Source organism: Bovifimicola ammoniilytica, assembly GCF_025567085.1.
GTDB classification, from domain to species: domain Bacteria; phylum Bacillota; class Clostridia; order Lachnospirales; family Lachnospiraceae; genus Bovifimicola; species Bovifimicola ammoniilytica.
This window is the reverse complement of record NZ_JAOQJN010000008.1, coordinates 57,672-115,342: the sequence shown is the minus strand read 5'-3', so window position 1 is coordinate 115,342 and position 57,671 is coordinate 57,672. Positions and strand designations below refer to the sequence as shown.

At 34.2% G+C, this 57,671-nt stretch carries 57 protein-coding genes and 1 riboswitch (1 of these 58 only partly in view); of the genes, 55 read left to right on the top strand and 2 right to left on the bottom strand.

The genetic code is table 11. The features are described 5' to 3' along the window. Nucleotides 1–275 precede the first annotated feature (275 nt). The 38 genes from OCV48_RS11180 to OCV48_RS10995 all read left to right on the top strand — a co-directional run bounded on the left by OCV48_RS11180 (nt 276) and on the right by OCV48_RS10995 (nt 43,300). On the top strand, nt 276–455 hold the full coding sequence (locus tag OCV48_RS11180; RefSeq protein WP_021982182.1) for a DUF951 domain-containing protein: 180 nt from the start codon (nt 276–278) through the stop codon (nt 453–455). Between the two features lie 157 nt (nt 456–612). Beyond that, the gene (locus OCV48_RS11175; RefSeq protein WP_021982183.1) at nt 613–1,053 is read left to right on the top strand and encodes a hypothetical protein; all 441 of its coding nucleotides are present in this window, start codon (nt 613–615) and stop codon (nt 1,051–1,053) included. Between the two features lie 72 nt (nt 1,054–1,125). After that, entirely contained in the window at nt 1,126–1,752 is a 627-nt protein-coding gene (locus OCV48_RS11170) for a hypothetical protein (RefSeq protein WP_021982184.1), read from the top strand. A gap of 141 nt (nt 1,753–1,893) precedes the next feature. Then, on the top strand, nt 1,894–2,907 hold the full coding sequence (locus tag OCV48_RS11165) for an ABC transporter permease family protein (protein WP_262559687.1): 1,014 nt from the start codon (nt 1,894–1,896) through the stop codon (nt 2,905–2,907). Then, a complete protein-coding gene (locus OCV48_RS11160) occupies nt 2,904–4,136 on the top strand; it encodes a hypothetical protein (RefSeq protein WP_021982186.1) in 1,233 nt (410 codons plus the stop codon). Before OCV48_RS11165 ends, OCV48_RS11160 begins: the two co-directional genes overlap by 4 nt. Before the next feature lie 30 nt (nt 4,137–4,166). Then, entirely contained in the window at nt 4,167–4,829 is a 663-nt protein-coding gene (locus tag OCV48_RS11155; RefSeq protein ID WP_021982187.1) for an ABC transporter ATP-binding protein, read from the top strand. Nucleotides 4,830–5,047: 218 nt separating this feature from the next. Continuing rightward, entirely contained in the window at nt 5,048–5,401 is a 354-nt protein-coding gene (locus tag OCV48_RS11150; RefSeq protein WP_147591952.1) for a GntR family transcriptional regulator, read from the top strand. Nucleotides 5,402–5,422: 21 nt separating this feature from the next. Next, a complete protein-coding gene (locus OCV48_RS11145) occupies nt 5,423–6,124 on the top strand; it encodes an ABC transporter ATP-binding protein (RefSeq protein ID WP_021982189.1) in 702 nt (233 codons plus the stop codon). Then, the gene (locus OCV48_RS11140) at nt 6,118–6,936 is read left to right on the top strand and encodes a hypothetical protein (RefSeq protein ID WP_147591951.1); all 819 of its coding nucleotides are present in this window, start codon (nt 6,118–6,120) and stop codon (nt 6,934–6,936) included. Before OCV48_RS11145 ends, OCV48_RS11140 begins: the two co-directional genes overlap by 7 nt. Nucleotides 6,937–7,181: 245 nt before the next feature. After that, complete coding sequence (locus OCV48_RS11135; RefSeq protein ID WP_147591950.1) at nt 7,182–7,454, top strand: hypothetical protein; 273 nt, start codon at nt 7,182–7,184, stop codon at nt 7,452–7,454. A gap of 193 nt (nt 7,455–7,647) precedes the next feature. Next, nucleotides 7,648–7,935: a 30S ribosomal protein S6 gene (rpsF, locus tag OCV48_RS11130; RefSeq protein WP_021982192.1), complete on the top strand. Its 288-nt coding sequence runs from the start codon at nt 7,648–7,650 to the stop codon at nt 7,933–7,935. Nucleotides 7,936–7,982: 47 nt separating this feature from the next. Then, a complete protein-coding gene (locus OCV48_RS11125) occupies nt 7,983–8,420 on the top strand; it encodes a single-stranded DNA-binding protein (protein ID WP_147591949.1) in 438 nt (145 codons plus the stop codon). Nucleotides 8,421–8,456: 36 nt separating this feature from the next. After that, nucleotides 8,457–8,726, top strand: coding sequence for a 30S ribosomal protein S18 (gene rpsR, locus OCV48_RS11120; RefSeq protein ID WP_021982194.1), 270 nt, complete (start codon nt 8,457–8,459; stop codon nt 8,724–8,726). A 182-nt stretch (nt 8,727–8,908) separates the two neighbouring features. Beyond that, entirely contained in the window at nt 8,909–10,216 is a 1,308-nt protein-coding gene (locus OCV48_RS11115) for an MATE family efflux transporter (RefSeq protein ID WP_262559682.1), read from the top strand. A 149-nt stretch (nt 10,217–10,365) separates the two neighbouring features. Beyond that, nucleotides 10,366–12,660, top strand: a complete 2,295-nt coding sequence (locus tag OCV48_RS11110; protein ID WP_147591947.1) for a hydratase — start codon at nt 10,366–10,368, stop codon at nt 12,658–12,660. A 27-nt stretch (nt 12,661–12,687) separates the two neighbouring features. Next, on the top strand, nt 12,688–14,643 hold the full coding sequence (gene glgB / locus OCV48_RS11105) for a 1,4-alpha-glucan branching protein GlgB (RefSeq protein ID WP_021982197.1): 1,956 nt from the start codon (nt 12,688–12,690) through the stop codon (nt 14,641–14,643). A 61-nt stretch (nt 14,644–14,704) separates the two neighbouring features. After that, the gene (locus OCV48_RS11100; protein ID WP_147591946.1) at nt 14,705–17,818 is read left to right on the top strand and encodes a DUF6240 domain-containing protein; all 3,114 of its coding nucleotides are present in this window, start codon (nt 14,705–14,707) and stop codon (nt 17,816–17,818) included. Between the two features lie 191 nt (nt 17,819–18,009). After that, on the top strand, nt 18,010–19,128 hold the full coding sequence (locus OCV48_RS11095; protein WP_021982199.1) for a flagellin N-terminal helical domain-containing protein: 1,119 nt from the start codon (nt 18,010–18,012) through the stop codon (nt 19,126–19,128). An 80-nt stretch (nt 19,129–19,208) separates the two neighbouring features. Beyond that, nucleotides 19,209–19,661, top strand: coding sequence for a flagellar export chaperone FliS (locus OCV48_RS11090; protein WP_147591944.1), 453 nt, complete (start codon nt 19,209–19,211; stop codon nt 19,659–19,661). 17 nt (nt 19,662–19,678) lie between these two features. Continuing rightward, on the top strand, nt 19,679–20,203 hold the full coding sequence (locus tag OCV48_RS11085; RefSeq protein WP_147591943.1) for a hypothetical protein: 525 nt from the start codon (nt 19,679–19,681) through the stop codon (nt 20,201–20,203). A 26-nt stretch (nt 20,204–20,229) separates the two neighbouring features. After that, nucleotides 20,230–22,341 carry a PTS sugar transporter subunit IIC/EAL domain-containing protein gene (locus OCV48_RS11080; RefSeq protein WP_021982202.1) on the top strand — a complete coding sequence of 704 codons (2,112 nt, stop codon included), beginning with the start codon at nt 20,230–20,232 and terminating at the stop codon, nt 22,339–22,341. Between the two features lie 11 nt (nt 22,342–22,352). Further along, entirely contained in the window at nt 22,353–25,166 is a 2,814-nt protein-coding gene (locus OCV48_RS11075) for an AAA family ATPase (protein ID WP_147591942.1), read from the top strand. A gap of 12 nt (nt 25,167–25,178) precedes the next feature. Then, the gene (locus OCV48_RS11070) at nt 25,179–26,651 is read left to right on the top strand and encodes an aminotransferase class I/II-fold pyridoxal phosphate-dependent enzyme (protein ID WP_147591941.1); all 1,473 of its coding nucleotides are present in this window, start codon (nt 25,179–25,181) and stop codon (nt 26,649–26,651) included. A gap of 126 nt (nt 26,652–26,777) precedes the next feature. Further along, nucleotides 26,778–27,368, top strand: a complete 591-nt coding sequence (locus tag OCV48_RS11065; protein WP_021982205.1) for a nucleoside/nucleotide kinase family protein — start codon at nt 26,778–26,780, stop codon at nt 27,366–27,368. Nucleotides 27,369–27,530: 162 nt separating this feature from the next. Then, nucleotides 27,531–27,971, top strand: coding sequence for a YaaR family protein (locus OCV48_RS11060; RefSeq protein WP_021982206.1), 441 nt, complete (start codon nt 27,531–27,533; stop codon nt 27,969–27,971). 132 nt (nt 27,972–28,103) lie between these two features. Continuing rightward, nucleotides 28,104–29,096, top strand: coding sequence for a DNA polymerase III subunit (locus OCV48_RS11055; protein WP_021982207.1), 993 nt, complete (start codon nt 28,104–28,106; stop codon nt 29,094–29,096). A 37-nt stretch (nt 29,097–29,133) separates the two neighbouring features. Next, nucleotides 29,134–30,039 carry a PSP1 domain-containing protein gene (locus OCV48_RS11050; protein ID WP_021982208.1) on the top strand — a complete coding sequence of 302 codons (906 nt, stop codon included), beginning with the start codon at nt 29,134–29,136 and terminating at the stop codon, nt 30,037–30,039. After that, nucleotides 30,032–30,769 (top strand): tRNA1(Val) (adenine(37)-N6)-methyltransferase, encoded by a 738-nt coding sequence (locus OCV48_RS11045; protein ID WP_021982209.1) that lies wholly within the window; start codon nt 30,032–30,034, stop codon nt 30,767–30,769. Before OCV48_RS11050 ends, OCV48_RS11045 begins: the two co-directional genes overlap by 8 nt. 32 nt (nt 30,770–30,801) lie before the next feature. Further along, the gene (gene rsmI / locus OCV48_RS11040) at nt 30,802–31,644 is read left to right on the top strand and encodes a 16S rRNA (cytidine(1402)-2'-O)-methyltransferase (RefSeq protein WP_147591940.1); all 843 of its coding nucleotides are present in this window, start codon (nt 30,802–30,804) and stop codon (nt 31,642–31,644) included. Between the two features lie 161 nt (nt 31,645–31,805). Continuing rightward, nucleotides 31,806–33,995 carry a DHH family phosphoesterase gene (locus OCV48_RS11035; protein ID WP_262559677.1) on the top strand — a complete coding sequence of 730 codons (2,190 nt, stop codon included), beginning with the start codon at nt 31,806–31,808 and terminating at the stop codon, nt 33,993–33,995. 55 nt (nt 33,996–34,050) lie between these two features. Next, nucleotides 34,051–34,497, top strand: coding sequence for a 50S ribosomal protein L9 (gene rplI, locus OCV48_RS11030; RefSeq protein WP_147591939.1), 447 nt, complete (start codon nt 34,051–34,053; stop codon nt 34,495–34,497). Between the two features lie 14 nt (nt 34,498–34,511). Further along, complete coding sequence (gene dnaB / locus OCV48_RS11025) at nt 34,512–35,849, top strand: replicative DNA helicase (RefSeq protein WP_147591938.1); 1,338 nt, start codon at nt 34,512–34,514, stop codon at nt 35,847–35,849. A 120-nt stretch (nt 35,850–35,969) separates the two neighbouring features. Continuing rightward, nucleotides 35,970–36,797 carry a MerR family transcriptional regulator gene (locus tag OCV48_RS11020; RefSeq protein ID WP_147591937.1) on the top strand — a complete coding sequence of 276 codons (828 nt, stop codon included), beginning with the start codon at nt 35,970–35,972 and terminating at the stop codon, nt 36,795–36,797. Nucleotides 36,798–36,949: 152 nt separating this feature from the next. After that, entirely contained in the window at nt 36,950–38,416 is a 1,467-nt protein-coding gene (locus OCV48_RS11015; RefSeq protein ID WP_147591936.1) for a LuxR C-terminal-related transcriptional regulator, read from the top strand. 62 nt (nt 38,417–38,478) lie between these two features. Beyond that, nucleotides 38,479–39,345 carry a response regulator gene (locus tag OCV48_RS11010; RefSeq protein ID WP_021982216.1) on the top strand — a complete coding sequence of 289 codons (867 nt, stop codon included), beginning with the start codon at nt 38,479–38,481 and terminating at the stop codon, nt 39,343–39,345. Continuing rightward, a riboswitch (cyclic di-GMP riboswitch) is annotated at nt 39,309–39,376 on the top strand. It overlaps the preceding gene by 37 nt. Nucleotides 39,377–39,800: 424 nt before the next feature. Then, entirely contained in the window at nt 39,801–41,204 is a 1,404-nt protein-coding gene (locus tag OCV48_RS11005) for a helix-turn-helix transcriptional regulator (protein ID WP_021982217.1), read from the top strand. 24 nt (nt 41,205–41,228) lie between these two features. Then, nucleotides 41,229–42,638: a hypothetical protein gene (locus tag OCV48_RS11000; RefSeq protein WP_021982218.1), complete on the top strand. Its 1,410-nt coding sequence runs from the start codon at nt 41,229–41,231 to the stop codon at nt 42,636–42,638. A gap of 200 nt (nt 42,639–42,838) precedes the next feature. After that, nucleotides 42,839–43,300: an Hsp20/alpha crystallin family protein gene (locus OCV48_RS10995; RefSeq protein WP_021982219.1), complete on the top strand. Its 462-nt coding sequence runs from the start codon at nt 42,839–42,841 to the stop codon at nt 43,298–43,300. A gap of 242 nt (nt 43,301–43,542) precedes the next feature. Here OCV48_RS10995 and OCV48_RS10990 read toward each other — a convergent pair whose 3' ends face one another. Next, nucleotides 43,543–43,713 (bottom strand): DUF362 domain-containing protein, encoded by a 171-nt coding sequence (locus OCV48_RS10990; RefSeq protein ID WP_021982220.1) that lies wholly within the window; start codon nt 43,711–43,713, stop codon nt 43,543–43,545. A gap of 270 nt (nt 43,714–43,983) precedes the next feature. Here OCV48_RS10990 and OCV48_RS10985 point away from each other — a divergent pair, with 270 nt between their 5' ends. Continuing rightward, complete coding sequence (locus OCV48_RS10985) at nt 43,984–44,187, top strand: DUF1858 domain-containing protein (protein ID WP_021982221.1); 204 nt, start codon at nt 43,984–43,986, stop codon at nt 44,185–44,187. 141 nt (nt 44,188–44,328) lie between these two features. Here the strand turns inward: OCV48_RS10985 and OCV48_RS10980 are convergent, their stop codons facing one another. Further along, nucleotides 44,329–45,114 carry an adaptor protein MecA gene (locus OCV48_RS10980; protein ID WP_021982222.1) on the bottom strand — a complete coding sequence of 262 codons (786 nt, stop codon included), beginning with the start codon at nt 45,112–45,114 and terminating at the stop codon, nt 44,329–44,331. A gap of 263 nt (nt 45,115–45,377) precedes the next feature. Between OCV48_RS10980 and OCV48_RS10975 the strand changes: the two genes are divergently transcribed. From OCV48_RS10975 to atpA, 16 genes are all read left to right on the top strand, one after another. Beyond that, nucleotides 45,378–46,799, top strand: a complete 1,422-nt coding sequence (locus OCV48_RS10975) for a serine/threonine protein kinase (protein ID WP_147591935.1) — start codon at nt 45,378–45,380, stop codon at nt 46,797–46,799. A gap of 57 nt (nt 46,800–46,856) precedes the next feature. Then, a complete protein-coding gene (locus OCV48_RS10970) occupies nt 46,857–47,462 on the top strand; it encodes a hypothetical protein (RefSeq protein ID WP_147591934.1) in 606 nt (201 codons plus the stop codon). Beyond that, nucleotides 47,462–48,241 (top strand): hypothetical protein, encoded by a 780-nt coding sequence (locus tag OCV48_RS10965; protein WP_021982225.1) that lies wholly within the window; start codon nt 47,462–47,464, stop codon nt 48,239–48,241. The genes OCV48_RS10970 and OCV48_RS10965 overlap by 1 nt, the downstream gene beginning before the upstream one ends. A 310-nt stretch (nt 48,242–48,551) precedes the next feature. Then, entirely contained in the window at nt 48,552–50,306 is a 1,755-nt protein-coding gene (locus OCV48_RS10960) for a glycosyl hydrolase family 18 protein (protein WP_147591933.1), read from the top strand. Nucleotides 50,307–50,437: 131 nt separating this feature from the next. Beyond that, a complete protein-coding gene (locus tag OCV48_RS10955) occupies nt 50,438–51,163 on the top strand; it encodes an N-acetylmuramoyl-L-alanine amidase (protein ID WP_147591932.1) in 726 nt (241 codons plus the stop codon). A gap of 64 nt (nt 51,164–51,227) precedes the next feature. Then, nucleotides 51,228–52,283: an L-threonylcarbamoyladenylate synthase gene (locus tag OCV48_RS10950; protein ID WP_147591931.1), complete on the top strand. Its 1,056-nt coding sequence runs from the start codon at nt 51,228–51,230 to the stop codon at nt 52,281–52,283. Nucleotides 52,284–52,312: 29 nt separating this feature from the next. Next, on the top strand, nt 52,313–52,765 hold the full coding sequence (locus tag OCV48_RS10945; protein WP_021982229.1) for an arsenate reductase/protein-tyrosine-phosphatase family protein: 453 nt from the start codon (nt 52,313–52,315) through the stop codon (nt 52,763–52,765). Nucleotides 52,766–52,801: 36 nt separating this feature from the next. Then, nucleotides 52,802–53,227 carry a ribose 5-phosphate isomerase B gene (rpiB, locus tag OCV48_RS10940; protein WP_021982230.1) on the top strand — a complete coding sequence of 142 codons (426 nt, stop codon included), beginning with the start codon at nt 52,802–52,804 and terminating at the stop codon, nt 53,225–53,227. A gap of 30 nt (nt 53,228–53,257) precedes the next feature. After that, entirely contained in the window at nt 53,258–53,743 is a 486-nt protein-coding gene (locus tag OCV48_RS10935) for a deoxycytidylate deaminase (RefSeq protein ID WP_021982231.1), read from the top strand. A gap of 11 nt (nt 53,744–53,754) precedes the next feature. Further along, nucleotides 53,755–54,108: an AtpZ/AtpI family protein gene (locus OCV48_RS10930; RefSeq protein WP_262559671.1), complete on the top strand. Its 354-nt coding sequence runs from the start codon at nt 53,755–53,757 to the stop codon at nt 54,106–54,108. Continuing rightward, nucleotides 54,047–54,628 carry an ATP synthase subunit I gene (locus OCV48_RS10925; protein WP_021982233.1) on the top strand — a complete coding sequence of 194 codons (582 nt, stop codon included), beginning with the start codon at nt 54,047–54,049 and terminating at the stop codon, nt 54,626–54,628. Before OCV48_RS10930 ends, OCV48_RS10925 begins: the two co-directional genes overlap by 62 nt. A 4-nt stretch (nt 54,629–54,632) precedes the next feature. After that, entirely contained in the window at nt 54,633–55,409 is a 777-nt protein-coding gene (gene atpB, locus OCV48_RS10920) for a F0F1 ATP synthase subunit A (RefSeq protein WP_021982234.1), read from the top strand. A 49-nt stretch (nt 55,410–55,458) separates the two neighbouring features. Beyond that, on the top strand, nt 55,459–55,716 hold the full coding sequence (gene atpE, locus OCV48_RS10915; RefSeq protein WP_021982235.1) for an ATP synthase F0 subunit C: 258 nt from the start codon (nt 55,459–55,461) through the stop codon (nt 55,714–55,716). A gap of 67 nt (nt 55,717–55,783) precedes the next feature. Next, nucleotides 55,784–56,305 (top strand): F0F1 ATP synthase subunit B, encoded by a 522-nt coding sequence (gene atpF / locus OCV48_RS10910; protein ID WP_021982236.1) that lies wholly within the window; start codon nt 55,784–55,786, stop codon nt 56,303–56,305. Further along, entirely contained in the window at nt 56,293–56,841 is a 549-nt protein-coding gene (gene atpH, locus OCV48_RS10905; RefSeq protein ID WP_021982237.1) for an ATP synthase F1 subunit delta, read from the top strand. Before atpF ends, atpH begins: the two co-directional genes overlap by 13 nt. 144 nt (nt 56,842–56,985) lie before the next feature. Beyond that, a protein-coding gene (atpA, locus tag OCV48_RS10900) for a F0F1 ATP synthase subunit alpha (RefSeq protein WP_147591929.1) crosses the window boundary here: on the top strand, nt 56,986–57,671 show its 5' end (the start). Its footprint extends 817 nt past the window's final position; only the first 686 of its 1,503 coding nucleotides appear in the window; it begins with the start codon at nt 56,986–56,988; the stop codon falls past the right edge of the window.

Below are 57,671 nucleotides of genomic sequence, written 5' to 3'. Positions count from 1 at the left end.
TTATATGTGCTCTCGGAATTCATATGGATTCTGAGAGTACAAATTATATAAAATGGGTGGACAAAAACTATATTAGATAGATAAATACAGCATTGTAATAGAGATATTGCGATGCTGTATTTTTTTATTGACAAAAGACCTGAATTAATGTAGGTTGTAGTAAAAGAAAAGGCTTAAAAGAAGGATTATTCTTATGTGTCAGAAATTAAATTAGATTTTAAAATTCCTGCCTACGTCTTTAAGATAAAATATTTATAAAGAAGGTGTGAAATAATATGCAATATGATGTTGGACAAATTGTGAAACTAAAGAAGAAGCATCCTTGTGGAAGCTACGAATGGGAAATACTTCGTGTGGGGGCAGATTTCAGATTAAAGTGCATAGGGTGTGGACACCAGGTTATGCTGCCACGAACTACAGTTGAAAGAAATACGAGAGGATTACGGGATAAATAGTAAAATATAGTATGTCGAAAAATGTCGAAAAGTTATACTTGACGTAAAAAATGTCGAATGTTAAAATTAATTATCACTTAAATGAATAAATAAAAATAGCTATTAAGAGGTATATTTGAGTGGTAAATATTAATCGGGATACAAGGAGGAATACAAGATGATTAAGAGAAAGAGAATTTTTGCTGGCATGTTGTTAATTGCGTTATTTATACAGTCTACAATATGCATAGCAGCAACGAAAACAAGTGATGTATTAGTAGCGGTTTCGGGAACAACATCGGTAAATTTACCAGGTTCCTACAGCAGTTTGAGTGCTCGTGTTGATAAAGCTTCGGTATATGGAATAGCAAAAAATAATACGAATAATTCCAGATACATAACGATTACGACGACCAGATATAAAAAGGGTGTTGCAGATGGAGCAAGGAGCAATAATAATGGAAATATAGCAGGTGGAAAGGATATAAGTTCAGGTGGCGTAGTAAGAATATCAGATACGATATATTCGTATTATGTGACATGTACTGTATATAATAGTACATCTTCAAGTACAGGTGTAGCTGATGCCCTTACATACATAATAAAACAAAATAGTTAATGTAAATAAGGAGGTTTTTCGACCTCCTTATTTTGTATAACCTAAAATAATTATTTTAAATGGAGGTATATAATGAAGAGACGAGTATGCAAGAAATTATTGATAACCAGTGTGATAATAACAATGATACTGTGTAGTGGATGTGGATTAAGAAAAGAAAAAAAACCAATTGTGGCAAAAAAAGAAGAGAGAATTTTCAATAGGTATGATTTTAAAGATATATGGTCCACGCTTACCATAGATGGTAAAAATATAGGATTTCCGTTTGATGTGAAAGATGTTCCGGATACTTTAAGTATTAATATTGGATTGAATGTGGAGGAATTAAAAGATGAAATAGAAGATATAGGAGCGTTATGGTGCGACCTACGTAAAGAAGATGAATTTACTAATATTACAATTAAGATTGAACCTGAAGATGATACATATGATGTTAGTAAAGGTAGAGTTGTTGGAGTGACTGCATATGATAAAGATATGACACATGTAAATACAGAAATGTGTCATATCAGTATTTCAGGAATAGAATTGGGAACTTTGATGTCGGAAGTAAAAGAAATATTAAATGAACCGAGTGAGGCACTTGAGGGTGAAGAACAGACAAGTTATTATTATTATGATAATGGGAATAGTAGTATGGTATTTACTTCATATAATGGTAAAACTGTATCAAAAATAGAAGTGTATTACTATGATTAAGGTGGGTGATGGGAAGTGTTTTGTAAGTTATTTATACTAAATATAAGAAGGTTTTTTAAAAATAACAAAATGATGATTATGATACTTCTTTTTTCGCAGATTGTGTCGGTAGTGGTTTCGTTCATGGCATATGGAATGATAATGAATACAAAAAGAGAATCAGAAAGTGCAGGATATTCTGAAAGATTTTTGGATGCAAACTCATATCATGATGTGTATTTGCCACTGGAAAAGATAAAGCCATCATTATATAAGCTTTTAAAAAGCTATGGAAATAAAGTTAGAAGTGTTGTTATTGATGGATATGATAAGGAAGAGAACACTACAATATGGATGCATTTTACATATAGAAATGGTAATATTATAGTAGATGACGAGTGGAAGAAAACGATATTAGATTCACAACCTAACAGAATTGGACGTTTATATACGGATGATGAATTTTATAGTGGTAAGAAGGTTTTAGTAACTAATGGAGGGTATGATAATGTCAAAAAGTGTTACATAAACGGAACAGAGTATGAAGTTGTTGGACATTTTTATGAAGAAGGATATATAGGGAATGCGAGTGATAAAGTTGTTGAAGTCCCATTCTTTTCGGCAGATGATGAAATGCAGATAGATGCAATTGGCATACAATTAGCGACATTGCCGACGGTATCTGAATATAATGAATTTGCAACAGAGATGTTAAGCCTTTTTGACAATCAGGTTTATGTTTATATGCCGGAGAAGTTTTCTAATGATGTTAAGTACATGTATAAAACATATTTTATAATTGCAGCTATAATACTTGGAATGTCGGTAATTAACATTGGCATTGTATATGGATATATATTGAGAACAAGAACTAAATATAATGCTATTTTGTCTTTGTGTGGAGCTAAGAAGATTCAGATTGTCATAATTAATTTGCTGGAGATAATTTCTATGTGTCTTGTTTCATATGGGGTGTCATTACTGCTATTTAATAATGTTATAATTCCATATGGTAAAGATGTTTTTATATATTTTACGGATATTTTTGACAAATATTTATACGAAGATTTTTTGACTATTTATTTGATGGCAGTTATAATTTGTGCATTATACAACATTTTAAAGGTGTTAAATAAACAAACAATTACATTTATAAGAGGTGGTGGGAGAAAATGATAGATTTATGTATGTCAGAATACATTAAGAATATTAGACGAAACATACTTATATGGCTACTGTTGTCAGCAGCCAATATTATGGTTCTGCTTACTGTTGGCAATATGAAAACATCATACAAGTATTACAATGTAATTAAAGATTACATTGGTAATAAAGGCCTGTGTCTTTTAGATACTGATGGAATTTTAAAAGATGATTTTGTAAAAGAATTAGATAGTATTAAGGGAATTAAATCCTATAAGATTTTTGAAGAGTCCGGCTTATATTATGATGAAGGCGAAAATAATATCAAAAAGTTATATCTTTTTGATAAGAATGATGAAAAATTGATGCCGGCTCTTAAATCCGGAAAATGGTACGAGAGTAATCCAAATGATAAAAGCATTATTAATGTGCTTGTATCGGAAAATGAGTATGGAATAGATTCAGGAGATATGATAGAGTCGTACTATTATGATGAGAATGGTTCAATAAAAAATGTTAATATTAACGTGGTTGGCGTGTTTAGAGATGGCGAAAGGATAGCCGGTAATATCAAATATTCTCCAACAGATCAAATGTATTATAACAGCTTTTATTCGTCTTTTGATGTTAAACAGAATGAAGATATGATTTTTGTCACTACTGAGAAAGAATTTTCGAAGTTTAATAATGCAGTAAAATCTGTTACGTATGGTGGTGTTCTGATAAGATGTGACGATAGCATATCTGATGAAAGAGTTGATGAGATAGCGAAAGAAATAAGGAAATATCGTATCAAGGTGACGAACTATGAACAGTTACCAAGTAGCACTGTTGAAATGAAAATAATCAATAACAATAGTATGGTGCAGATTCGAAAAGTAAAGATGGAATTTATGCCTTTTGCAATTGTTGTGATAATGATTTCTATTATTTGCATAATATCAATATCGGCAGTTTCTACATTAGAAGGACTAAGAAATTATACAATATATTATATTACAGGCATGAAATGGAACGGTATCGTTAAAATAACAGGATTTTCTATTATATGCAGCATAGGAATGTCAGTTGTGTTATCTACAGCAGAATATTTGATAATGAAAGTGAAGTTCCCTCGTATTGTCAACAGGATAAGCATAGGAATTGAGGAAGGAATGATTATTGCAGGTATATGGGTGTGTTTTGTCCTTTTAGCGATAATTATGCCGTTGTCGATTTTGCATAGAAACAAACCGGCAGAACTAATCAAACAGGAAAGATAATATGGCAAGTTGTTCAGAAATGAGGTTAATATGATTAGGTTAGTAAATATAAATAAGACGTATAATTATAAGAAAGCAAATGCGTTTTGCGCATTAAAGGGAATAAATCTTAGCATTAATGACGGAGAAATGTTGGCTATTATTGGTAAATCAGGTGCAGGAAAATCTACACTTATGCATATATTAGGCTGCATTGATGATTTTGAAAGTGGCGACTATCTTATAGATGATATAAATGTTAAAGATATAAGTAATGGCAAAAAGGCAGAAATTCGTAATAAAAAGATAGGAATAGTAATGCAGGACTTTGCTCTGATTGAGGAGTATACAGTTATAGAAAATGTTATGGTGCCATTGTTGTTTGACAAATCGAAAAAAGATAAGAAGAAAACTGCTATAAAAGCAATAGAATCAGTTGGAATAGGAGATTTGACAAATAAACCGGTAAATAAATTATCAGGTGGGCAAAAACAACGTGTTGCAATAGCAAGGGCTATAGTAAATGATCCGGTGTTTATATTGGCAGATGAACCAACTGGTGCTTTAGATAGCAATACATCCTTAGAGATTATGCAGGTGTTTAAAGACTTAAATAAGTTAGGTAAGACAATAATAATTATTACCCATGATAAAGACGTGGCTCAAAAATGTGACCGAATAGTAGAGATGAAAGATGGAAGTTTTATAAACTAAACCAGACTAGAGAGCAATAATAAAAATTAAGGGGAAAATATAAAAAAGTATATTGACAAAGCATTACTATGGTGCTATTGTATTAATTGCTTAATACAATAATGTATTAACACAATACAAGGCGTTATTTGAATGACAAGTAAAATCATTGCATTTGACGGTGACCTTTTAAATTAACCGGGAGATACACATATACTATCTGGAAAGGAGAGATAAAAGTGGCATGGGAATTTAAAGATGACAGACCGATTTATACGCAGTTATTAGAGCAGATTCAGAGAATGATTATCTCTGGAAAATATAAGCCCGGTGATAGGCTTCCGACAGTCAGGGACCTGGCATCAGAAGCGGCTGTTAATCCGAATACTGTGCAAAGAGCATTAACTGAATTAGAGAGAATTGGTCTGGTATATTCTCAGAGGACATCTGGAAGAATGATTACAGATGATGAAAGTAAAATTGCAGAGATAAAGGAAAAGATGGCAGAAGACCTGATAAAGAAATTCTGCAGCAATATGAAAGAATTGGGATATTCAAAGAAAGAAATTATTGAATTATTAGAAAAATATTGAAAGTGAAAGGTAAGGAGAAATATGAGCGATATAATACTCGAAGCAAGAGATTTGACTAAATCATATGGTCCTAAGACAGCACTTAATGGGTTAAATCTTACTTTGGAAAAAGGAAAGATAATTGGACTGCTTGGACCAAATGGAAGTGGTAAATCTACATTTATTAAATTATGCAATGGAATTTTACAACCAACAAAAGGAGAGATTCTTATTGGTGGTCACGAAGTAGGTGTTGAGACTAAAAAGATAGTTTCATATCTTCCTGAGAGAACATATTTAGATGATAATATGTCTCCGGTTCAGATGATTAATTTCTTTTCGGACTTCTATGAGGACTTCGATGCTGACAAGGCATTTGATATGCTTAGCAGCCTGAAAGTTAATCCTAAGGATAAGATGAAGACAATGTCTAAGGGAACTAAAGAAAAAGTTCAGTTAATTCTCGTAATGAGCCGTCAGGCTAAACTCTATATGTTAGATGAACCAATTGGTGGTGTTGATCCGGCAGCAAGAGATTATATCCTTAGAACAATTATTTCTAATTATAATCCTGAGGCGTCCGTTATAATATCTACACATTTAATTACTGATATTGAACAGGTGTTAGATGAAGTAATATTTATACAGAATGGTGATTTGAAATTACATAAGACAGTTGATGAGATACGTTCTATTGAAGGTAAATCAGTTGATGCATTATTCAGGGAGGTGTTCAGATGTTAGGTAAATTAATTAAAAATGAATTTAAAGCTACTTATAAAATGTTCGTAATGCTTTTTTGCTCGCTGGTAGTACTTACATTACTGACAAGATTCTGCATATATATTCCGTTTGAGAATACTGTATTCAAGATAATGACAGTTATATTGACAGTGGTATATGTGGTGGCTATGGCATTTATGTCATTATTAAGTCTTGTATTGGTAATTAAAAGATTTTACCAGAATATGTTGCGCGATCAGGGGTATTTATCACATACACTTCCGGTAAAAATGTGGCAGCATCTTGTAGCAAGGGTAATCACATATTCAGTATGGATTATGTCGAGTATATTGGCAATGTTACTATCATTATTTTTATTCTTTGTTGGCAAACCTAAATTTACCAGAGGTATGAACAAATTTATCAAGGAATTTAAAGATATGATGTCATATCCTAAAATGTCAATTGCATTAGTGCTGTTAGTATTACTTATAATTGCACAGATATTTGTAAATGTTTTGAATTTTATGGCATCATTATCATTAGGTCAGATATTTGTTAAACATAAAATATTAGGCTCAATAGTATTTTACTTCTTATTAAATTATGTTATGGGCTTTATTACATCATTAATTATGATGGTTGTACCTGATTTAACCACGAAGATGGATAATATTGAAAATGAAATTACAAGTGTTAAACAGATGGTTAATACTATTGCAAACCCAATGATTGTATATTTCCTTATAATGTTACTACTACAAATATTTATGGCAGTCGTTTACTTTGTGATTTCAAATTATATGCTTTCTAAGAAGTTAAATCTTGAGTAATGCATCCGTAAACGTATAAAATGATTACACACTTTTGTGAGAAAACGTTGAGTTTATAAGATAGTTGTATTTAGGCGTAGAAAATATTTAGTATATTTAATTTAATATAGAAATTATATATAAATAAATTGAATATATATAAGAGACGAATGCTTTCGTAGTAGACGTCTCTTTTTAACTTTATAGAATTAAAATATGTTATATTATACATAATAAAAAGAGTATGTTTTATCTAAAGAGGAGAAATGAATGATGGAACCAAAGAAGTAGAGAATAACGGATTTTCCGGTTCTGTAACAGGCTATTATATTGTATACATCTGGACTAAAGATGATAAACTAATGCAACTTTATATGGATGAAAGACGGTATGACAGAAATGAAGAAGCTATAAATAATATAATTAATGGCTTAAGCGATGATACAAGTGCGTTAAAATTTACCGGGGTAATCAAAAATGCAAACAGCAATAAAGCGTTTGTTAAGCCGAAGAAAGATAAAGATGGAAACTATATATGACAGATGGGTAGAGTGATATTAGGCGAGGCAGATAGATTCTGACCTCGCCTTTTTGATAATATAAATTAAATTGTCAAAACCCCTTGAATAATTTAGAAATGTATGGTAAACTGTCTATTCGTGATATATTATTTAAAATATCCTTGTTCCCTGCTAATCAGGGGACCAGAGACCAAAAGGAGGTAAAATACGCATGAACAAATATGAATTAGCAGTAGTTGTTAGCGCAAAACTCGAAGATGATGAAAGAGCTGCAACAATCGAAAGAGTAAAAGAGTACATCACTCGTTTCGGTGGTACAGTTACTAACGTTGATGAATGGGGTAAGAAGAGATTAGCTTACGAAATTCAGAAAATGAGAGAAGCGTTCTACTATTTCATCAAATTTGAGTCTGATTCTAATTGTCCAAACGAAGTTGAGAACTCAGTTCGTATTATGGAAAATGTTATCAGATTTTTATGTGTTAAAGATGAAGCATAATTTTTAAAAAATACAACAGATATTGTTATATCTAGAAAGAGGCAGGTATGAATAAAGTTATTCTTATGGGACGACTTACAAGAGATCCTGATGTAAGATATTCGGATCAGTCGTCAGCAGTAGCTAGATTTACACTAGCAGTAGATAGAAGATTTAAGAGGGATGGTGATCAGCAGACAGCTGACTTTATCTCATGTGTTGCATTTGGTAAGACTGGTGAATTTATCGAAAGATATTGTCATCAGGGTACAAAGCTTGTTGTTGAAGGAAGAATCCAGACAGGAAGCTACACAAATCGTGACGGAAATAAAGTGTATACAACAGATGTTGTTGCAGAGAATGTTGAATTTGCAGAGAGTAAGGCAGCCGCAGCTAATAATGAAGGGGGCTATCAGGCAGCTAGACCGGAACCTTCCAGTGCAGCAGGAGATGGTTTTATGAACATTCCTGATGGTGTGGAAGACGAAGGATTACCATTTAACTAAGTTTAATTAAATTAAATAAAAAGGAGGCTATTTTCGATGCCATATAATAAAGAAAAAGGCGACAGAAGCGATTCTCCAATGAAGAGAAGAGGCGGACGTAGAAGAAAGAAAGTCTGCGTATTCTGTGGCGAAAAGAATAACGTAATTGATTTTAAAGATGTTAACAAATTAAAAAGATACGTATCTGAAAGAGGAAAGATTCTTCCTAGAAGAATTACTGGAAACTGCGCTAAGCACCAGAGAGCTCTTACAGTAGCTATCAAACGTGCAAGACACGTAGCTTTAATGCCTTATACATTAGATTAATTTGCATTAATCTGAATTAAGACATCAGGTAAATTATGTATTTAAAGCCTTTTTGGAATGAGAATTCTAAGAAGGCTTTATTGTTTTATAAGAATAAGGTATCGAAAGCCTGCTTTGACACCTTATTTTCTATAGAAAATTAGTAATTAAAAATGTGAATTATGTATAGTCGGAGGAAAGAAATGAACTTAGACAACGAAAAGGAAATAAATCTCTATATAAAATATCTGTTACCGACAATCTGTGCGATGGTATTTAATGCGATTTATATCATAACAGATACACTTATGATTGGAAAAGGAATAGGCGAGGAGGGGTTGGTAGCACTTAATCTGTTATTGCCGATATTTTCTGCGTATTTTGGAATAGGATACCTGTTTGGTGTAGGTGGTTCTGTACTGCTATCGGTTGCCAAAGGTAAGAAAGATGAAGGTGAGCAGAAGAGAATATTTTCGACAACAGTTACAGTTGCGGCAGTTACAGGAGTATTAGTTAGTCTTATTCCTTTTATTATGCAGAATAAATTATATAGGATACTCGGTGCAACAGACGAGAATATTAGGATAACGAGAGAATATGGAAGCATTATGTTTGCATTTGGCTGGGTATATATTTTACAGACAGTCATTAACTGCTTTGTCAGAAATGATGAAGCACCAAGACGTTCAATGGCAGGAACGATTGTGGGTTCGTGTACTAATGTAGTTCTTGATTATATATTTATATACAAATGCAATATGGGAATGAGTGGAGCTATAATTGCGACAGTAATCGGAAATGCACTAAATATGCTTATTGCAGCAAGTCATTTGCTGTCACGTAATAATAATCTGCATTATGGAATTCGAAGCATAAGCATTGGAAGGGTTAAAAAGATAATTATTAATGGTGCATCTCCATGCTTTAATGAAGTGGCGTGGGGAATCGTTGTGTTCGTGTTTAATTTGCAGATAGTTAAATATTTTGGCAATTATGGACTTGTTATCTACAGTATCATTTCAAATACTCTGATAGTAACCAATTCCTTTATGAATTCAGCAGGAAATGCAATGCAGCCATTAGTTTCGTACAGCATTGGCGCAGGAAATAAAGAAAGAGTAAGGAAATTTACGAAAATAGGGTTTGTGACAATTACAATATTTGCAATTATAATGTATGGAGTGATTTACGGATTTACTAATAGATTGATTCATCTGTTTGTAAAACCATCGGAAATAGTTGTTAAAGAGGGAATACCTGCTATAAGAATATATTTTCTTTCGCTGTTCTTTGCGATGGTAAATGTATACTTTTCAGTATATTTCCAGGCAGCATTAAAGTCGGTATATGCAATGATAATAAGTCTGTTAAGAGGATTTGGAGTGACGATATTATTTGTAATAATTATTCCATTGATTTTTGGTGCGTCATCAGTGTGGTGGGTAATGTTATTGTCAGAGGGAGTAACTATGATAGTTACGTTATTTCTTCTTAGTAGAAAGAATGTATAGAGAACATAAAACCACTACTGCACAAATGCATAGTGGTTTTATGTATTTTGCCCTCTGGCAATATATAAAAAGTGTGAAAACAGTTTGCATAATCCCTTGAAAATTAGTATAATAAAACTAACTAACGAGATTATTAGGAGGACGAGAAAATGGTAACACTTAGTAAGAGTGGCGCTTACTTATTAAACGGTACAGAAGTAGTTGAAACAACAGGAGATTATGAGAACCTGCTTAAATCAAAATTAGGTAATGAATATATTACTAAAGAAGAAGCAGCGAAGAATACAATAGCTTATGGTATCCTTGCAGACCATAATACATCAGGTAATATGGACAAGCTTCAGATAAAATTTGATAAATTAACTTCCCATGATATAACATTTGTAGGAATTATCCAGACAGCAAGAGCTTCCGGTCTTGAGAAATTCCCTATTCCATATGTACTTACTAATTGCCACAACAGCTTATGTGCAGTTGGTGGAACGATTAACGAAGATGATCATATGTTTGGCCTTACATGTGCTAAGAAATATGGTGGTGTATATGTACCACCTCATCAGGCAGTAATTCACCAGTTTGCAAGAGAGATGCTCGCAGGCGGTGGAAAGATGATATTAGGTTCAGACAGTCATACACGTTACGGTGCATTAGGAACAATGGCTATGGGCGAGGGCGGTCCTGAACTTGTTAAACAGCTTCTTTCACAGACATATGATATTAATATGCCGGGCGTTATCGCAGTATATTTATCAGGAGAACCTGTTAAGGGCGTAGGACCACAGGACGTTGCACTTGCAATTATAGGTGCCGTATTTGCAAACGGATACGTTAAGAATAAAGTTCTTGAATTCGTAGGACCTGGTGTGTCTAAGTTAAGTGCAGATTTTAGAATCGGTATCGATGTAATGACAACAGAGACAACATGTTTATCATCTATCTGGTCAACAGATGATAAGATTAAAGATTTCTATGATATTCATGGCAGAAGTGAGGATTATAAAGAACTTAATCCTGGTAATGTTGCATATTATGATGGTGTTGTTTATGTAGAGCTTGATAAGGTCAAACCAATGATAGCTATGCCATTCCACCCAAGTAACACATACACAATCGAAGAACTTAATGCTAATCTTATGGACATCTTAGATGACTGTGAGAAGAAAGCATTAGTAAGTTTAGACGGACAGGTTGATTTCAAACTTAAAGATAAAGTAAGAAATGGTAAATTATATGTAGAACAGGGAATTATCGCAGGTTGTGCCGGCGGTGGTTTTGAAAATATCTGTGCGGCAGCAGACATACTTAAGGGAACAAGCATCGGGTCAGATGAATTTACACTTAGTATATATCCTGCAAGCACACCTATTTATGTAGAACTTGCAAGAAACGGAAGACTTGCAGACCTTATGGCAACAGGTGCCATTGTTAAGACTGCATTCTGCGGACCATGTTTTGGTGCAGGAGATACACCTGCTAATAATGCATTCAGTATCAGACATTCAACAAGAAACTTCCCTAACAGAGAGGGTTCTAAATTACAGAATGGCCAGATTGCTTCAGTTGCTCTTATGGATGCACGTTCAATTGCAGCTACAGCGGCTAACAAGGGATATTTAACAGCAGCAACAGATGTTGATGTTAACTTCACTAATCCAAGATATTTCTTCGATAAGACAATATATGAGAACAGAGTATTTGACAGCAAGGGTGTTGCTGATCCATCAGTTGAGATTAAATTTGGCCCAAATATTAAGGACTGGCCAAAGATGGTAGCATTAACAGATAATCTTTTATTAAAGGTTGTATCAGAGATTCATGATCCTGTAACAACAACAGATGAATTAATTCCATCGGGAGAGACATCATCATATCGTTCTAACCCATTAGGACTTGCAGAATTCACACTTTCAAGAAAAGATCCTGCATATGTAGGAAGAGCTAAGGCTGTTAAGGCAGCAGAGGAAGCAAGAGAGAATGGTAAATGTCCTTGTGAAACATTTGAGGAATTAACTCCTGTAATGAATACAATAAAGGCTGCATATAATAATATATCCAGAGAAAACATCGGAATAGGCAGTACGATATATGCGGTTAAACCGGGTGATGGTTCAGCAAGAGAACAGGCTGCATCATGTCAGAAAGTTCTTGGTGGATGGGCAAATATCGCTAAAGAATACGCAACAAAGAGATATCGTTCTAACCTTATCAACTGGGGAATGTTGCCATTTATTTATGAGAAGGACGAGCTTCCATTTGCAAATGGAGACTATATATTTATTCCAGAGATTGCCAAAGCTGTAACTGATAAAGCAGAAGAGATTAAGGCTTATGTGGTAAAAGAAGATGGAATGAAAGAATTTACTCTGAAATTAGGCGAATTAACAGATGACGAGAGAGAAATTATTCTAAAAGGTTGTTTGATTAATTATAACAGAGTAGGGTAATATACAATGTTAAGTGAGGTGTAGCTTATGAACGTCATAACAGAAACAGACAGATATCTGTTCGGAAACGGATCTCATTATGAGATTTATGAAAAATTGGGAGCGCACATAATGGAGGTTGATGGAGTAAGAGGAACATATTTTGCAGTATGGGCTCCAAATGCTACAGCCGTAAGTGTAGTTGGTGACTTTAATGATTGGAATGGTTATATACATATAATGGACAGACTTGGTACATCAGGAATATGGGAAAAATTTGTTCCAGATGTATACGAGGGACATTTATATAAATATGCTATAACAGGTCGAGATGGTGCTACACATTATAAAGCAGATCCATATGCGAATCTGTCAGAGATGCGTCCTGGTAATGCATCGGTCATAACTAATATTAATGGTTATGAATGGGGCGATGATAAATGGAAGAAAAATAAACCAAAAGATACAGATAAGCTTGTTGATGAGCCTATTTCTATCTATGAAGTTCATATTGGTTCGTGGAAGAAAGATTATACAAACAGTATGGATGGATTCTGCAATTACAGACAGATAGCACATGAATTAGGAGAATATGTAAAGGACATGGGATATACTTATGTGGAATTAATGGGTATATCAGAACATCCTCTCGATGCATCATGGGGATATCAGGTTACAGGTTATTATGCACCAACATCAAGATATGGTGAACCAAAAGACTTTATGTATATGGTTGATTATCTACATCAGTTAGGAATCGGTGTAATACTTGACTGGGTACCTGCACATTTCCCTAAAGATGAACATGGACTTGCGATGTTTGATGGAAGTCCATTATATGAATATGCAGACCCTAGAAAAGGTGAACAGAAAGATTGGGGTACAAAGGTATTCGACTATGGTAAGAATGAAGTTTTCAACTTTCTTATAGCTAATGCATTATACTGGGTAGAGAAATTTCATATAGATGCATTACGTGTGGATGCAGTTGCCTCAATGCTTTATCTTGATTATGGAAGAAAAGCAGGAGAATGGGTTCCTAATAAATATGGTGGAAATGGTAATCTTGAAGCTATGGAATTCTTCAAGCACCTTAACAGCATTATGGAAAGAAGGGATCCGGGTGCATTCCTTATAGCTGAAGAATCTACAGCATGGCCGAATGTGACTAAGAAGCCTGAAGAAGGTGGATTAGGTTTTACATTCAAATGGAATATGGGTTGGATGCATGATTTTCTTGATTATGTTCAACTTGATCCATATTTTAAGAAATTTAACCATAATAAAATGACATTTAATATGACATATACATTCAGTGAGAAATTCATTCTGGTATTATCGCATGATGAAGTTGTACATCTTAAACATTCGATGTTTAATAAGATGCCGGGTGATTTAGAGACTAAGGCAGCCAACTTAAAGACAGCATATACATTTATGCTCGGACAGCCTGGTAAGAAACTCTTGTTTATGGGACAGGAATTTGGTCAGCGTGAAGAATGGTCAGAGACAAGAAGCCTTGACTGGTATCTCTTAGAAGAACCATTACACGCCGATATAAGAGAATATGTAAAACAGCTTTTACATTTATATAAAGAGAATCCTGAAATGTATGCTTATGAATCAACAGAATATAATTGCTACAGGTGGATTAATTGTGATGACGGAGATAACAGTGTATTCAGCTTTATCAGAAAAGCTCCTAATACATTTAATGACAGCCTTGCATTTATATGCAACTTCACTCCTATTGAGAGAGAAAAGTATGTAATAGGTGTTCCTAATCCAGGGGATTATCATGTGGTACTGAGTTCGGAAGATCCATATAGAAATAATTCAGTCAAATATACTGCAGAAGCCATGCCGGAGGGTGAGCAGCAGGATGGTTTTGATTACAAGCTTACAGTTGATTTGAAAGGTTTTGAATCTATAATCTTAAGAACTCCTAAGGTAATTAAGAAGCCTGTAAGAAGAACTACAAGAAAGAAAACTAAAACTAAATAAATTGTCGTGTACTGCCGATATTCATTATGAAAAATATTGAATAGAAATGAGGTCGGCAATCATGAATATAGACGGAAGTAATTTATCAGAAATATTTGATATTAGTAATTTGAAAACGAAAAATGCTTCGGTACAGGGTAATTCAGCAGAATTTGCCAAAAGTACCGGGGCTTTTTTTGATGGAAGAGCAGGACAAGTTAAATCAGCTATGGGTAAGACATCAGATATCGCAGGCAAGAATAGTATTTTGATAAGTAAAATGGATGATGAAAATGTTATAAAGAGTTCAGAGAATACAAAAGATGCCTATGATAGAATAGTTAATAAAGCAGATGTAGGTGAAACGAGTGAATTAGTGGTTACAGGTGAGACCTTAAAACAGATTGCCGAGGCCGTAACGCCAGAGAAATTCTCTAAATATGAAGAGTTGGGAATTATAGCTGATAAAGATAGCCCACAAAGTATTCTTACTGTTTCGGAGAGAATCGATATTGAATTAGCAACACATTGCGATAATTATACACCTGTTGGTGATTTTAACATATCTGACCTGGAAGAAATGTATGGAGCAAGAGCATCCCAGATAAAGGAAACACTTGATAAGATACAGAATCTACAGCCTATATCAAGGGAAGCATCAGAGTATCTGCTGGTTAATGATATGGACTTATCTGTAGATAATGTATACACAGCAGAGCATAGTGTCAATAATAGTAGCAACTCAAGTGAAAAATATGAGAAACTTAGTGATGAAGAATGGAATGAATTATATGGTCAGATAGAAGATATTCTTAATAAAAATGGTTTTGACATAAATGATGAAAATATGTCTAATGCGAAATGGCTTATCGAAGATAAGATACCTGTTACAGCAGCAAATCTATATAAATTAAGCGAGATTGATGTGATTAATCAGAATATCTCCAATAATCAAATTAGTGAAAATAACTGGATACAAAAGATTGCATTAAATGTGTCTTATGGATTAAGTGCAGGTTCGACATCTGCTAATTATTATTCTGATATTAAATCAGATTCCATAGAAGCTGTCGAGATAATTCATAATGGAACGGATGAGCAGATAGAAACACTTGTGACTGACGGTAAGGAAGTTACACTTCTTAATATGAAACGTCAGGAGGAAGATACATCGTACAAATATACGAAAGAGCGTACAGATAATATTACCGATGAAATGCACAAGAAGATTATTACTGAACGTAAGAATCTTGAAGAATTAAGACTTAAGATGACAGTAGAAGCAAGTGCTTTAATGATTAAAAATGGAATTAATGTTGAGATAACAGGACTTTCGGAATTAGTAGAAGAACTTAAGAATATTGAAGTTAAATACGTGACAAATATCTTCAATGAGACAGGAACAGTTGTAAATGATGAAAATATTTCAATATTTAATGAAACTGCAAATTATATGGAAGCATTTGCAAGAATTCCGTCATATGTGCTTGGAGATGTACTTAATAATAATATAGAATTCAATGTTGAAGATATTACGGTTGAGGGTGCTGTTAAGGAAAATATTCTGAAATCAGCACAGATAGCTTATGATACACTAGGTACTAAACCGGATAGAGAGTTAGGAGATTCTTTAAAGAAAGCATTTACGGGAATTGATAAAATGTTGGAAGATTTGGAGCTTGAAGATAGCACCGACAATCAGAGAGCAATTCGAATTCTTGCATATAATGAGATGATTATTGATGAGAAAAATATAAATGATATTAAGAAACTAGATAGTGAGGTGACAAAGCTTATTGATAATCTGACACCACGTACAACTGCATATCTGATTGCAAATGGTATCAATCCTCTGAAAACAGATATTCAGACTCTTAATGAAGAACTTGATAAAATTAATGAAAATATGGACACTGACGAAGTGGAAAAATATAGTGAATATCTGTGGAAACTTGAGAAGAACAAAGAAATAAGTAAGGAGGATAAAGATGCATATATTGGTGTATATAGACTTATCCGAATGGTAGAAAAGGGTGACAGAAAAGCTATCGGAGCTGTTATGAAACAGGGCAGTGAAGTGACTATGAGAAGTCTGCTTACAGCTGCAAGAAGCCTTAATAATACAGGAAATGATATGATAGTTGATGATTCACTTGGCTTATCAGATGAGGTTAAATTATCAGACAGTAATATCGATAAGCAGTTAGATTATTTCGACAGTCAGAGCTTCTTAGAAAGAGCAAAGAAAACAACATTTGATACAATAGGAGCAAATAAGGCAGCGAATAATATAGAAGTTAACAAGTCGGAAAATAATGATACAGATACACAGAATTCTGATTATGATATACTCAGGGTAGAAGAAGTTCAGAGTCTACAGACGATAAGTGAAGAAACGCTTCTAAATATTTATGAGGACGGAACGGTTGTGAACAATTCTAATATATTAGGATTGGCTTTTTATACGATGAATGGCGGAAAGACATATTCTAAGATAAAGAGAATATGTGATGATGAGAAGGTCAGTGGAGATTTAGATAAAATTACTAAAATATTAGATGGTACTTCTAATAATGCGGATGGCACTAACGTGGAGACGGAATATTATGATTTATCGAGAGACATAGATGGAAATTCGGAAGTTAATACATTGGATATAGACAGATTAAATGCTGCGCTTAATGAAATGTCAGGTGATATTAAGGAAGCTCTTATGAATAAATCACATATTGATGTTAAAGACATAAGGTCAGTAAACAGAATGCTGAATTATGTGAAACGTTCGGCTGCCAGAAACTCATATTATGTGCCGGCTAATATTAATGGTGAATTATCAACGGTAAAAATTACTATTGAAACAGGAGAAAGTGAAAAAGGAAAAGTCACTGTCAGAATGAAAGATTCGGACATCAATGCAGAATTCACAATTAATGATACTGATGTAAAGGGACTTATAATGATTGGTGATAATGCAATAGATAATGAGAATTATGAGAGATTTGCCGAGGAGTTTAAGGCTCGGATAGAAAATCTTGGTTTAAATCTTAAGAATCTTAGCAAAACTGATACAGGCTATGCCGGAAATAACAGAGCTTATAGCAAAAATGTTAATAAAGTAACAACGAGTACATTGTTCAAAGTGGCAAAAGAGTATATTTCTAGTATTAAGAAATACGCAGGGCAGACCGATAAATAAAGTATAATGCTTAAGGTGCTGCAAAGTATGAAATATTATTCAGAACAGTGCGAAAGAATTGCACCGATGCAGTAATTCTTTCGCACGGCTATTTGTGTCGCAGACGCCGCAAATAGTCTTTATCGCAGAACTGAATCCGATATTCAAGTCGCGGTTCCTCTGAGGAAGACGTCTGCGGAATGGAGAATACTATGAGAATTGGAACAAATATGTCAGCCATTATTTCAAATGGTTATTTATCAAAATCAGAAAAAAGTCTACAGAAATCTCTTGAGAGATTATCTTCGGGTTATAAAATAAATTCAGCAAAGGATGATGGTGCAGGTAAAGCCATATCAGAGAAGATGAAAACACAGATAAAGAATCTCAACAGAGCAAGTATGAATGCATCTGATGGAATTTCTGTTACGCAGGCAGCAGAGGGTGCAATGGCAGAGATTCAGTCTATGTTACAGAGAATGAATGAATTGGCTGTACAGGGCGCAAATGATTCATTTACAGATGAAGACAGAAATAATATTAACAGTGAGATTCAGTCACTTAAGAAAGAAATTGACAGAATATCAAGTGATACAGAATTCAATAATACAAAGTTATTAAATGGTGAAGTTCAGAGAAGAAGTTATGCTACAGTTAAGAATGCAGACGGTGAAAAGAACCTCACAAGTGGAATTAAAGCTACATATTATGATAGCACGGTGCTGGCAGGAGAATATGGACTTACTATTAATGGGGATGGAAGTGCAGATTTTCTTACAGATGATGATGGTAACAGAATCGGTTTCAGTGATACAGCAGTTATTACATCCGAGAATAATAAGGTAAAAGTTACAGATGTAAATGGATTCGTATTTGAATGTACAGTTGATCCCGAACAGAATTTTACAGGTGATGTGACAATAGAACTCTGGAATATTGGGGCAATGCCTATTCAGCTTGGAGCAAATGCAAATCAGACAATGGATATCATTATTCCGGAGATTTCAAGCAATTCGCTGAATCTTGACCAGCTGGATTTCTCAACATCTGACAGTTGTGGTAAGGCAATAACAATTATCGAAGAGGCGGTTTCAAGGGTATCTAAAGCACGATCAGACTTAGGTGCGTATGAGAATAGATTGGAGTACTCCGTAACAAGTCTTGATTCGACACAGGAAAGTATGACATCGGCATTATCACGAATGGTAGACGTGGATATGGCAGAAGAGATGACAAATTACACACAGCAGAATGTGTTACAGCAGGCAGGTGTATCAATGGTTGCACAGGCTAACCAGTTACCAGAAAAAGTATTACAGTTATTACAGTAATAGAAATAGGAAAATAGAGCAAAATCTGAAATTTTGCTCGCTATTCCTCCGATGTAAACATCTGCGGAAAAGAGGACAATATGACGAGAGAAGAGATTAATCAGTTTTCTATGCGTATAAGTCAGTCGAACAGAACTCAGATTGTCGTTATAACTTATGAAATTATTATAAACTATCTTGACAGTGCGAGAGATTCATTTGATAATAGTAATGTTACCGATTTTGTACGTAATGTCAGGAAAGCCAGACAATTTGTAAATGAATTGTCATCGGTACTCGACTTCAGATATAAGATTTCATTTGAATTAATGAATTTATATATGTTTGCAAATGAGTGCCTCCTTAAGTCAGAGCTTAGGAGAGAGGACGTGAACCTTGAAGTGGTACGTGATATGATGATTAAACTTAGAGATTCATTTGAAACTGTAAGTAAGCAGGATAACAGTAAACCGGTTATGCAGGTCAGAGAAAAGGTTTATGAAGGTCTTACATATGGAAAGAATGGTATGGGTACAGTAATGGTTTCAAAATAAAAGAAGTGAGGATTAAGATGAAACCACGTTATATAAATAGAACAAATTTAACTCTTGATATGTATTCAGAGGGAATAATATCAAGTTATAAGACAAGTCACAAAATGTTAAGAGTAATTTCTACCGCTTATGCGATAATTATGTTGTTTATTGCATTTGCGGGCTTTTTATACTTTGACTGGATAATATGCATTCCGTTTCTTGTACTTGGATTAGCGATTATTTTCTGGAATATATGGGGATACAAGTGGGGAACAAAGAAAAGTTTTATGAGGTTTGCGAAGTTACACAGTTCACATTATCAGGTAGAGATGGAATACCGCTTCTATGATGACAGATTAGAGCAGGAGACATCTAAAACAGAGTTAACAGTAATGTATAAAGATTTTGATGTCGTATATATAATGAAAAATAGTATGATAATCATTTTCAATAAAAAAGTTATAGTTATGGACAGGAATAGTTTTGTTGACGTAAGTGATACAAATGTGATAGAATTTTTAAAAGAAAAGTCGATAAAAGTCATTGAAAGCAAAGCATAACTTAATCGGGGAATGGAGAATTTAAGTTGAAAAATTTATTAAAAAAAATTATATATATAATGGATAATAGTGAGATAATAAGTGCAATAAGACGAGGAATAATTATGGTAATCCCCGTTCTTATGCTGGGTTCCTTTGCACTTATTCTAAAGAGTATGCCATTTGATGGATATCAGAGATTCATTTCGCATATTTTTTCGGGAGCATTTCTTCAGATGCTTAATTTCATATATGATGCAACATTTGGACTTATATCTGTATATATGGCATTTTCAATTTCAACCTATTTCATAATGGCATTGGGAGCGAAGAGCAATTATGCATTTGTCGGAGCCTTAACTACTGTTGTGTCTTTTTTTATTTTATGCGGTGTAAATGTAAATGTAAATGACTTTAATTATATACATTTTGGTACAGAGGGAATATTTACGGCAATATTCTGTGGTATTATAGTGTCAAAATTATATGTTGCAATTATTAACAATATTAAGATTCCATTCAGGTTATATGCAGATGGCATTGATTTAGAATTCAATGATGCAATAATTGCGATGATTCCGGCAGCTGCTTTGGTAATATTTGCAGCAATAATTAATTATTTAGTCTGTATAGTATTTGATGTAGACTGCTTCCAGGAATTCTACGTGACGGTTGTAGGACTTATTTTCAAAGGTAAGGAAGCAACATTCCTAAATGGTTTTAAATTTGTAGTGACATCTTGTGTAATGTGGTTCTTAGGAATATATGGCGATGACGTATTAGAAGATGTGTCAGGTAAAATTTTCTCATCGGGAACAGCTAAGAATATAGAGTTGATTGCCGAGGGAAAACAACCTACAGAGATACTTTCTAAGACATTTTTCCATCATTTTGTATTAGTTGGTGGTTGCGGAACAGCTATATGTCTCTTGGTGGCAGTAGCCATTTTCAGTAAGAGGAAAATTAACAGAAATCTCTCGAAGATTGCCACAGTACCAATGTTATTTAATGTTGATGAGATAATGGTGTTTGGTTATCCGATTATCTATAATCCTTATTTGCTTGCACCATTTTTAGTAACTCCGGTTGTGGCATATTGTATTTCATATTTAGCAATGAAATTCGGTTTTGTTCCGATGATTATAAGAGATGTTGAATGGACAACCCCTATAATTCTCAGCGGATATAAAGCAACGGGTTCGATGTGTGGTGCGATTTTACAGATAGTTATAGTGGTGGTAGGTGTGATTATCTATATGCCATTTGTTAAAATGTATGATAAGTCGAAGATGCGAAGCGAAGCTGCGAGAATGAATGAACTTACTAATATTTTAAAGAAGGCTGAAAATGATAACGAAGAAATCAATATTTTAGAAGTGCCTGGTGTACCGGGAGCTCTTGCAAAATGTCTGGCAGCAGATATAAAGAATGCATTAGAGGACAGGGATATAAGATTATTCTACCAGTTGCAATATGATAATGATTTTAAATGTATAGGGGCAGAGACATTATTAAGATATAATCACCCTATACATGGATATATTTATCCCCCATTGATAATAAAGATTGCAGAAGAAGCAGGAATCTTAAGCAAATTAGAGAGATATTTATTTGAGGAAGCAGCATATGATTATCAATTTATTACAGGTTTAACGGATAAATCATATAAGATATCCGTAAATATTACGATATCGACGATACTTGAACCAAGCTTTATAGAATTTCTTGAGAATTTGAAGAAAGAATTTAACATAAAAGACAATGAGATGTGCATAGAAATCACTGAGCAGATGGCGATTAAATCTGATTCGGAATTCGAAAAAGCACTTAATCAGGTTAAAAATTTAGGATTTATGATTGCTATTGATGATTTCTCGATGGGTTCAACTTCGATAAAATATTTGCAAAAAAACCAGTTTGACATTGTGAAGTTAGATGGCTCTATCGTAAAGGAAATGATGACAAATGAGAGAAGCAGGGAAATTATTTCTTCAATCGTATATCTGGCTAAATCACTTAATTTCAAGGTATTAGCAGAATATGTAGAGACTGAGGAGCAGATGCAGGCACTAAAAGAGATAGGCTGTGACTATTATCAGGGATATCATTTCAGTAAGGCTGTAACTTCGCAGGAATTTTTTAATATTATACAGAAATAACGGAGCAGAATATGAATAGTATAAAAGTATTACATACAGGAGATGTTCATCTGGGTTATGATTGTGAGAAAGATGATATAGAGAAATCATTTGCAAGAATTATTAGTATTTGTGAAGATGAAAACGTTGATGTAATGCTTATTGCAGGAGATTTGTTTGATAATGCCAGACCTGATGATGAATTAGTGAACTGGGTTATTGGTAGGTTTAGGCAGATTAACAGGACGATGATTATGATTTCGCCAGGAAATCATGACTATTACATCAGGGGTGGTTGTTATGACAGGATAAATACGGCTTGTGAGAACGTATTTATTTTTGATGGGGAAATGGATTATTACGAGATAAGTATTGGAAATGCTGTTGCAAGAATCTACGGTGCTGGATTTACTGACAGTATATGTATGAATTCCCTTATGAAACAGAGAAATATAAATGATGATGATACGATTAATCTTGGTATATTTCATGGGACTGTAGAGGGACAGCAGTCTAAGAATCCATATAATCCTATAAGTTTAAAGCAGATTGAGGACAATGAATTCGATTATCTGGCACTTGGACATATTCATAAGCAGACAGAGGTCCTGCATAGAGGCTACAGTACTTATGCATATTGTGGCTGTCCGCAAGGAATGTCATTTGGTATGAAAGGGACTAAGGGCATCTATTTAGGAATTGTGGGGCAGGGGTATGCCAACATGAAATTTGTCGAGGTGTGCGAACGTAGATACGTAGAAATAAGGATAAAGTTAGATGCGAAATCACAGATTGGAAATGTGGTAGAAAGTCAGCATTTTGGAAATGTAAAAGAAAGCCGGTTTTTCATAAATGCGAATTTAGGTCAGGAAATCGGAAGTGTCAACGAAAATCAGTCACTTACAGGTGTAAATGCGGTAAAGATAGCGGCAGCTATCGAACGTTTTGCGATAGAAAATTTGGGAGAAAAATACAGAGATAATTTATACAGAATAATCCTTACGGGCAAAGTGTCAGGAAGGATTAATACTAATGCCATAAAACGTGAGTTATCGGAATTATATTATGTGGAAATAGAAGACAATTGTATAGAAAATACAGAGGAAGTATCAGAAGAAAAGGGGATAATAAACAGGTTTGCGATAAGAGGTATACATATAGGTAATTTTGGTGGGCTTAAGAATTTCAATATGGAATTTCAATCAGGCTTTAACATTATCTATGGCAAAAATGAATTTGGCAAAAGCACGATAATGGCTTTTATAAAGATGTTGTTATATGGTTGTAATTCAAAGTCTAAGGATATATCACAGAATTTACGAAGAAAATACCAGCCATTTGATGGAAGTCAGATGTGTGGAAATATGAGATTCGTTGTAGGTGATTCGGAATATCTGTTAGAGAAAGAATTTGGCAAAACACCTGCATTTGATGTAAGACATATCTATAACGAGGCGGGCAGAGAGATTGAAGTGCCAAAGGAATATGAAGTCGGAGAATATTTTCTGGGACTTAAAGTCTATGAATTCGAGAAGATTATATTTGCAGGAAGTGACAGAGATTATCTGAAAGGCGAAATCGGTAATGACATATTTGAAAGAATTACCAATATGGCAGCAGGTTTTGATGAAGATGATAATTCTGTAGATGACCTGGAGCAGATAGAAAAAGAGATGGAGAAATTAAAGTCTAAAAGAGGAACCTCCGGTGAAATTATCGATGTTGCTAAAAAAATTGATGACATTTCGGAGGAAATCGAAAGATTAAAAGAAGAAGGGGATAATCTAAGGAACCAGAGAACTGAAGAAAGTTCAATGTTGGTGCGTGAAAGGGATATCTTAGAGGGCGTAATTGAAGATTTGGAAAATATTGACGAAGAGAGAAAGAGAGATAAAGAATGTAGAACGAAGAATAGGGGGAGAAATATAGAGAGTAATGTGAGATTTAAGAAAGCAAGGAACCAGTATTATCTATCAATTGCTGCCATAATAATGCTCGGGATAGGTGGAGTCTACGGTGTAAATAATTTTATGGATAAAGGCTTCTTTAAGGGTTATCTATTAGCTATAGGCGTTTTTATGATATTTTTCGTGCTTAAATTAAGTATCAGCAGGCAGAAGATGAAAGATAATATGCCACAAAATAAATGGAAAGATACGGATGAAAAAGATATAGAAGATGATATATATGAAGATGGCAGATATAAAGATGACAGATATGAACGGGAATATGATAGAATTAATGCTGTACTAGATAAATTGGGCTATAATGGTTATTCGATACGAGAATTAAAGGGAGAGTTAAGGGAAATTAACAGAAGATTAGAGACAGGCACAAGTTCGGCACAGGATAAGATTTCTGCAAGAATTGAGAAATATGAAGATATGCTAAAAGCAGCAGGAAGCAGAAAGGTTAAGCTTAATAATGAATACAAGCGTCTGGCAGATGAAAGAGAAGAGGTACTAAAACGCACCCGAAAGCTTAAGGACGCTGCATCTATGCCTCTTAATGGCAGAATGGTCGAATTAATGAATGCAATGTGTGGAAAAGAATATGACAGCATTATAATAGGTGAAAAAGGTGGTCTAAAGGTCAGAGAATCAGGCGAAACTAATTATCATGAGTGTAAATATCTAAGCAATGCAACGTCAATGCAGGTATATTTAGCACTCAGACTGTCGTTATGTGAAGCTATAGGTAATGGCGAAGTTAAGTTGCCGATACTTTTAGATGACATTTTAGATGTGTGCGATGATGAAAGAATTGACAGAACTATGGAAGTTCTTAGAGATTTAGATACGCAGGTCATAATGTTTACCTGTCACGGATGGATAACAAAAAAGTAAATGGAGGAATATATGTCTGATTTATATAAAAAGCTTATTGAATATTCGAATAGTGATTATTACCCTTTTCATATGCCGGGACATAAAAGGAATATTGAGGACGGAGTGAGTCCGTTCTCTTATGATATAACAGAAATAGATGGTTTTGATAATCTGCATAATCCGCAGGGAATTCTTAAGATTGCAATGGAAGAGGCGGCAGATTTCTATGGTACTGATAAGACATATTACCTTGTAAATGGCAGTACATGTGGGCTTCTATCAGCTATATGCGGGGTTACGTCAAGAGGTGATAAGATTCTTGTGGCAAGAAATTGTCATAAAGCTGTATACAATGCGATTTATCTTAATGAACTTACACCTGTATACATTAATCCGGAATATATTGAAATGTATGGGATTAATGGTGGTATATCTCCCGAGGCGGTTCAATATGGATTGGCAGAGAACCCGGATATTAAGGCGGTTATAATTACCTCGCCTACATATGAAGGAGTTGTATCTGATGTACAGAGAATTGCTGAAATTGTGCATAAAAAAGGCATACCTTTGATAGTTGATGAGGCGCATGGAGCACACTTCGGACTACATAAAGGTTTTCCGCAAAGTGCAGTAAAATCAGGAGCCGATATTGTAATCCAAAGTGTTCATAAGACATTGCCATCACTTACGCAGACAGCTTTACTTCATATCAGAAGTGATATTGTGAATGTCAGTGAGGTCGAAAGATTTCTGCATATATATCAGAGCAGCAGTCCGTCATATGTGCTTATGAGCAGTATAGACGAGTGTATCAATAAGCTTAAGTCGGATGGTTTATTCTTGTTTGAGCCATATGTAAAAAGATTAGAAGTTATGTTAACTCACGAAAAACAGCTTACACATCTGAAGATTGCAGGACGTGAAATAGTCGGAAAAAATGCAGTATATGATTTAGATCCATCGAAGATAGTGATTTCAGTAAGAGGGACATCATATACAGGAAGCCGTCTGTATAGGGAAATGCTAGAGAAATATCATCTGCAGTTAGAAATGGCGGCGGGAGATTATGCCATAGCGATGACTTCACCTATGGACACTGAGGATGGATTGTTAAGATTATTTATGGCAATGGTTGAAATTGACAGGGATATGAGAATATATGGTGATGATACGAAAAATGAGGATGTCAGTTATATGATTCCAAAACCAATTGTTATGGAGAATATCTATAAAGCGACACATTCTGATACAGAAGAGTCACTTATAGAAAATGCTGTCGGAAAGATTTCAAATGAATTTGTATATCTTTATCCACCTGGAAGCCCTATATTAGCACCTGGAGAACTTATAACGAAAGAAATAGTTAAACTTATAAATGATTATAAGGCAAGTGGTCTTAGTGTGGAGGGACTACATGATACATCGGCTGAATATATCAGGATAATTAAAGAAGAATTCAGAAGAATTAATCTGACAAAGGGATATTATCATCTGAATGTTTAAAATATAAAGAAAAATTATTAATACGAAAGGCAGAAATGCGAAATGGCAGAAGGCTATAAATTTTATAGAAATAATTTGAAGTATGTGGAATTTGATGCATAAATTGCCAATGAAAGGAAATGTAAAATGGGCAGAATATTTTATGTTATGGGCAAAAGTTCAGTCGGAAAAGATACGATTTATAATATGCTCGTTAATGATAAAGAATTAGAACTTAAGACAATTGTGGGATATACTACCAGACCGATGCGTGAGGGCGAAGTAAATGGCAGGGAATATTTCTTTGTAAATGAAGATGAACTTGAGAAGTTAGAGCAGGCAGGCAAGGTCATTGAGAAAAGAGGATATAATACGGTATACGGAGTATGGAATTATTTCACAGTTGATGATGAGAATATTAATCTTAATGAGAATAATTATGTACTAATAGGTACATTAGAGTCATACAGAAACGTAAGGGATTATTATGGAAATGAAGTTGTAGTTCCGATATACATAGAGGTCGATGACGGTATCAGACTTATACGTGCAATAAACAGGGAAATGACTCAGAACACGCCTAAATATGAGGAATTATGTCGTAGATTTCTAGCTGATACAAAGGACTTTGCAGAAGAGATTCTAGACGAATTAGATATTAAAAAGAAATATAATAATGAAAGTCTGGAGAAATGTTATAAAGAGATAAAAGGCGAGATAATGAGACTAAAGCAGTAGTATATTAGCGTATAAGTGGTAGATAATGAGATAAAACAGTGTTTTATTTGTGCATAAGTGGTAGATAATGAGGAAAAAGCAATAGTTTACTATCACTCCAAAATGTGATAATATATCAGATATAGAGATAAGTAACACTTCACTTTGGAATGGAGAATGTTTATGGAGATAAAAGTTAATGAAATACTTAAATCGGCTCCGGTTCAGAACACAAGTCATGTACAGGAGACAGATGGTAATTTTAAATTTATACTTGCAAGCAATATCGAAGAAGCGGGTTTTCAGGAAAAAGTAGTTGCACTTATGAATGAGATATCAGAGCAGGGCAAGAAGTTGTCGAAACACACTGATGTCAGGGATATGAGAAAATACCGACAGCTTATTAAAGATTTCATTAATGAAGTTGTATATCGTTCACATGAATTTTCAAGAGAGAACTTTTTAGATAAAAGAGGCAGACATCGTGTATATGGCATAATCAGGTTAGTTGATGAGAACCTTGATAAACTTGCCGAAGAACTTCTTAAAGAGGAGAAAGACAATCTTAAGATTCTTAATCTGGTAGGAGAAATAAGAGGTCTGTTGTTAGATATTATAACATAAGTCAAAGGTTTGCTTAGGCATATTAATCTTTGTTCCCAGGACGTAAATGTCTGAGAAATTGCAAATAAAATTTCAGATTTTGTTTTGCGAAAAAGATTATTTGAGAAAGATTGCTCAGACAGGAGGTAGACTATGGCAGGATTAGAAGATATTTTAGGAAATGAACACATTGTTGAACATTTCAAGAAAGCAATAGAGAATAATAAGATTTCACACGCATATATAATTAATGGTGAAAAAGGTATGGGAAAGCGTACGGTTGCAAAAGCATTTGCAATGACCCTGTTATGTGAAGAAAAAGGTACAGTTCCATGTATGAAATGCCATTCGTGTGTACAGGCGCTTACAGACAATAATCCTGATTTGATAATGATTACACCTGATAAACCTACAACATTGTCTATCGACCATATCAGACAGACACTTGTAAATGATGTTGAGTTAAAACCATACAGTAATTCTCATAAAGTATATATAGTTGAGGATGCTGAATTAATGAATAATGCTGCACAGAATGCTATACTTAAGACTATAGAAGAGCCACCTGAATATGCAGTTATTATTCTGCTGACTACTAATATTTCTGCATTGCTACAGACAGTACTATCAAGATGTGTTAAACTTGATATGCAGCCACTTAAGAAAGAAGTTGTTAAGAAATATCTTATGGAGAAAGAAAAAGTAGTGGATTATCAGGCAGATATTGCGGTGTCATTCGCAGGAGGTAATCTTGGTAAAGCCATAGAACTGTCGAAGTCACAGGATTTCGCAGAAATGTTAGATGAAGTAATCCAGTTACTAAGATATATAAAAGATATGCAGGCTTACGAGGTCGTAGCGGCTGTTAAAAGAGCCAGTGAATACAAATTCAGATTTACGGATTATATTGACCTTATGATATTATGGTTCAGAGATGTGTTAGTATATAAGGCATCACAGAATGTAAATGAACTTATTTTCAAAGATGAGATACAGACAATAAAGAAACATGCGGCAAAATCTTCTTATAATGGAATTGAGCATATTCTAGAAGCAATGAATAAAGCTAAATTAAGATTAAAGGCAAATGTTAATTTTGATGTTGCAATAGAGATGATGTTCCTTACGATAAGAGACAATATATGATGGTCAGACAGATAATAGAAATGGAGAAAAACAAATAATGGTAAAAGTTATTGGTGTCAGATTCAGGAAGACAGGAAAGATATATTTTTTCGCACCGGGCGATTTGGCAATTGAAAAAGGACAGCACGTAATCGTTGAGACAGCAAGAGGTGTGGAATATGGTTCAGTTGTTCTCGGAATCAGAGAAGTGGCAGATGATGAGATTACACCACCACTTAAAAGTGTTATCAGGATTGCAACAGAAGAAGATGACAGAAAAGAAGAAGAGAACAGAGAGAAAGAGAAGAATGCATTTAAAATCTGCCAGGAAAAGATTCAGAAACATGGTCTTGAAATGAAACTTATAGATGCAGAATATACATTTGATAATAATAAAGTATTATTTTATTTCACAGCAGATGGAAGAATTGACTTTAGAGAATTAGTTAAAGATTTAGCGGCAGTATTTAAGACAAGAATTGAATTAAGACAGATTGGCGTAAGAGATGAGACAAAGGTAAGAGGCGGATATAGTATCTGTGGACGACCTCTTTGCTGCAGCACATATCTTACAGATTTTGTGCCAGTATCTATAAAGATGGCTAAAGAACAGAATCTTTCGCTCAATCCAACTAAGATATCAGGTGTATGCGGACGTCTTATGTGCTGTCTTAAGAATGAGGAAGAGACATACGAAGAACTTAACAGCAGATTACCTGCAATTGGCGATACAGTTACAACTAATGACGGATTAAAGGGAGAGGTGCAGACAGTAAGTGTACTCAGACAGTTAGTAAAAGTATTAGTTGAAGTAAATGATGAGAAAGAAATAAGAGAATATAAAGCCGAAGACTTGAAATTCAAACGTAGAAAGAGACATAATTCCGAAAATATTAATGATGAAGAATTAAAGGCACTTGAAGCGTTAGAACGTAAGGAAGGAAAGTCAAAAATCGATGACTAATGTGTTATTAGAGGGCGAAAGATTAGATGATTTAGAGCGCAATGGCTACAAAATTATCCAGCATAAAGACAAGTTCTGTTTTGGAATGGATGCTGTATTACTTTCCTCTTTTGCAATTGTAAATGAGGGTGAAAATGCAATTGACTTAGGAACAGGGACGGGTATTATTCCGATTCTGTTAGAAGCTAAAAGTAATGGCAGACATTTTACAGGGCTTGAGATACAAAGCGAGAGTGCAGATATGGCGGGGCGCAGCGTGAAATATAATAATCTCCAGGATAAAATAGACATAGTGGAGGGTGATATTAAGGAAGCTTCTTTGATGTTCAAGAAAGCTTCCTTTGATGTGGTAACCTCTAATCCACCATATATGAATGATAATCATGGAATTAAGAACCCTGATATGCCTAAGGCAATAGCCAGACATGAGATTCTCTGCACACTTGATGATGTGGTAAGAGAGGCAGCATTATTATTAAAGCCAGGTGGAAGATTCTATATGGTACACAGACCACACAGGCTTACAGAACTTATTATGACATTGAAGCAATATAAATTAGAGCCTAAAAGAATAAAGTTCGTATATCCGTTTGAGAATAAAGAGGCAAATATGGTGCTTATCGAGAGTGTCCGTGGCGGAAAAAGTATGGTTAAGGTCGAGAGTCCGTTGATTGTATACAAAGAACCTGGAGTTTATACAGACGAGATACATAGAATATATGGTTTTTAGGCGATAGTTCAGATAAAAAAGGAGGCTAAGTTGTGAGTGGCAAATTATTTTTATGTGCAACACCAATAGGGAATTTAGAGGACATAACTTTCAGGGTATTAAAGACTCTTAAAGAGGTCGATTTAATAGCTGCTGAAGATACAAGGCACAGTATTAAATTATTAAACCATTTTGAGATTCAGACTCCGATGACAAGTTATCATGAATATAATAAAGTTGATAAGGCAAAATATCTCGTTAATCTGATGCAGGAGGGCAAAAATATTGCGGTAATAACAGATGCGGGAACTCCAGGAATATCGGATCCGGGAGAAGAACTGGTAAGGCAGTGCTTTGAAGTGGGAATAGAGGTTTCATCATTGCCTGGTCCGGCAGCATGTATTACGGCACTCACCATGTCGGGACTTAAGACGAGAAGATTTGCATTTGAGGCATTTTTGCCAAGTGATAAGAAAGAAAGACAGCAGGTCTTAGAAGAACTTAAGGACGAGACAAGAACTATGATTATATATGAAGCACCACATCATCTGGTGCAGACACTTAAGGAATTAGAAAGTGTATTAGGAGACAGAAAGATTACCCAGTGCAGAGAGCTTACCAAGAAATATGAAGAGGCTCACCAGACGACTATAGGTTCATTAATCAGTGAATATAAAACAAAAGAACCAAGAGGTGAATATGTCTTAGTTATTGAGGGCAAGACCTTTAAGGAAAAGACAGAAGAGAAGCAGAAAGAATGGGAAAGTTTGTCAATTAATGAACATATGGAATATTATCTGGATCAGGGAATTGATAAGAAGGAAGCTATGAAAAGGGTGGCTAAGGACAGAGGCGTAAGCAAGCGTGACATTTATAGAGAATGTATAAATGAGTAAATGAGAATTTGATTATTTATATAATAAATGTTATAATGTTCCACATAGCATTAGCAGATATGGAATGAGATAAAACAGTAAGTGACATTTTAAAATATATGCAGATATGGATATATGATATATATTACTTTTAAGTGAAATCTTAGAACTATGGTGATTATATGATAGAAGATAATAAAAATAAAATAAAAACAGAAAATAAGACGAATAAGAATACTGTCGGAAATAATATAGATATCCAGAATTTAACTGGCAAAAATACAGATGGTAAGAACGTGGAGAAGACGAAAAATAAGAAGAAAAGAAACAGAAAGAACCTTATGCATAGCAGATTGCATGGGCATACAGCTTTCTATTTCAAATTGCCTATGTATTTCGCAATTTTATTATTGCCTGTGGTTATATGGACATATTCTGATGATATACAGGCAGGTTTCGTATTGAGCATTGTGGTAACATTTTATCTTATTTTTTCCATTGGTTTCTTTTATTATGGCAGAAACAGATATTTGCAGGAATTAGTTGATTTTGCAATGGATTATACCCAGGTGCAGAAGAAACTGATTAAAGGATTAGAGCTTCCATATGGATTAGTTGATAAAAATGGTAAATTTCTATGGGGCAATACAGCCTTGAATGAAATCTGTGGGGGCAGCAGTTTTAAGAATATTTCAGAGGTATTTCCGGAGATTACTAAAGATTCGTTGGAATTTAAGGAAGATGAGAAAGAGAAACCATTTTCTTATATGACATATAATGCAAGAACCTACAGAGTGGAGTTCAACAGAATCAATGTCGATGAAGATTTTAGCTCAGAGAACAGAGAAGATGAGGATTATCTCGTAGCCATATATCTCTTTGACGAGACAGAGATTAAACGTCTGACTAAAGAGAATATCGAGCAGAAGATGGTTGCAGGATTAATCTATATCGATAATTATGATGATGCATTAGAAAGTGTAGAGGACGTAAGACGTTCATTACTTATTGCATTGATAGACAGAAAGATTAATAAATATTTTTCAGCATATGATGCGGTTATCAAAAAGCTTGAGAAAGATAAATATTTCATAATAATTAAGCAGAAATATGTCTCTGTATTACAGAGTAATAAGTTCTCAATCTTAGACGAAGTTAAAGCAGTAAATATCGGTAATGAGATGGCTGTTACCATAAGTATCGGTCTCGGTGTAAATGGTGAGGAATATGCACAGAACTGTGAATATTCGAGAGTTGCCATAGATTTAGCACTTGGACGAGGTGGTGACCAGGCTGTTGTTAAAGACGGCGAGAAGATTTATTTCTATGGAGGTAAATCTAAGCAGGTTGAGAAGAATACCAGAGTTAAGGCAAGAGTTAAGGCCCACGCATTAAGAGAATTATTAGAGACAAAGGACAAGGTCCTTATTATGGGACATAAGATAGGTGACATAGATTCCTTAGGTTCGGCAATCGGTATCTACAGAGCTACACAGGCTATTAATAAACCTGCACATATCATTATAAATGAAGTAACATCATCGATAAGACCAATGCTTGATTTGTTCTTAGAAAGTGATGAATATGATGAAGATATGTTTATTAAGAGTGAAGATGCCATGGAGATTGTGGATAATGCCACAGCTATTGTAGTAGTTGATGTCAGCAGACCAAGCTATGTGGAATGCCCTGAGATATTATCAAAGAGTAAGGACATCGTCGTATTAGACCACCACAGAAGAAGCAGCGATACCATTGAAAATGCATCACTTTCATATATTGAACCTTATGCTTCATCGGCATCTGAGATGGTTGCAGAGATATTACAGTATTTCTATGACGGAATTAAAATCAGACCTGTTGAGGCTGATGCAATGTACGGTGGAATTATGATTGATACTAATAATTTCGCTAATAAGACAGGTGTCAGAACATTTGAGGCAGCAGCATTCTTAAGAAAATGCGGTGCAGATGTGACAAGAGTGAGAAAATTATTCAGAGATTCTTTCGATGATTATAAAGCTAAAGCTAAGGCAATTGGTTCAGCGGAGACATTCAATGATGTATATGCTATGGCAGTGTGTCCGTCAGAGGGTATAGAAAGTCCTACAGTGCTGGGGGCACAGATTGCAAATGAATTATTGAATATAAGAGGCATCAGGGCAACATTTGTTCTGACTGAACATAATAATAAGGTATATGTAAGTGCCCGATCAATGGGAGACTTAAATGTACAGCTTATAATGGAAAGATTAGGTGGTGGCGGTCACTTAGATACCGCAGGAACACAGCTTGAAAATGTATCGATAAGTGAAGCTAAGAATATACTCAAAGAAGTTGTTACGAAGATGCAGGAGGAGAAAGAAATTTAAAGCTGATTTATACTATTATCAGAATATAGACTATAATGACAGGAGGCAAAACATAATGGAAGTTATTTTATTAGAAAATGTACCTAAATTAGGCAAAAAAGGTGAAGTTATAAAAGTAAATGAGGGTTATGCAAGAAATTGCCTGTTTAGAAAGAATTTAGCAATCGAGGCAACAAGTATAAACCTTAACAATCTTAAATTACAGAATGCAAATAATGCCAAGATTGCAAAAGAAAAATTAGAGGAAGCTAAGAAATTAGCTGAAGAATTAAAAGAAGCATCGGTAACTGTGTCTATAAAGACGGGAGCAGGTGGCAAGACATTTGGTTCTATTTCAGGTAAAGAGATTGCGCAGGCTATCAAGGACCAGTTAAATATGGATATTGACAAGAAGAAACTTCATATAGAAGAACCTATTAAATCATTAGGAACACATATCGTTAAGATAAAACTCCATCCTGAAGTAACAGGTGAATTAGCTGTTAAGGTTAAAGAGATTTAAGAAAGAGGTAAATTGTGGACGAGGCACTTATAAGAAGAACGTTACCGCATAGTGTTGAGGCAGAACAGTCAGTAATCGGTTCGATGATAATGGATTCTGATGCTGTTATGGCAGCGAGTGAGATTCTTACGGCAGAAGATTTCTATGGGAATCAGTATGGAATATTATTTCAGGCAATGGTCGAATTATTTACCGCAGGCAAACCTATTGACATAATTACATTGCAGGATAAATTAAGCCAGATGGACGTACCGGCTGAACTTAGCAGTATTGAATTCATAAGAGATCTATTAGCAGCAGTACCGACTTCTGCAAATGTCAAATATTATGCAAAGATTGTCAAAGAGAAATCGACTTTAAGAAAGCTTATTAAGATAAATGAAGATATTGCAAATACCTGTTATGTTGGTAAAGAGAAATTAGATAATATCCTAGATGAAACAGAGAAAAAAGTATTTGGAATATTACAGGCTAAAGATGGCGGGGATTATGTACCAATCAGACAGGTTGTAATTAATGCGATGGAGAAAATCGAGGTTGTATCTAAGAATAAAGGTCGTGTTACCGGAATACCAACAGGTTTTACAGACCTTGATTATATGACATCTGGTTTTCATGAGTCAGATTTAATATTGATAGCTGCCAGACCTGCTATGGGTAAGACGGCATTTGAATTAAATATAGCAGATTATATGGCATTTAAGAAGAATAAGACAGTAGCCATATTCAGTCTTGAAATGTCAAAGGAGCAGTTGGTAAACCGTCTGTTCGCACTTGAATCAAAGGTTGATGCGCAGAAGTTGAGGACTGGAGATTTAGATGATTCCGATTGGGAGAGACTTATAGAGAGTGCCAACATAATTGGTAATTCTAATCTGATTATCGATGATACGCCAAGTATTTCGATTGGAGAACTCCGTTCTAAATGCAGAAAATATAAGCTAGAGCATGATTTGGGAATAATTATAATCGACTACCTGCAGCTTATGACAGCGGGTGGAAAGCAGGAAAGCAGGCAGCAGGAGATATCGGAAATATCACGTTCTCTTAAGGCTCTTGCAAGAGAGTTAGATGTGCCTGTTGTGGCTTTGTCACAGCTAAGCCGTGCAGTTGAGGGCAGACCTGATCACAGACCGATGTTATCAGACCTGCGTGAATCTGGAGCAATCGAACAGGATGCCGATATGGTTATGTTCCTATATAGAGATGATTATTATAATAAAGAAAGCGAGAAAAAGGGTATTGCTGAAGTAATTATTGCCAAGCAGAGAAATGGCCCTATAGGAACAGTTGAGCTGTTATGGTTGCCTAATTATACAAAATTCGTCAATTACGATGCGAAAAAATCATAAAAACAATGAATACCACATTGAAGAAGTTGTCTTTAATGTGGTATATTTTTTTCGAATAAAAGATTTTATAACTCGAAAATATACAAATAGTGTATAAGGCTACACAGAAATGAGGGGATTATGAAAGAAAAAAGATATATTATTTCAGACGCATCAAAGTTAATCGAGGTAGAATCCCACGTTTTAAGATACTGGGAAGAAGAATTAGGAATTGATATTCCGCGTAATGAAATGGGACACAGGTATTATACCGATTATTACATAGAGTTGTTCAAGAGGGTTAAGGAGTTGAAGGACGGAGGGTTTCAGCTTAAAGCAATTAAAATGCTGATTCCGGAATTAACGAATATGAATACAAGGGAAAATGAGAGCATTGAAGGGCTGCGTGAAGAATTATTTAACAGGCTGACAGATTATGGTGAAGCAGCGGTTGATGATAGTGGAGATAATACATTTACAGGGAATGGCGGAAATGCCAATAATGTTAATAACGCATTTGTGAATGACGGAGGAAATGATATTGATAATAATGTAATGGTGAATGATAAAGACAAGACGAATAACGGTATGCTATCAAATGTTAAAGATAAAGAAGAGATTTATAACAATGGGGAACGCAAAAGTGAACTTATGACTACTGATAATGGATCACAGGGAAATATTTCAGAACGGACTAATAATGGTAAGTTAGAGCAGTTCCAGTCCATAATTTCCGAGGTGGTGTCAAATGCACTTAAGGAGAATACGGGAATGTTAGGGAAAGAGGTAAGCGAAATCGTATCGGACAATGTAATTAAAGAGATGGATTACCTTATGCATATACGTGAGAAGCAGGAGGAAGAAAGGTTCAAGAAGTTAGATGAAACAATTAGGAGTTGCCAGCTTCACAGAAAGGAAAGTGCGAAAATAAAGAGAGGGATATTCTCAAAGATAAAGAAGATTATGTGAATTATATGATTAGAGATAAATGTCGCCTTATATAAAGGTGACATTTTGTATGTTAATATAATAATTGGCAGGATATTCTAAACTACACTTACGGATAGTACAAAAATATAATAAAATGTCATAAAATATAAGAAAACAGGAGGTGAGTGCGTATGCTTAAAAACAGGGCAAATGAACGTTTTAATCCGGAAGAATTGGACAAACTGTTATTACAGAATAATTTAGAAGAATTAAAAACACAACTTTTGAAAATATTCTGGGGACCTTGCGCCTTAAGTGGTTTTAAAAATTGTGATAAGTACATATTTGCATTTCCTGAAGAAGAGATAAAAGCTACACCATATCTGTCAACCGCTGCAGCAATTATATGCTCAATATATGGAGATTTAAACAAGGCTCGTGAATATGCACAGTGTGTTGATCAAATTGAATTTATGAGATTACATTTAGATATAATTATTCCGGCACGAAATAATAATAAATTCTGGCATGCAGTCAGAAAACTTTCGTCAAATGCCGACTATATGAAACCTAATTTACCTATTGCAGCAGGAAGAGTAAGCCTTATTAATGGTTTTCGTGATCTATCAGAGTATAGAGATTTTATTAAGGGACATAAGGGAGAGGTAAAGAAATGTTTAAGTGCATTGTATGGTGACAGTGCAATAGGAATGTATGAGGTTGCATATGCGGAAATTTGTTATATGGAAGATGACTGCTTTGGCGCAATAGCATCGTTAGTTGGAAATATTCCGATTATTGAACAGAACGGAGAGGTCGCAGTGCTGTTTGCAGCTTTATATCTGCAAATGCGAATTATGATTGCTACGGGTCAGATTGCAGTTCTATATCCAATGTTAGACCAGATTTATAATAAGATTACATCGACAGACAGCAGGTGGTTAACAGAGAATCATAATTCATTACGTGCGTGGGGTGCGATGTATGATAACGATATAACAGAGGTTAAGAAGTGGCTTGAGAATGAATCACCAAACGAATATGGCAGATTGTGCATGACAGACGTATTTCGTTATATGATAAAAATGCGTGCATATTTAATTGAGGGCAAATATTATTCGGTAGTTGCAATTGGTGAATTATTAAGAAAAATATTGCAGGACGGACATCGGGTTATAGATTTGTGTGAATTAAAGCTATTGTGTGCGATAGCATATTATTCTGGTGGAAAATGTGATGAAGCATATGGATTAATGGACGAGGTTATAAAAGTAGCTAAGAAAAGAAAATTAGACAGATTAATTGCAGATGAAGGTGAGAAGGCATATCTGTTATTAAGAGATTACAAACGAAATCGTAATATTAAAGAAGTTGGTCTAAACAGTTATATCAATCATCTGATAGCATTGTCTAAGAAAATGGCATTATTATATCCTGATTATCTCAAGGAATGTAGAAAAGATTTCCCAAGTCTTACGGAAACTGAACGTGAAGTGTTACAGTTAATGGCAAATGAAAGAACAAATTCAGAAATTGCATATTTTATGGGAATCAGCATAAATACAGTAAAATTTCATTCCAAAAATATATATAAAAAGTTAAGCGTTAATAACCGCAGACGTGCGGTAAAGGTTGCAAAAGAAAATAATATTTTGTGATTTACGCAGGAAATGAAATATTTGTATAGAACTACTACCACTGAATATCAGGAGGGACGATTATGAAAAGAATTTTATTTGTAGCAGATTTTAATGATACGGCCCATTGTATACAAGAGGCTATGTTAAGTCGGTATCAGGTTCAGTTGTGTTCTATGAAGAATGCGGAAGATGTATCGCATATGATTAGAATGTTCAGACCGGATATGGTGGTGGTATTTATAAGTTGTTATCAGAATATAAGTTCAAAGCTATTCTATATCCTGACGATTGTACATGCAGCTATTCCTATAATTACCATAGGTAAAAAAGAAGATACGATGCAGTATGAGATGCTGTATTCTAAAACGCAGTATACACATTTATATAGGCCTATTAAGAATAGGGATATTATGAAATGCATTGCGGACAGATTGCATATAACGGAAGATGAAAATGCAGAACATAAAGATATATCAGATGTAAGTAACTATATAGAAAATGAGGATAAAATTAAAAACAAAACGGATATATGGGATGAAGCTGAATTGGATAATGAAGCTGATGCTGACAAACGAAAACATATTTTGCTGGTAGATAATGATGATGAAATCTATAACGATATGAAATCAATTATTGGAGACAGATACAGAGTATCAGCAGCGGGTACTGAATTACAGGCAATGCGTATGTTAGAAAAAGACAGACCGGATATGATGTTTTTAAGCTATGAAATGCCTCTGTGTGAGGGGAGGATAATGCTGGAAATGATAAGAAACGATGAGGAATTAAGGAAACTTCCGGTTGTGTTCTTAACGAAGATTGCAGAAAAGAGAAATATTGCATCAATTATCAGATTAAAACCTGCAGGTTGTATCTTAAAGCCACTTGATAAGGAAATAGTTACGAGAATTATTGAGAAATGCATGGATGCAAAGCTAGAAGTCTAAGGTATATTACATAGATAGTTCGGTTGCAATAATACGAAAAGTTTTATTGCAGCTTTTTTTGTGTCTTGGAATAATAGTATATTTTTAGATAGAATTTGCCTTTAAGAAAAAGATTAAAAATATACCAAAATAAGATATAAGAAAATATAAATGTTGTGGGAACAATTAAAGAAGTTATTATATAAATAGAACAATTAAATATCGTGCAAAAGCTACACAAATGTTATAAAAACTGCAGTTAGAGACAAATGTCACCTTGAATATGGGTGACATTTGTTTATAATATAGACATAAATCTTGTAATATATATAATATTGATTAGAGATTAGAGATTAGAGATTAGAGATTAGAGATTAGAGATTAGAGATTTGAAACTTGAAAGTTGAAGTATAAAGCATAAAGTTTGAAATCTGAGTTTTAATTATTAGATTTAAGAAGAGAGGAACACTACACGAATGAAGATAGATTTAGAAAACAGAAAAAGAATTTTGTCTGTAGTCGCATTGGCATTTTTCAACTTTGTATTTCTGGGCGCAGAATATATGTTTGACAATATGATGACATATGTTGCAAGTTCAGAGAGTGTGGTGTTGGCAGAAAGCTATATTCTTGGAGCAAGCTGTATGGGATTCTTCTTATATCCGATACTGGACAAAATCATAAGTGGCAGCAGCAAATACATTATGGCATTTGCAAGCGCATTGGCCGGTATAATATGCATTTTTACGATATGCAGGCACAGTTCGTATATGTCAGTATTGCTGCCGGGGTGTCTGTTGTTTGCTGTATTAGGAATATTAGGAGGTGAGATTCATTATATATTCAGCGTTGTCATAAGCGAGCGTAAACATTTAGCAGAAAATATTGGTATTGCGTATGCACTTGGTATATTTATGCAGTTTATTAATAATAATCTGGTATTTAGTGAACTTGGAGAATCGGTATTCGTAGCAGTGACACTAGCAGTATTCGTGGTGCTGATTATGAAGTTAGAAGATTATATACCAGATGAAAATGTATTGTACATAAATGGAATGGGAAATATGAAGAGCCCTTTAATTGCAGGTGTAGCCTTGACACTTGCAGTTGTACTTATGAGCTGCATTTTCTCTACATTAAATATTTCCGTAACTTTAGTACACGCAGGCGGGAGCGTCGATATTGGACAATGGCCACGGCTTATTCTTGCTCTAAGCGGTCTGATGGCAGGCTTTATATATGATATTGGTGAACGAAAATATATGAATATTACAATGTATTGTGTAACGCTGTTGTCTACAATATGTGTCGTAGTTACTGAACTGGGAGGACCTTTCTTAGTTGGGTTAATACTTTTCTACATCTCGGCAGGGTTCTTTGTTGTGTTCTTTTCTACAGCATTTATAGAGTTGTCGGGGAATACGAAAGTCCCGAAACTTTTTGCGGGACTTGGGCGTGCTACTAATAATTTGTGCGCCATACTTACGGGAGCGTTGTCAGTTGCCCTGCTTAAGAACGACGTAATGCTAATTATAATCACAGCTTTATGCCTGTTTGCGTTGATAAGTATTGTTCTGTATATTTATTCAAATCAGTTTGAAAGAAAAACAGATACAGATGAAAAGGAAAAAGTGACTTATGAGGCAGATGAAGAAGAAAAATTCCGGACATTCTGTGAGAAATTCTCACTTACGCCAAGGGAAAGTGAAGTGCTGAAAACGCTGTTAATTTCTGATGAAAATGTACAGGATATAGCGGTTAAAATCTCAATGTCGAGAGCAGTGTTATACAGACATATAACCAATTTGAATAATAAAACTGATACGAAATCACGTATTGGTCTTATACAGTTTTATTATAATTGGAGAAAGAATGTATAAAATATGAGAAAGCAGGTGAGAAATATGGTTAAGACAAAGAAGAAAAAGTCATTAAAATTTAAGAATAAAATGGCATGGTTACTAGGCTTAGTTATGATATGTGTGTTTGGGACAATGCTATCAGGTGAAAATGTGCAAGGCGCAGATGTAAGATTAGTTAATCCTAAGACGGTAACAGTAAACATTAAGTCAGGACTGGAATTATTAGATACTTTTGGACCATACATTAAAGTTGATGATTGCGTGGTAACAGATAATATGGTTAATGTGGAAAAAGCTGATATGCATAAGATATCAATTCTTCCGCAGTTTGGATATTCCATTGAGGCTAAAATTAATGGAGATAAAGTAGATGGTGTGGAAGAAGATGGCTGGCAGGTCTACACCGTTGCAGAAGCAGATATGTATGATATCGAGATAAGTAAGGCGGGCAGCGGTGTCTATACGGTTACCTGGGCTTATGACGATACATTTGGTGAAGATGGTAAGGTTGCAAATGGAAGTGTCAGGATAATCTCAGCAATACTGCCTGATGGAAGCAACGGCATTGAAAATATAAATGACCAGAATGAAAAAGTTGGTCTGGTGGCAATTAAACCTGATAGTATGGTTACTGTAAAAATTAAGCCTGATTATGGTTATCAGTTTGTGGCAGGTTCATTAAACGGAAACACAATAACAGCAGGCAGCGAAGTCAGTACATTTACATTTATAATGCCTCGTACAAATCTTCATCTGAGTGCTTTATTTACTAAGACAAATGATATTATTAATACAGAGAGTTCGGATGTGAAGTCAGGAAGCATTTCTAATGGTGAAAATGTTGTGGATTCAGGCAATATCCGACTAGAAGTTAAGGATTTGTCAGAAAATGAGGCAGCTGTTTTAGAGGGTGATATAAAAGAAAATGTGGGAAATGACGTGGTAAGCGCATATCTTGACATGAATTTATACAGTGTTATTAATAAAGGAAACAAGACTGAAGCATGGGAAAATAAGTTAACAGAACTTACCAATAATCTGACAGTTACATTTAATCTTGCTGATGATTTAAAGGGCAAAGATGGCAGCTTTTATATAATTCGCGAGCATATGGAGGCTGACGGAAGCAAATCATTTGCTAAGATACCGGTTATCTATGATAAGGAAAACGGTACAATTTCATTTGACACGGATAAATTTTCGACATATGCACTTGTATATAGCACAGATGATAATAGCAGAAATGATTCTGATAATAATGATAATAATAGCAATGAAGTTATTGGTAAGAACGATAATAACAATTTAGAAGAGAAAGCAACAGATACAAAAACGTCAAATGCAAAAGCTCCAAAGACTGGTGATACTACGCAGGTTATGGAATTAGTAATAATAATGATTGCAGGAATTATTGTTGCTGTGTCCGCATTTAAAAATAGAATAAATGAATAAAAAGAATGTTCACAAAATGTTCACAAAAAAATAGCACTCACCTCTTGACATTGCTAATAATAAGTGTTATATTACACCTAGAACAAAGGAAAGGGATGCAAAAAAAGGATATGAAGTAAGTCCTATGAGCTCCCTGAACATCCCAGTTCCAGAGAAACATGGTAAACAAACATAGTATTTTAGAAAAGGAGAGATGACTTATGTTAATGCCTAGTATTTTTGGAGAAAATTTATTTGATGACTGGTTTGATGATTTCCCATTTTATAATGATAAAGATATGAGAAATGTGGATAAGAAATTATATGGTAAGAAAGCAGGAAGAATAATGAAAACCGATATTAAAGAGAATGATAACGGTTATGAATTAGAAATTGACTTACCTGGATTTACAAAAGATGAAGTTAAGGCTTCACTTGAAAATGGTTACCTGACAATTAGCGCAGCTAAAGGTCTTGACAAAGATGAAAAGGATAAAGAAACTGGACATTACATTCGTAGGGAACGTTATGCCGGAGCATGTGAGAGAAGCTTTTATGTTGGCAGTGAAGTAAAACAGGAAGACATTAAAGGTGAATTTAAACATGGTATCTTAAAACTCTTTGTTCCAAAGAAAGAGGCCAAAGAAGTTGAAGAAAACAAATATATTGCTATTGAAGGATAATCTTAGATAGAAGAATCTTATATAACCTGTTAAATATAGAAAAGAGGCGATAAGTTATGGCAGATAAGAATCCAAAACATCCACTTAAAAAGAAACAGGTCAAAAGTAAAGAAAAGAAAAAACATATCTATGAATAATAGATAATACAAAAGATAATAATAATTAACAAATAAGACCATTACACCTAATATAGTTAGTGTAATGGTCTTATTATTTTGTCTTATTTTAAAAATGTGGAATGATTATTCTGCAGAGATAACGCCTGCTGGACATCCGCCTTCACAAGCTCCGCAATCGATACATGTATCAGCATCGATAACGTATTTGTCTGCACCCTCAGAGATTGCTCCTACTGGACAGGCGCCAGCGCAAGCTCCACACATTAAACATCCGTCGTTAATTACGTGTGCCATAATTCTTCCTCCTTTAGAATATATAAGTAAATCGCAGATTTGTGTTCAAATCTTATTGCTATTTTAATACAAATAGAGGAACTATTCAAGTATTTTTACGTTCTAAATAAAGTGCAATTACAAAATAAAGTTGCATTAATAAATGCCGTGTAATATAATGTATGCGATGGCGAAAAAAGTGATAATTGTGCCATAAAGTCATTATTTGTTTAGCGATGTTAATACGAATAATGGCATAAAAACCGGAACATCGCAGAAATGAGGTAATTTATGTCAAAAGTTTCAAAAGATATGTTAATTGGTGAAATTGTTAGAATAGATGATGGAATTATTCCAATTCTCCTTAGTTCAGGAATGCATTGCATTGGTTGTCCTTCTGCACAGGGTGAAAGCCTTGAAGAAGCAGCAATGGTTCACGGATTAAATGCTGATGAATTAGTATCAGAGATTAATGATTATTTAGCAACAAAATAATCGGGTAAATATAAAATAAATTGAAAGCCTTGTATGGCAGAAAAATGTATCCTGTGAAATATATAAAATCAGGATACATTTTTTTGTTTGCTCAAATTTACGAAATTATTATATGATGTTTCGATATTCTTAGATTAGACTTTAGATTTGCGATAATTCCTGGATAGCGGTATCGGCTATGATTAATTCAGCATGCTCTAAAATGTGTTCTAACGTAGTCGGACTGTTAATAACCAGATTTCCGTATTCGCTTATCAAATCGCATATTCTATAAAAATATTCTTTATTATCCAAGGTATAGTATACAAAAAGATAATAGGAAGTGCCAAGTTTATATAATGAATTTTGGTCATGGTAAATTTTTATAAGCATATTTGAGAGTTCAATAATTTTATCAATATTTTCAAATTTGAAGATGATAGTGTATGCTGGTGTGACACCATAAGGTGCCTCGATAATAGCATTCTCAAATGTAGGCGAAGTATTTTTAGCTGAATCAAATAAATTAGGATTTTCCGGTGAATCTTTAGGAGAATTAGAAATCTGATTTGCAATATTATTAAAAAAGCTAAAAATATCTTCATGACCGGCAGATGTATCTGCTTTGGATGAAAATAATTTGTCTGATGCAGCATTAGGATCAGGTGTAAATCTTGAAAATCTTGAATCGATTTCTTCAGGATCTTCAACTATAGTAATAATTATTACAAGAGTATCATTGGGAAGGGGGATGGCATCAATAGATATAGGAAATTTCTGAGTATTAAAATCAAAGTTAACCTGGGCTTTTGAAACCACTTCTTTAAACAACTGTTCTGTTTCCGGGGAACCATAAAATAAATCCTTTATATTAATTTTTCTGGAAAATAAATCTTCTTTATCAAGTACACATTTAATCTGATTATCGTTTAATTTTTCAAAAACCATATATATTCCTCCTTTGGTATGGATATGTTTACGAAATATTAAAGGTATATGTCTGTGTTAGTTCTGATATAATTAACATTTCTGATTATTATGCATGAATACATATAATGGTGGATTTTAGAACTTTAATATTGAGATAATATACGATAGTATAACTTATTATAATGCCAGATGTAAAGTAAACTGTAATAAAATAAAAAAATAAAATAAATGTTGCAATTTAAAATGTAATGTATTATAATTAATACACAACATACAACAAAATGTTAAATAAGAAGGAGGGATTTATAAAAAAATATATGGACTACAGGGTGAATGGTGGTAAATATGAGAAGATAAGTCTGTTAGGCGAAGGCGGCACATCACAGGTTTTTCTGGTAAGACATAAGATATTAGGAACATTACGTGCCATGAAGAGAATATCTAAGAATTCTATTAATGAGAAGTGTTATAATTCAGAAGTCAATATTCTCAATATGATAGACATTGATGGTATTCCGGTTGTTTATGATGTGGAGGAAGATTTAGAATATTGGTACATTATTGAGCAGTATATTGAAGGAATATCATTTGAAGAATATTTGAATAATAAAGAAAATGATGCTCTTGAGGTGCTAGGTTATGTATGCAGAATATGTACAATATTACATTTATTACATACTACTAAGCCATATGGAATAATCTATGGAGATATTAAGTCGGAGAATATAATCATTAGTAAAAATGGAGTGTATTTGATTGATTTTGGAAATTGCATGCTAACTAAGGATATTCCGGATGAAAAGAATATGGCTACTAAGGAATATATTACGCCTGAGCAGTATAATAGTGGGGAAATTGGTATATGGACAGACGTGTATGGCATTGGCGTGCTGATACAGAAGGTATATCAGGGATTTCAGATGCAGTTATATAACTATAGAGATGATATTTTGAGAATTATATCTATATGTATGGAAAAGGACATTAAAGACAGATATACATCAACAAAAATTATAGAGGAAGCTATAACTTCAATAGTTGAAAAGATAAGTATTAACAGAGCATCAACGAATAATAATGGCTGCGATGGAAAGAGTAAAAAATGCAGAAATAGTAATGTAAGAGATAGGAAATCGCTTGATATTGCAATTTATGGCTGTAGAAGATATGCAGGAGTAACCCACCTTGCGTTAGGACTTACTAAGTATTTAGAGCATAGAATGTCAGATGTATTCTATATAGAAGATAATTTATCCAAGGATATAATTAATATGTTGGATTTTGATAATAAGACAGTATGTTCAGATGGTATATACACATATAAAAGATGCAAGATATTGCCTAATTATGGGAAATTTTGCACACAGGACAACGCAGATTCTATGGGATTAAGGAAATCGGTGAATATACATGACTGTGGTGTATATAATAAGAAATCGTCGCTTTTAAATCAGGTAATTGTGGTGATTACCGATATCAAAGAATATTTAAAATTCAAGTATGAAGATTATATTTTAGATTGTGAAGATAAAAATATATTGTATGTTGCGAACTTTTCGGATGATAAAGGGATAAAAAGGCTTTTGAGACAAAGAAATATTAATGTATTAAGAATGCCGTATATTGAGAATCCATTTAGGCAATGTAAGGAATCAGAAAAGTTTTATGGGGACATAGTGAAGATATTAATGAGAAATTATTAATTAAATGTATAAAATGATTGTAAGATGATTATAAGAACAGCATAGAGGCATTAAAGTATGATTAATTTTAGAAGAAAACGTATAGTACGCAGAAAAACCTATCATAAACTGGCAGTAGCAGGAATGACTAGAGGCGCTGGAGCAACACATTTTTCCATATTACTCGGAAATTATTATTCAGAGGTGTTAGGAAGAAAGACAGCGATAGTAGATTTGAACGAAGATTGTGACTATGAATTTCTGAAACAGATATGTACACCTGAGGGTTTGATTAATAATAATGTTTATAATATACATAAGGTAGCATATTATCAGAATGTTACCAGAGAGAATTTAGCAGGAATTTTCCATGAAAATTATGAATGTGTAATACTTGATGTCGGAAGTAATTATAGAAAATTTATTAATGAAATTAGTATGTGTGACAGAAAGTACATGATTAGTTCAATAGGATTGTGGAAGATACCGGGTGTAGTAACAGGATTGAAGGAAGTACAGTTCAATGAACAGTGGAAATTTTTGTATTGCTTTGGTGATAAAGAATCGGCAGATTACATATCAGAGTGTACAGGAAGAAGGCTATATTCTATACCGGTTATAAATAATCCATTTAAAATTACAGGCAGACAGTTGATGGAGGTAGAACGTATATTGGAGGCATAGTGGTTATTTGGCAGAGAAAAAAGAATCTGATAATTGCATTGTTATCAGGGGTGATTATTTCGGCAGTTATATTGGGAAGTATCTTAATTGTAGAAGTAATTAACTATAATACCTGCAGGGAAGAGCTGGTAAAAATTAAGAATGAGCAAAAGGGTTATGCTAATATTAAAGCTTATTCACTTAATGCAGATAAGAAAAAGGGAGATTTGATAACAGAAGCAGATTTAGTTGAATTGAACTTATACGGAGAAAATAATTTAATAGGACTGGCATCTAGGAGTGATTTAGTAAATAAAGAATTAAAAATTGATGTCAGTAAGGGAACGATAATGGATTTAAGTATGGTGCATAAGCAGGATAAGATAGCTGACGACATAAGACTTCATATATATTCGTATGTTGAATTGCATTCGGATATTCTTGAAGGAAGTATTGTGGATATAAGAATTACTTTTCCGGATGGAGAAGATTATGTTATAGCAGGGCATAAGAAAATCGTTAAGAGAATTGAGAATAGCATACTTATAAATGTTAATGAGGAAGAAATTCTCAAGATGGCTAGTGCCGAAGTTGATAAAAATGTTTATCAGGGTACAAAAATATATGCGGTTTTATATGTGAAAGACTATCAGGAAACAGCTAAATCAGATTATCCGGTAAATGCAAGTGTTATTGAATTAGGCAGTTGGGACCCCAACTTAATAGATGAAGTATTCAATAGCGAAACGGCAAATAAAAGAGTCGTGTTAGAAACAAATATGAACAGGTTCGTGTCGTAGAAAACATAGTTTTATGAATAAATATAATGGCTTTTATGTTTCTACCCCTGGTATCATTATAAAATAATATATCACAAGAATAGTTAATTACGTGTCAGAGAGATTAATAGAATGTCAATAAATGTTATTTGAGATAAAGAATGTAATTAATTATATAAAGTTATGGCATATAATAAAATGATGTAAATACACACATTAATTATATGCCATAACAATATAAAAGAGAAAACAGATGACGTAGATGATAAAAAGTGTTATAATACACCACAAATAGACATTTTCATATTGAGAAAATAAGGAGGAAAGCATTTTGAAGAAAAAATCAGTACCTGTTTTTTTTGTGGTGGCAATTATAATTATTTCAATAGTTGTATTGGTAGTAGGAAATATAATAGATAAAAGAACACCTTCTAAGAAGCATGCTTCTGAAGAAGATATATACAAATTATATAGATTATATGATGGTTATACCGAGGATGGTGATAAGATAAGCTTTGAGGGAGCAACTAAGGCGGCAGATAACCAGGTTGCCATCTTATTACAGAATGAGATAGTATCAGACAGAGCTTTTATAGATAATGGAGAATTATATGTGGATTATGAATTTGTAAAGAATTCACTTAATAATAGATTTTATTGGGACAACAATGAGAACATTCTCATTTATACAACGCCTACAGATATTGTTAAGGCAGGTGTTGGAAGTCAGGAATATTATGTTACTAAAGCTAAGAAGACGGCAGAATATACGATTGTTAAAGCAGAAGGTTCAAAAGTATATGTTGCATTAGACTTCGTAAAGAACTATTCGAATATAGAATATACATTATATGACTCTCCTAACAGAGTATGTATAACAAACGAATGGGGAGTGGAAGAAAATATATCCACGCTTAAGAAGGATACAAAGATAAGACTTGATAAGAGCATTAAGTCGGATATCTTATACAATTGTAAGTCTGCAACAGAAGTAGTAGTATTAGATAAGGGAAAGACCTGGTCGGAGGTAATTACGGAAGATGGTTTCTTTGGATATGTTAAGACAGATTCATTAAGAAAACAGACAACAAAGACATTACAAAATGATTATGTTGAACCTGAATACACTAATATCCAGAAAGATTTTACTATTAATATGGCATGGCACATGGTTACAGCACAGGCATCTAATAATCAGTTGATGGATTTAGTTACTCCTGCTAAGGGATTAAATGTTATTGCACCTACATGGTTCAGATTATCAGATAATGAGGGCAATATGACATCACTTGCAGATGCTAATTATGTAACAAGAGCACATATGGTTGGATTAGAGGTATGGGCTGTTGTAGATGACCAGTCAGCAGATTCTGATAATAAACAGATATTTAGCTATACATCAAAGAGAGAGAAGATAATTAACCAGTTAATTGCTTCAGCTATTGAATATGGAATAGATGGAATTAATGTAGACTTTGAATATATAGCTAAAGAAAATGCAGATGACTATATTCAGTTTTTAAGAGAATTATCTGTAAAATGCAGAATAAATGGAATAGTTTTGTCAGTAGATGATAAAGTTCCAGAGGCATCAAACAGTTATTATAATATTGAAGAGCAGGGAAAAACTGTTGACTACGTAGTAATGATGGGATATGACGAACATTGGGGTGTTGACTCCGGAGCAGGTTCGGTAGCATCACTTCCGTGGGTAACGAAGGGTATTGAAAATATGGTATCAAAAGTTTCATCAACAAAAGTTGTACTTGCAGTTCCGTTCTACACAAGAATATGGGAAGAAGATGCATCAGGTAATGTTGTAAGTTGTGCATCAGTTGATATGACAACAGCGGCTACTACATTGGCTAACAATGGTATTACACCTGTATGGGTTGATAATGTCGGACAATATTATGGTGAATATCCATCAGGAGATAATACAGTCCGTATATGGCTGGAAGATGCGAAATCAATTGAAGAGAAATTAAAACTAATCGGAACATATGAACTTGCAGGTGTTGCCGAATGGCGAATTGGTCTTGAGAATAATGAATTATGGAATACGATAATTAAATACACGAATTAATAGAATGTCCCCTTGCATATTATTTATTAAGTGAAGTATTGTAAAGCATAAGATTATAGGTAATAAATACCTTTGTTAATCAGCTTTGTGAATACATATTTATAGAATGATAGGTGAGGGGATATTTGTATATGCTAAAGAATAAGTTAGAAAAAGTGATGGGTTATGGAATGTTAATTATCATAACATGCGCAACGTTAATGATAAATGTTAATGCCGGAAGTATTACCGTAGCGAAGAGAAATGGAAAGTCAGATAAGAAAGAATTTGAACATATAGTAGTAATAGATGCGGGACATGGCGGCTATGATCCGGGTAAAATAGGTATAACCGGGAAATTTGAGAAAGATATTAATTTAGAAATAGCATTAAAACTGAAGAAACATCTCGAAAATAATAATATTAAAGTTGTTATGACAAGAATTGAAGATGTCAGTATGTGTGGAGATGAGGGGAGTGAGGTGTCAGGCAAGAAGTCAGCAGATATGCGAAAGCGTATAGAAATAGTGAATTCTGCAAATGCAAATCTCTGCATAAGTATACATCAAAACAGTTATGAGTCTAAAGATATCAAGGGCGCCCAAGTCTTTTATTATTCCAAATCAGAAGAAGGAAAAAAATTTGCAGAATTATTACAGGAAATAATAAAAAGTGATGTAGATGGTAAGAATAAACGAAAGGCAAAAGAAAATAATAATTATTATATGCTTCGCAAATCGGAGTGTACATCAGTAATTGTTGAATGTGGATTTCTGTCTAATTGGGAGGAGGCAACAGAGCTTGCAGATGAATTCTATCAGGATAAAATAGCGGCTGCAATTAATAAAGCTGTAATAGAATATTTATCAAATATTTAGTTTTAATTTATAAGTAAAAGTGGTATAATGGAGCACAGAATTAAGCTCAGGCATGGAGGCAGAAATGAACACAATACTTAGAAAAGTTGATGTCGATAATATTGATATGGAGGTAATTAAAGAAGCCTCAGATATTTTGCATGCTGGAGATATGGTGGCATTTCCAACAGAGACAGTATACGGATTGGGAGCAGATGCACTTGATGAGAAGGCATCAAAGAAAATATATGCAGCAAAGGGCAGACCATCTGACAATCCGTTAATAGTACATGTGGCAAATGAACAACAGATATTACCTCTGGTTAAAGAAATCCCTGAATCAGCCAGAAAACTTATGAAAGCATTCTGGCCTGGTCCATTAACTATAATTTTTAATAAAAGTGATGTTGTACCATATGGAACAACAGGTGGATTAGATACAGTAGCGATAAGAATGCCAAATCATAAAGTAGCACTTACACTTATTGAAGAATCAAATATACCTATTGCTGCACCGAGTGCAAATACTTCGGGCAGACCAAGTCCTACAACGGCTATGCACGTAATGGACGATTTGAATGGTAAGATATCAATGGTTATAGATGGTGGAGCGGTTGGAATTGGAATTGAGTCAACAATTGTTGATGTAACAGGTGATATTCCTATGATATTACGACCGGGATATATTAATAAGAAGATGCTTGAAGAAGTAGTCGGAGAAGTTACTATTGATAAAGCTATTCTTGGACCGGTAAGCCCAGATTTGAAACCTAAAGCTCCGGGAATGAAATATAAGCACTATGCGCCCAAGGCGGATTTTACAATGTTTGATGGTGATATAGATAAAGTTGCAGATAGAATAAACGAATTAGCAGAATCATATATTAAAAAAGGTTATAAAGTCGGTATAATATCCAGTGCTGAATCAAAGGACAGATATAGATACGGAGAAGTAATATCGATAGGAAGCCGTAATAACGAGCTTAGTATTTCTAAAAATTTATACAAAGTTTTAAGAGAATTTGATGACAAACAGGTTGATTATATATTAGGCGAAACATTTAGAAGCGAAGAATTGGGACAGGCAATAATGAATAGACTTCTAAAAGCTGCCGGATATCAGGTTGAGACGGTTATATAGCTGATAATATTAATGAAAGGTTTGATATTATGAACAGATACCAAAAAGTAATTTTTGTAAGTACCGGGGGAACCTGTAGAAGTATTTTAGCAAAAGCTATATACAGAAACATAAATACGAATGAAGATTTACAGATTGAGTCAAGAGGTTTAGTTGTATTATTTGAAGAGCCAGTTAATCCAAAAGCTGTAGCCATAGCTAAGAGCAAGGGAATATCAATTGAGGATGAAAAGTCTGAACAGCTTACAATGGATGATTTTGGAGATGATATTCTGGTCTTAGTAATGACTGATTTACTTAAGAAGAAAGTATATGATGAGTTTGAAAATGCTGTTAATGTATATTCCATAAGAGAATTTGCAGGAGAGGCAATAGATGTTGAGGCAGCATATGGTGGAGAACTGACAGAATATGGAAGCCAGTTTAAGTATTTAGAAAAATTGATTACAATTGTAAAAGATAAGATAGAACAAGATGAATAAAGAGAAAGGAATCGCATAGGCGATAATGGAAGAATTATGATAGCATTAGGTTGTGACCATGGTGGATATGAATTAAAACAGGAGATAATTAAGCATTTACAGGAAAGAAAAATAGAATTCAAAGACTATGGCTGTGATAGCTTAGAATCAGTTGATTATCCTGTATATGCGAAGAAAGTTGCAAATGTTGTAGCTTCAGGAGAATGCGAAAAGGGAATACTTATCTGTGGAACAGGAATTGGTATATCAATTGCTGCTAATAAGGTAAAAGGCATCAGAGCTGCACTTTGTACTGACTGCTTTATGGCCGAGGCAACAAGACTTCATAATGATGCCAATATTCTGGCATTAGGTGGAAGAGTAGTAGGCCCGGGACTTGCACTTAAGATAGTTGATACATTTTTAGATACAGAATTTTCTAATGATGAGAGACATATAAGAAGAATTGGAATGATAGAATAAAGATTTATGGCAGGTTAGAAGAGGTTTACAATGAGTGATAAAAGAGACGATTATATAAGCTGGGACGAATATTTTATGGGAGTGGCATATTTAGCTTCCATGAGATCGAAAGACCCGAATACGCAGGTAGGTGCATGCATAGTCAGTCCTGAGAATAAGATTTTATCTATTGGATATAATGGTTTCCCGAATGGCTGCTCAGATGATGAATTTCCATGGGGGAAGACAGGTGAAGAGATAGACAGTAAATATCTTTATACAACGCATAGTGAATTAAATGCAATTCTTAATTATCGTGGCGGAAGTCTCGAGGGTGCTAAGATGTATGTTACCTTGTTTCCATGTAATGAATGCGCAAAAGCAATTATTCAGTCAGGAATAAAAGAATTAGTATATGACTGCGATAAATATGCTGATACACCATCTGTATATGCCTCGAAGAGAATGTTATCTTCGGCGGGTGTTAAGTTTCAAAAATATGTAAAAACAGGTAGAAAAGTCAACATTGATTTGTAATGAATGGAGGTTTGATTCTGATAAAGAAGAATAAATTAGAGAAAGATGTTTATACTAATTTTGCCTTAATATCCCAATTAGGGGTAAGTATGTTAGTTCCTATATTTATGTTAATGTCGCTGGGTATATATTTAGAAAAGAAATTTAGTATACCACTTACGTTGCCGGGTATTATATTAGGAATTATGGCGGGATGCAGGAATACATATCATCTTGCTAAGAAAGCCATAGGTAAATCAGAGGGAGAAAAGTCTGTTAAAGAAGAGCAGGAAATGGTAAATGATGTGTTAAGGGAGTGGAATGATGGAAGACAATTTACAGAACGCAAAGACACAGACAACGGTAGAAATGAAAAAGACCGATAAAATACAGAATATGAATAAGAAACAGAACAGAGATAAAAGGCTTAAGAAACTAAAAAGAAATCAGATACAGAATACAGATAATGATAATACAGAGGTTGATGTGTCTGAAAGTAGAATTGGAAGTTTTCGCATTAACAGAACCGGTATTGAACTGATTATAGGTAATGTGATTTACTATATATTAGGGCAGATATTAATTCTAATATTTGCAGACAGAAAGCTGAATGTTTCCATTGGGTTCATACTTGGAGTCATTATATCAGTATTAATGACATTCCATATGACAATAGCCATTGAGCAGGCTATGAGTTTTAATGAAAGAGGAGCAGACAGACATGTCAAAAAGACGACAGCCGCAAGGATGATATTATGCTTTATAGCGCTTATTGTTATAGGTATAACTCAAGTGGGTGATATTGTGGCAGCACTTTTTGGTGTAATGGCATTGAAAGTATCGGCTTATTTACAGCCGCTTACTCATAAAGTTTTAGCTAGAAAATCTACAGAAAAAGGAAGGTGAGAATGTGGTAAACGGAATTCTGAGTACCGTAGGGAATATGGTACCATCAGGAGTCGGTGGAACATTGCTGGCAGCAAGTGCTGACGATGAGAGCAGTGGAAGTTTTATGATTAAACTTTTTAAAGAAGTTAAAATCGGTGGCTCTACTGTATATATAACCAGTACACATATTTGTCTGGTCATCATAGCCTTGATATTAATTGTATTTGCAATTGTGGTTAATCGTAAGATTAAAGCTGCAGAGGCAAGTGATACGCCAGGAACACTTCAGAATATTGCAGAAATGATAGTTGAAACCATAGATAATATGGTTAAGGGTGTCATGGGAACAAATGCTAAACGTTTTGTTAATTACATTGGTACATTGTTCTTATTTGTACTTTTATGCAATATATCAGGTCTGGTTGGACTTAGACCACCTACTGCCGATTATGGTATTACATTACCGTTAGGTCTTATTACGTTTGTTTTAATCCATTACAATGGTATTAAGAAAAACAAATCTAAACACTTTACAGATTTGTTTAAACCGAATCCGATTTTATTCCCGATTAACTTAATCGGTGAAATAGCGGTGCCTTTATCGCTTTCAGTTCGTTTGTTCGGAAACGTAATGTCAGGAACAGTTCTTATGGGACTGATTTATGGTTTGCTTAAGCCATATACATTTGGCTGGCCAGCGATACTACACATCTATTTTGATATTTTCTCTGGCTGTATACAGGCATATGTAATAAGTATGCTGACTATGGTATATATTAATGACAAAATAGCCGACTAAAACTAAAAAGATTTAAGAGTCTGCATGACAGACAGATAGGAGGAAATTTATGAATCAAGTTACAGGACAGGATTTTATTAATGCAATGTCAGCCGTAGGTGCAGGAATTGCAATGATAGCAGGTATTGGACCTGGTGTTGGACAGGGATATGCAGCAGGACAGGCAGCCGCAGCAGTTGGTCGTAATCCAGGAGCTAAATCAGATATTACATCTACTATGCTTTTGGGACAGGCAGTTGCAGAAACAACTGGTCTTTACGGATTCGTTGTTGCAATCATATTAATGTTTGTTAAGCCTTTCAAATAAGGTTAAGCCGATTTGGAATTAATAATAATTTTAAAAATGTAATAATTCTCAGAAAGGAGGCGAAACCTTGTTTGGTGAAAGACTATTTGGATTAGATTCACAGACGATATTTGACTGTTTCGTACTTGCAGTAACAATGCTCGTACTTTTTACGGCATTATCATATTTCTTATTTAATCCTGTAAGAGAACTTCTTAAGAAACGTCAGGACAGAATCTCAGGAGAGAGAGAACAGGCTGAAGCTGATAGGAAGTCAGCCGAAGAGTCTAAGAGAGAGTATGACGAAAAGATTAAGAATATTGAAAAAGATGCAGAAACTATTTTGAGTGAAGCCAGAAGAAAAGCTCTTAAGAGTGAAGAGAGAATAGTGAATGAAGCTAAGGAAGAAGCGGCAAGAATTATTGCTCATGCTAAGAAAGAAGCAGAGTTAGAAAAACAGAAAGCTGCTGATGACATTAAGAAAGAAATCATTTCTGTTGCAACTCTTATGGCAGGCAAGGTAGTAGCAGTATCTGTGGACGAAAAGACACAGGATACACTCATTGAGGAAACATTGAAAGAGATAGGTGAGGAAACATGGCTAAGCTAGTATCTAAGACATACGGTGATGCATTGTTTGAACTGGCTCTCGAAGAAGATAGATTAGATTCGTTATTTGAAGAATCTAAGGTAATCAGGGAAGTGTTTCTTACTAACAGTGAGCTTATAAAACTACTGAATCACCCTAAGATAGATAAGGAAGAGAAGATATCTGTAATCGAAAACATATTTACAGACCGGGTATCAAAGGATATGGTTGGCTTTTTAGTTCTTGTAATTAAGAAAGAAAGACAAAACAGTATTCTTGAAATTCTTGATTATTTTATCGCTTTAGTTAAAGAATATATGAAAATTGGTGTTGCATATGTAACTACGGCAGTAGAGATGACTGAAGACCAGAAGAAGAAGGTTGAGGATAAGTTACTTGCAACGACTAAGTATGAATCATTTGAGATGAATTATGTGGTAGATAAGGATATTATCGGTGGCATAATTATCAGAATTGGTGACAGGGTAGTGGATAACAGCATAAAGTTAAAACTTAATGAGTTATCAAAGGATTTATATAAGATCCAGCTTGTCTAATTAAATTAAAAGTTAAATATAATATTAAATATATTTTATTGAAAAATACAGTGTAATAATTATTTAATTATATAAAGTGTGAAGAGTCATATTTATGATAGTTAAAGGTAATATATTATGCTAGAAAGAAGGTGGGTTAGCTCCATGAATTTAAAACCGGAAGAAATCAGTTCTGTTATTAAAGAGCAGATACAAAAATATTCCGCTGAACTTGATGTTTCTAACATCGGTACAGTAATCCAGGTAGCTGACGGAATTGCTCGTATACATGGTCTTGAAAAGGCTATGCAGGGTGAACTTCTTGAATTTCCAGGTGAAGTATATGGTATGGTATTGAATCTTGAAGAAGATAACGTAGGTGCCGTATTACTTGGCAATCAGAAGAACATAAATGAAGGCGATACTGTTAAATCAACAGGCCGAGTTGTAGAAGTACCGGTTGGTGATGCAATGTTAGGCCGTGTTGTTAATGCGCTTGGACAACCAATAGATGGTAAAGGACCAATCCATACAGATAAGTACAGACAGATTGAAAGAGTAGCATCTGGTGTTATTTCAAGAAAATCTGTTGACACACCACTTCAGACGGGTATTAAAGCTATTGATGCGATGGTTCCTATCGGAAGAGGACAGCGTGAGCTTATCATTGGTGACCGTCAGACTGGTAAAACAGCGATTGCGATTGATACAATCATTAATCAGAAAGACCAGAATGTTAAATGTATATATGTTGCTATCGGACAGAAAGCATCAACAGTAGCATCAATTGTTAAAACATTAGAAGAATATGGTGCAATGGCATATACAACAATTGTCGTATCTACAGCAAG

Coding starts and splice junctions, on each gene's coding strand:
- OCV48_RS11125 (WP_147591949.1), top strand. CDS start 7,983: ATGAATAAAGTTATTCTTATGGGACGACTTACAAGAGATCCTGATGTA.
- OCV48_RS11070 (WP_147591941.1), top strand. CDS start 25,179: ATGTCTGATTTATATAAAAAGCTTATTGAATATTCGAATAGTGATTAT.
- OCV48_RS11035 (WP_262559677.1), top strand. CDS start 31,806: ATGATAGAAGATAATAAAAATAAAATAAAAACAGAAAATAAGACGAAT.
- rpiB (WP_021982230.1), top strand. CDS start 52,802: ATGATAGCATTAGGTTGTGACCATGGTGGATATGAATTAAAACAGGAG.
- OCV48_RS10935 (WP_021982231.1), top strand. CDS start 53,258: ATGAGTGATAAAAGAGACGATTATATAAGCTGGGACGAATATTTTATG.
- OCV48_RS11010 (WP_021982216.1), top strand. CDS start 38,479: ATGAAAAGAATTTTATTTGTAGCAGATTTTAATGATACGGCCCATTGT.
- OCV48_RS11135 (WP_147591950.1), top strand. CDS start 7,182: ATGAATGATGGAACCAAAGAAGTAGAGAATAACGGATTTTCCGGTTCT.
- OCV48_RS11075 (WP_147591942.1), top strand. CDS start 22,353: ATGAATAGTATAAAAGTATTACATACAGGAGATGTTCATCTGGGTTAT.
- OCV48_RS11060 (WP_021982206.1), top strand. CDS start 27,531: ATGGAGATAAAAGTTAATGAAATACTTAAATCGGCTCCGGTTCAGAAC.
- OCV48_RS11020 (WP_147591937.1), top strand. CDS start 35,970: ATGAAAGAAAAAAGATATATTATTTCAGACGCATCAAAGTTAATCGAG.
- OCV48_RS11180 (WP_021982182.1), top strand. CDS start 276: ATGCAATATGATGTTGGACAAATTGTGAAACTAAAGAAGAAGCATCCT.
- OCV48_RS11100 (WP_147591946.1), top strand. CDS start 14,705: ATGAATATAGACGGAAGTAATTTATCAGAAATATTTGATATTAGTAAT.
- OCV48_RS10950 (WP_147591931.1), top strand. CDS start 51,228: ATGAACACAATACTTAGAAAAGTTGATGTCGATAATATTGATATGGAG.
- atpE (WP_021982235.1), top strand. CDS start 55,459: ATGAATCAAGTTACAGGACAGGATTTTATTAATGCAATGTCAGCCGTA.
- atpH (WP_021982237.1), top strand. CDS start 56,293: ATGGCTAAGCTAGTATCTAAGACATACGGTGATGCATTGTTTGAACTG.
- OCV48_RS11015 (WP_147591936.1), top strand. CDS start 36,950: ATGCTTAAAAACAGGGCAAATGAACGTTTTAATCCGGAAGAATTGGAC.
- OCV48_RS11115 (WP_262559682.1), top strand. CDS start 8,909: ATGAACTTAGACAACGAAAAGGAAATAAATCTCTATATAAAATATCTG.
- OCV48_RS10970 (WP_147591934.1), top strand. CDS start 46,857: ATGATTAATTTTAGAAGAAAACGTATAGTACGCAGAAAAACCTATCAT.
- OCV48_RS10945 (WP_021982229.1), top strand. CDS start 52,313: ATGAACAGATACCAAAAAGTAATTTTTGTAAGTACCGGGGGAACCTGT.
- rpsR (WP_021982194.1), top strand. CDS start 8,457: ATGCCATATAATAAAGAAAAAGGCGACAGAAGCGATTCTCCAATGAAG.
- OCV48_RS11055 (WP_021982207.1), top strand. CDS start 28,104: ATGGCAGGATTAGAAGATATTTTAGGAAATGAACACATTGTTGAACAT.
- OCV48_RS11145 (WP_021982189.1), top strand. CDS start 5,423: ATGAGCGATATAATACTCGAAGCAAGAGATTTGACTAAATCATATGGT.
- rpsF (WP_021982192.1), top strand. CDS start 7,648: ATGAACAAATATGAATTAGCAGTAGTTGTTAGCGCAAAACTCGAAGAT.
- OCV48_RS11170 (WP_021982184.1), top strand. CDS start 1,126: ATGAAGAGACGAGTATGCAAGAAATTATTGATAACCAGTGTGATAATA.
- OCV48_RS11175 (WP_021982183.1), top strand. CDS start 613: ATGATTAAGAGAAAGAGAATTTTTGCTGGCATGTTGTTAATTGCGTTA.
- OCV48_RS10975 (WP_147591935.1), top strand. CDS start 45,378: ATGTTAAATAAGAAGGAGGGATTTATAAAAAAATATATGGACTACAGG.
- rplI (WP_147591939.1), top strand. CDS start 34,051: ATGGAAGTTATTTTATTAGAAAATGTACCTAAATTAGGCAAAAAAGGT.
- OCV48_RS10985 (WP_021982221.1), top strand. CDS start 43,984: ATGTCAAAAGTTTCAAAAGATATGTTAATTGGTGAAATTGTTAGAATA.
- glgB (WP_021982197.1), top strand. CDS start 12,688: ATGAACGTCATAACAGAAACAGACAGATATCTGTTCGGAAACGGATCT.
- OCV48_RS11045 (WP_021982209.1), top strand. CDS start 30,032: ATGACTAATGTGTTATTAGAGGGCGAAAGATTAGATGATTTAGAGCGC.
- OCV48_RS11050 (WP_021982208.1), top strand. CDS start 29,134: ATGGTAAAAGTTATTGGTGTCAGATTCAGGAAGACAGGAAAGATATAT.
- OCV48_RS11090 (WP_147591944.1), top strand. CDS start 19,209: ATGACGAGAGAAGAGATTAATCAGTTTTCTATGCGTATAAGTCAGTCG.
- OCV48_RS10980 (WP_021982222.1), bottom strand. CDS start 45,114: ATGGTTTTTGAAAAATTAAACGATAATCAGATTAAATGTGTACTTGAT.
- OCV48_RS11065 (WP_021982205.1), top strand. CDS start 26,778: ATGGGCAGAATATTTTATGTTATGGGCAAAAGTTCAGTCGGAAAAGAT.
- OCV48_RS11155 (WP_021982187.1), top strand. CDS start 4,167: ATGATTAGGTTAGTAAATATAAATAAGACGTATAATTATAAGAAAGCA.
- OCV48_RS11085 (WP_147591943.1), top strand. CDS start 19,679: ATGAAACCACGTTATATAAATAGAACAAATTTAACTCTTGATATGTAT.
- OCV48_RS10995 (WP_021982219.1), top strand. CDS start 42,839: ATGTTAATGCCTAGTATTTTTGGAGAAAATTTATTTGATGACTGGTTT.
- OCV48_RS11095 (WP_021982199.1), top strand. CDS start 18,010: ATGAGAATTGGAACAAATATGTCAGCCATTATTTCAAATGGTTATTTA.
- OCV48_RS11110 (WP_147591947.1), top strand. CDS start 10,366: ATGGTAACACTTAGTAAGAGTGGCGCTTACTTATTAAACGGTACAGAA.
- OCV48_RS11160 (WP_021982186.1), top strand. CDS start 2,904: ATGATAGATTTATGTATGTCAGAATACATTAAGAATATTAGACGAAAC.
- OCV48_RS10925 (WP_021982233.1), top strand. CDS start 54,047: ATGGAAGACAATTTACAGAACGCAAAGACACAGACAACGGTAGAAATG.
- OCV48_RS10955 (WP_147591932.1), top strand. CDS start 50,438: ATGCTAAAGAATAAGTTAGAAAAAGTGATGGGTTATGGAATGTTAATT.
- OCV48_RS10990 (WP_021982220.1), bottom strand. CDS start 43,713: ATGGCACACGTAATTAACGACGGATGTTTAATGTGTGGAGCTTGCGCT.
- OCV48_RS11165 (WP_262559687.1), top strand. CDS start 1,894: ATGAATACAAAAAGAGAATCAGAAAGTGCAGGATATTCTGAAAGATTT.
- OCV48_RS11000 (WP_021982218.1), top strand. CDS start 41,229: ATGGTTAAGACAAAGAAGAAAAAGTCATTAAAATTTAAGAATAAAATG.
- OCV48_RS11005 (WP_021982217.1), top strand. CDS start 39,801: ATGAAGATAGATTTAGAAAACAGAAAAAGAATTTTGTCTGTAGTCGCA.
- OCV48_RS11140 (WP_147591951.1), top strand. CDS start 6,118: ATGTTAGGTAAATTAATTAAAAATGAATTTAAAGCTACTTATAAAATG.